This window comes from Reyranella sp., from assembly GCF_050185545.1.
GTDB lineage: Bacteria > Pseudomonadota > Alphaproteobacteria > Reyranellales > Reyranellaceae > Reyranella.
In genome coordinates, this window is record NZ_JBFWZI010000009.1 from 4,626 (window position 1) to 59,255 (window position 54,630).

General features: G+C 67.5%; 55 protein-coding genes and 2 pseudogenes (1 of these 57 cut by a window edge). 28 read left to right on the forward strand and 29 right to left on the reverse strand.

Features of this window, described 5'->3' with window-relative positions; translation table 11 throughout:
- Nucleotides 1-401: cupin domain-containing protein (locus tag AB7O82_RS04020; protein ID WP_428618689.1), on the forward strand; the 401-nt coding region annotated here is incomplete at its 5' end.
- 3 nt (nt 402-404) lie between these two features.
- Here the strand turns inward: AB7O82_RS04020 and AB7O82_RS04025 are convergent.
- Nucleotides 405-1,853, reverse strand: coding sequence for a multicopper oxidase family protein (locus AB7O82_RS04025; RefSeq protein ID WP_428537883.1), 1,449 nt, complete (start codon nt 1,851-1,853; stop codon nt 405-407).
- Nucleotides 1,854-1,897: 44 nt separating this feature from the next.
- Complete coding sequence (locus AB7O82_RS04030; protein ID WP_428537880.1) at nt 1,898-2,839, reverse strand: hypothetical protein; 942 nt, start codon at nt 2,837-2,839, stop codon at nt 1,898-1,900.
- A gap of 175 nt (nt 2,840-3,014) precedes the next feature.
- Here AB7O82_RS04030 and AB7O82_RS04035 point away from each other — a divergent pair, with 175 nt between their 5' ends.
- Together AB7O82_RS04035 and AB7O82_RS04040 are read left to right on the forward strand one after the other, a co-directional pair.
- Nucleotides 3,015-3,764: a class II aldolase/adducin family protein gene (locus AB7O82_RS04035; protein ID WP_428537877.1), complete on the forward strand. Its 750-nt coding sequence runs from the start codon at nt 3,015-3,017 to the stop codon at nt 3,762-3,764.
- A complete protein-coding gene (locus tag AB7O82_RS04040) occupies nt 3,761-4,831 on the forward strand; it encodes a serine hydrolase domain-containing protein (protein ID WP_428537874.1) in 1,071 nt (356 codons plus the stop codon). Before AB7O82_RS04035 ends, AB7O82_RS04040 begins: the two co-directional genes overlap by 4 nt.
- Before the next feature lie 240 nt (nt 4,832-5,071).
- Here the strand turns inward: AB7O82_RS04040 and AB7O82_RS04045 are convergent, their stop codons facing one another.
- From AB7O82_RS04045 to AB7O82_RS04075, 7 genes are all read right to left on the reverse strand, one after another.
- Nucleotides 5,072-6,178 (reverse strand): hypothetical protein, encoded by a 1,107-nt coding sequence (locus AB7O82_RS04045; protein WP_428618691.1) that lies wholly within the window; start codon nt 6,176-6,178, stop codon nt 5,072-5,074.
- 207 nt (nt 6,179-6,385) lie between these two features.
- The gene (locus AB7O82_RS04050; RefSeq protein ID WP_428537868.1) at nt 6,386-8,101 is read right to left on the reverse strand and encodes a gamma-glutamyltransferase family protein; all 1,716 of its coding nucleotides are present in this window, start codon (nt 8,099-8,101) and stop codon (nt 6,386-6,388) included.
- A gap of 43 nt (nt 8,102-8,144) precedes the next feature.
- Nucleotides 8,145-11,075 carry a DUF4114 domain-containing protein gene (locus AB7O82_RS04055; RefSeq protein WP_428537865.1) on the reverse strand — a complete coding sequence of 977 codons (2,931 nt, stop codon included), beginning with the start codon at nt 11,073-11,075 and terminating at the stop codon, nt 8,145-8,147.
- Nucleotides 11,076-11,187: 112 nt separating this feature from the next.
- Entirely contained in the window at nt 11,188-11,784 is a 597-nt protein-coding gene (locus tag AB7O82_RS04060; protein WP_428537862.1) for a hypothetical protein, read from the reverse strand.
- 173 nt (nt 11,785-11,957) lie between these two features.
- Entirely contained in the window at nt 11,958-12,503 is a 546-nt protein-coding gene (locus AB7O82_RS04065; RefSeq protein WP_428537856.1) for an ester cyclase, read from the reverse strand.
- Between the two features lie 316 nt (nt 12,504-12,819).
- Nucleotides 12,820-15,165 (reverse strand): xanthine dehydrogenase family protein molybdopterin-binding subunit, encoded by a 2,346-nt coding sequence (locus AB7O82_RS04070; RefSeq protein WP_428537853.1) that lies wholly within the window; start codon nt 15,163-15,165, stop codon nt 12,820-12,822.
- Between the two features lie 232 nt (nt 15,166-15,397).
- Entirely contained in the window at nt 15,398-15,982 is a 585-nt protein-coding gene (locus AB7O82_RS04075) for a hypothetical protein (RefSeq protein WP_428537850.1), read from the reverse strand.
- 98 nt (nt 15,983-16,080) lie between these two features.
- Here AB7O82_RS04075 and AB7O82_RS04080 point away from each other — a divergent pair, with 98 nt between their 5' ends.
- Nucleotides 16,081-17,022, forward strand: a complete 942-nt coding sequence (locus tag AB7O82_RS04080; RefSeq protein ID WP_428618694.1) for an SAM-dependent methyltransferase — start codon at nt 16,081-16,083, stop codon at nt 17,020-17,022.
- On the opposite strand, the gene AB7O82_RS04085 is transcribed toward AB7O82_RS04080, so the two are convergent.
- On the reverse strand, nt 17,017-17,187 hold the full coding sequence (locus AB7O82_RS04085; protein ID WP_428618696.1) for a hypothetical protein: 171 nt from the start codon (nt 17,185-17,187) through the stop codon (nt 17,017-17,019). The two genes, AB7O82_RS04080 and AB7O82_RS04085, sit on opposite strands and share 6 nt — an antisense overlap.
- A 381-nt stretch (nt 17,188-17,568) precedes the next feature.
- Here AB7O82_RS04085 and AB7O82_RS04090 point away from each other — a divergent pair, with 381 nt between their 5' ends.
- The 3 genes from AB7O82_RS04090 to AB7O82_RS04100 all read left to right on the forward strand — a co-directional run bounded on the left by AB7O82_RS04090 (nt 17,569) and on the right by AB7O82_RS04100 (nt 19,358).
- A complete protein-coding gene (locus AB7O82_RS04090; RefSeq protein ID WP_428537844.1) occupies nt 17,569-18,597 on the forward strand; it encodes an NAD(P)-dependent oxidoreductase in 1,029 nt (342 codons plus the stop codon).
- 78 nt (nt 18,598-18,675) lie between these two features.
- Nucleotides 18,676-18,948 carry a type II toxin-antitoxin system VapB family antitoxin gene (locus tag AB7O82_RS04095; RefSeq protein ID WP_428537841.1) on the forward strand — a complete coding sequence of 91 codons (273 nt, stop codon included), beginning with the start codon at nt 18,676-18,678 and terminating at the stop codon, nt 18,946-18,948.
- Complete coding sequence (locus AB7O82_RS04100; protein WP_428537838.1) at nt 18,945-19,358, forward strand: type II toxin-antitoxin system VapC family toxin; 414 nt, start codon at nt 18,945-18,947, stop codon at nt 19,356-19,358. The genes AB7O82_RS04095 and AB7O82_RS04100 overlap by 4 nt, the downstream gene beginning before the upstream one ends.
- A 20-nt stretch (nt 19,359-19,378) precedes the next feature.
- Here AB7O82_RS04100 and AB7O82_RS04105 read toward each other — a convergent pair.
- A pseudogene (locus AB7O82_RS04105) lies at nt 19,379-19,669 on the reverse strand (cation transporter); the annotation flags it as partial.
- Nucleotides 19,670-19,831: 162 nt separating this feature from the next.
- Between AB7O82_RS04105 and AB7O82_RS04110 the strand changes: the two are divergent.
- A complete protein-coding gene (locus AB7O82_RS04110; RefSeq protein ID WP_428618699.1) occupies nt 19,832-20,371 on the forward strand; it encodes a MerR family DNA-binding protein in 540 nt (179 codons plus the stop codon).
- Here AB7O82_RS04110 and AB7O82_RS04115 read toward each other — a convergent pair.
- The 3 genes from AB7O82_RS04115 to AB7O82_RS04125 are packed head-to-tail and all read right to left on the reverse strand — an operon-like array spanning nt 20,349 to nt 22,046.
- Entirely contained in the window at nt 20,349-21,014 is a 666-nt protein-coding gene (locus AB7O82_RS04115; RefSeq protein WP_428537832.1) for a winged helix-turn-helix transcriptional regulator, read from the reverse strand. The two genes, AB7O82_RS04110 and AB7O82_RS04115, sit on opposite strands and share 23 nt — an antisense overlap.
- Entirely contained in the window at nt 21,011-21,433 is a 423-nt protein-coding gene (locus tag AB7O82_RS04120; RefSeq protein ID WP_428537830.1) for a hypothetical protein, read from the reverse strand. The genes AB7O82_RS04115 and AB7O82_RS04120 overlap by 4 nt, the downstream gene beginning before the upstream one ends.
- Nucleotides 21,420-22,046, reverse strand: a complete 627-nt coding sequence (locus tag AB7O82_RS04125; protein ID WP_428537827.1) for a glutathione S-transferase family protein — start codon at nt 22,044-22,046, stop codon at nt 21,420-21,422. Before AB7O82_RS04125 ends, AB7O82_RS04120 begins: the two co-directional genes overlap by 14 nt.
- A gap of 79 nt (nt 22,047-22,125) precedes the next feature.
- Here AB7O82_RS04125 and AB7O82_RS04130 point away from each other — a divergent pair, with 79 nt between their 5' ends.
- Complete coding sequence (locus tag AB7O82_RS04130; RefSeq protein WP_428537825.1) at nt 22,126-22,452, forward strand: TfoX/Sxy family protein; 327 nt, start codon at nt 22,126-22,128, stop codon at nt 22,450-22,452.
- Between the two features lie 176 nt (nt 22,453-22,628).
- Here the strand turns inward: AB7O82_RS04130 and AB7O82_RS04135 are convergent, their stop codons facing one another.
- The gene (locus tag AB7O82_RS04135; RefSeq protein ID WP_428618701.1) at nt 22,629-23,516 is read right to left on the reverse strand and encodes a LysR family transcriptional regulator; all 888 of its coding nucleotides are present in this window, start codon (nt 23,514-23,516) and stop codon (nt 22,629-22,631) included.
- Nucleotides 23,517-23,621: 105 nt separating this feature from the next.
- Between AB7O82_RS04135 and AB7O82_RS04140 the strand changes: the two genes are divergently transcribed.
- On the forward strand, nt 23,622-24,020 hold the full coding sequence (locus AB7O82_RS04140) for a cupin domain-containing protein (protein WP_428537819.1): 399 nt from the start codon (nt 23,622-23,624) through the stop codon (nt 24,018-24,020).
- Nucleotides 24,021-24,790: 770 nt separating this feature from the next.
- Here AB7O82_RS04140 and AB7O82_RS04145 read toward each other — a convergent pair.
- A complete protein-coding gene (locus AB7O82_RS04145; RefSeq protein WP_428537816.1) occupies nt 24,791-25,771 on the reverse strand; it encodes a LysR substrate-binding domain-containing protein in 981 nt (326 codons plus the stop codon).
- Between the two features lie 135 nt (nt 25,772-25,906).
- Here AB7O82_RS04145 and AB7O82_RS04150 point away from each other — a divergent pair, with 135 nt between their 5' ends.
- From AB7O82_RS04150 to AB7O82_RS04190, 9 genes are all read left to right on the forward strand, one after another.
- Nucleotides 25,907-26,944 (forward strand): ABC transporter substrate-binding protein, encoded by a 1,038-nt coding sequence (locus AB7O82_RS04150; RefSeq protein ID WP_428537813.1) that lies wholly within the window; start codon nt 25,907-25,909, stop codon nt 26,942-26,944.
- Nucleotides 26,945-26,957: 13 nt separating this feature from the next.
- Nucleotides 26,958-27,572 (forward strand): histidine phosphatase family protein, encoded by a 615-nt coding sequence (locus AB7O82_RS04155; RefSeq protein WP_428537810.1) that lies wholly within the window; start codon nt 26,958-26,960, stop codon nt 27,570-27,572.
- Between the two features lie 7 nt (nt 27,573-27,579).
- Nucleotides 27,580-28,506 carry an ABC transporter ATP-binding protein gene (locus AB7O82_RS04160; protein WP_428618703.1) on the forward strand — a complete coding sequence of 309 codons (927 nt, stop codon included), beginning with the start codon at nt 27,580-27,582 and terminating at the stop codon, nt 28,504-28,506.
- Nucleotides 28,503-29,354: an ABC transporter permease gene (locus AB7O82_RS04165; RefSeq protein WP_428537804.1), complete on the forward strand. Its 852-nt coding sequence runs from the start codon at nt 28,503-28,505 to the stop codon at nt 29,352-29,354. The genes AB7O82_RS04160 and AB7O82_RS04165 overlap by 4 nt, the downstream gene beginning before the upstream one ends.
- An 82-nt stretch (nt 29,355-29,436) precedes the next feature.
- The gene (locus AB7O82_RS04170) at nt 29,437-30,243 is read left to right on the forward strand and encodes an ABC transporter permease (protein WP_428537801.1); all 807 of its coding nucleotides are present in this window, start codon (nt 29,437-29,439) and stop codon (nt 30,241-30,243) included.
- Nucleotides 30,233-31,363, forward strand: a complete 1,131-nt coding sequence (locus tag AB7O82_RS04175) for an NAD(P)/FAD-dependent oxidoreductase (RefSeq protein WP_428537798.1) — start codon at nt 30,233-30,235, stop codon at nt 31,361-31,363. The genes AB7O82_RS04170 and AB7O82_RS04175 overlap by 11 nt, the downstream gene beginning before the upstream one ends.
- Nucleotides 31,344-31,637, forward strand: a complete 294-nt coding sequence (locus AB7O82_RS04180; protein ID WP_428537795.1) for a (2Fe-2S)-binding protein — start codon at nt 31,344-31,346, stop codon at nt 31,635-31,637. Before AB7O82_RS04175 ends, AB7O82_RS04180 begins: the two co-directional genes overlap by 20 nt.
- Before the next feature lie 261 nt (nt 31,638-31,898).
- Nucleotides 31,899-33,308 carry an NAD(P)/FAD-dependent oxidoreductase gene (locus AB7O82_RS04185; RefSeq protein ID WP_428537792.1) on the forward strand — a complete coding sequence of 470 codons (1,410 nt, stop codon included), beginning with the start codon at nt 31,899-31,901 and terminating at the stop codon, nt 33,306-33,308.
- A 2-nt stretch (nt 33,309-33,310) separates the two neighbouring features.
- The gene (locus tag AB7O82_RS04190; protein WP_428537789.1) at nt 33,311-34,477 is read left to right on the forward strand and encodes an NAD(P)/FAD-dependent oxidoreductase; all 1,167 of its coding nucleotides are present in this window, start codon (nt 33,311-33,313) and stop codon (nt 34,475-34,477) included.
- Nucleotides 34,478-34,507: 30 nt separating this feature from the next.
- Here the strand turns inward: AB7O82_RS04190 and AB7O82_RS04195 are convergent, their stop codons facing one another.
- Both AB7O82_RS04195 and AB7O82_RS04200 read right to left on the reverse strand, forming a co-directional pair.
- Nucleotides 34,508-35,428: a glutathione S-transferase family protein gene (locus AB7O82_RS04195; RefSeq protein ID WP_428537786.1), complete on the reverse strand. Its 921-nt coding sequence runs from the start codon at nt 35,426-35,428 to the stop codon at nt 34,508-34,510.
- Nucleotides 35,425-35,727 carry a hypothetical protein gene (locus AB7O82_RS04200; protein ID WP_428537783.1) on the reverse strand — a complete coding sequence of 101 codons (303 nt, stop codon included), beginning with the start codon at nt 35,725-35,727 and terminating at the stop codon, nt 35,425-35,427. Before AB7O82_RS04200 ends, AB7O82_RS04195 begins: the two co-directional genes overlap by 4 nt.
- 79 nt (nt 35,728-35,806) lie before the next feature.
- On the opposite strand from AB7O82_RS04200, the gene AB7O82_RS04205 reads away from it, so the two are divergent.
- Nucleotides 35,807-36,982: an alpha-hydroxy acid oxidase gene (locus AB7O82_RS04205; RefSeq protein ID WP_428537780.1), complete on the forward strand. Its 1,176-nt coding sequence runs from the start codon at nt 35,807-35,809 to the stop codon at nt 36,980-36,982.
- 12 nt (nt 36,983-36,994) lie between these two features.
- On the opposite strand, the gene AB7O82_RS04210 is transcribed toward AB7O82_RS04205, so the two are convergent.
- The 3 genes from AB7O82_RS04210 to AB7O82_RS04220 form a co-directional block, all read right to left on the reverse strand.
- On the reverse strand, nt 36,995-37,726 hold the full coding sequence (locus AB7O82_RS04210) for a DUF1428 domain-containing protein (protein ID WP_428537777.1): 732 nt from the start codon (nt 37,724-37,726) through the stop codon (nt 36,995-36,997).
- A gap of 221 nt (nt 37,727-37,947) precedes the next feature.
- A complete protein-coding gene (locus tag AB7O82_RS04215; RefSeq protein WP_428537774.1) occupies nt 37,948-39,138 on the reverse strand; it encodes an acetyl-CoA C-acyltransferase in 1,191 nt (396 codons plus the stop codon).
- Between the two features lie 135 nt (nt 39,139-39,273).
- Entirely contained in the window at nt 39,274-41,367 is a 2,094-nt protein-coding gene (locus tag AB7O82_RS04220; RefSeq protein ID WP_428537771.1) for a 3-hydroxyacyl-CoA dehydrogenase NAD-binding domain-containing protein, read from the reverse strand.
- Between the two features lie 168 nt (nt 41,368-41,535).
- Here AB7O82_RS04220 and AB7O82_RS04225 point away from each other — a divergent pair, with 168 nt between their 5' ends.
- The 4 genes from AB7O82_RS04225 (at nt 41,536) to AB7O82_RS04240 (ending at nt 44,678) form a co-directional block, all read left to right on the forward strand.
- Nucleotides 41,536-42,513, forward strand: a complete 978-nt coding sequence (locus AB7O82_RS04225; protein WP_428537768.1) for a Bug family tripartite tricarboxylate transporter substrate binding protein — start codon at nt 41,536-41,538, stop codon at nt 42,511-42,513.
- Nucleotides 42,514-42,593: 80 nt separating this feature from the next.
- On the forward strand, nt 42,594-43,298 hold the full coding sequence (locus AB7O82_RS04230) for an alpha/beta fold hydrolase (protein WP_428537765.1): 705 nt from the start codon (nt 42,594-42,596) through the stop codon (nt 43,296-43,298).
- Nucleotides 43,299-43,300: 2 nt separating this feature from the next.
- A complete protein-coding gene (locus tag AB7O82_RS04235) occupies nt 43,301-44,149 on the forward strand; it encodes an SDR family NAD(P)-dependent oxidoreductase (RefSeq protein ID WP_428618705.1) in 849 nt (282 codons plus the stop codon).
- Nucleotides 44,150-44,222: 73 nt separating this feature from the next.
- Nucleotides 44,223-44,678 carry a nuclear transport factor 2 family protein gene (locus AB7O82_RS04240; RefSeq protein WP_428537762.1) on the forward strand — a complete coding sequence of 152 codons (456 nt, stop codon included), beginning with the start codon at nt 44,223-44,225 and terminating at the stop codon, nt 44,676-44,678.
- On the opposite strand, the gene AB7O82_RS04245 is transcribed toward AB7O82_RS04240, so the two are convergent.
- The gene (locus tag AB7O82_RS04245; protein ID WP_428537759.1) at nt 44,673-45,020 is read right to left on the reverse strand and encodes a TetR/AcrR family transcriptional regulator C-terminal domain-containing protein; all 348 of its coding nucleotides are present in this window, start codon (nt 45,018-45,020) and stop codon (nt 44,673-44,675) included. The genes AB7O82_RS04240 and AB7O82_RS04245 overlap by 6 nt on opposite strands.
- On the opposite strand from AB7O82_RS04245, the gene AB7O82_RS04250 reads away from it, so the two are divergent.
- Nucleotides 45,019-45,315 carry a hypothetical protein gene (locus AB7O82_RS04250; protein WP_428537756.1) on the forward strand — a complete coding sequence of 99 codons (297 nt, stop codon included), beginning with the start codon at nt 45,019-45,021 and terminating at the stop codon, nt 45,313-45,315. The two genes, AB7O82_RS04245 and AB7O82_RS04250, sit on opposite strands and share 2 nt — an antisense overlap.
- A 9-nt stretch (nt 45,316-45,324) precedes the next feature.
- The gene (locus tag AB7O82_RS04255; RefSeq protein ID WP_428537753.1) at nt 45,325-45,885 is read left to right on the forward strand and encodes a dihydrofolate reductase; all 561 of its coding nucleotides are present in this window, start codon (nt 45,325-45,327) and stop codon (nt 45,883-45,885) included.
- Here AB7O82_RS04255 and AB7O82_RS04260 read toward each other — a convergent pair.
- The 6 genes from AB7O82_RS04260 to AB7O82_RS04285 form a co-directional block, all read right to left on the reverse strand.
- Nucleotides 45,882-46,745 (reverse strand): DUF1932 domain-containing protein, encoded by an 864-nt coding sequence (locus AB7O82_RS04260; protein WP_428537750.1) that lies wholly within the window; start codon nt 46,743-46,745, stop codon nt 45,882-45,884. The genes AB7O82_RS04255 and AB7O82_RS04260 overlap by 4 nt on opposite strands.
- A 68-nt stretch (nt 46,746-46,813) precedes the next feature.
- The gene (locus AB7O82_RS04265; RefSeq protein WP_428537747.1) at nt 46,814-47,704 is read right to left on the reverse strand and encodes a TauD/TfdA dioxygenase family protein; all 891 of its coding nucleotides are present in this window, start codon (nt 47,702-47,704) and stop codon (nt 46,814-46,816) included.
- Between the two features lie 241 nt (nt 47,705-47,945).
- Entirely contained in the window at nt 47,946-49,577 is a 1,632-nt protein-coding gene (locus AB7O82_RS04270; protein WP_428537744.1) for a 3-(methylthio)propionyl-CoA ligase, read from the reverse strand.
- 13 nt (nt 49,578-49,590) lie between these two features.
- A complete protein-coding gene (locus AB7O82_RS04275; RefSeq protein ID WP_428537741.1) occupies nt 49,591-50,739 on the reverse strand; it encodes a mandelate racemase/muconate lactonizing enzyme family protein in 1,149 nt (382 codons plus the stop codon).
- 166 nt (nt 50,740-50,905) lie between these two features.
- Complete coding sequence (locus AB7O82_RS04280) at nt 50,906-51,898, reverse strand: isopenicillin N synthase family dioxygenase (protein ID WP_428537738.1); 993 nt, start codon at nt 51,896-51,898, stop codon at nt 50,906-50,908.
- Nucleotides 51,899-52,087: 189 nt separating this feature from the next.
- Nucleotides 52,088-53,077 carry an isopenicillin N synthase family dioxygenase gene (locus AB7O82_RS04285; RefSeq protein WP_428537735.1) on the reverse strand — a complete coding sequence of 330 codons (990 nt, stop codon included), beginning with the start codon at nt 53,075-53,077 and terminating at the stop codon, nt 52,088-52,090.
- A 426-nt stretch (nt 53,078-53,503) separates the two neighbouring features.
- On the opposite strand from AB7O82_RS04285, the gene AB7O82_RS04290 reads away from it, so the two are divergent.
- The gene (locus tag AB7O82_RS04290; RefSeq protein ID WP_428537904.1) at nt 53,504-53,947 is read left to right on the forward strand and encodes a DUF1772 domain-containing protein; all 444 of its coding nucleotides are present in this window, start codon (nt 53,504-53,506) and stop codon (nt 53,945-53,947) included.
- On the opposite strand, the pseudogene AB7O82_RS04295 reads toward AB7O82_RS04290, so the two are convergent.
- Nucleotides 53,926-54,246: pseudogene (locus AB7O82_RS04295) on the reverse strand (AMP-binding enzyme); the annotation flags it as partial. The gene AB7O82_RS04290 and the pseudogene AB7O82_RS04295 sit on opposite strands and share 22 nt — an antisense overlap.
- A 128-nt stretch (nt 54,247-54,374) precedes the next feature.
- On the opposite strand from AB7O82_RS04295, the gene AB7O82_RS04300 reads away from it, so the two are divergent.
- Nucleotides 54,375-54,630, forward strand: partial view of a mechanosensitive ion channel family protein gene (locus AB7O82_RS04300; RefSeq protein ID WP_428537732.1) — the 5' end (the start) only. 1,763 nt of this gene lie beyond the right edge of the window; the window shows 256 of its 2,019 coding nt (coding positions 1-256); it begins with the start codon at nt 54,375-54,377; the stop codon falls past the right edge of the window.

A 54,630-nucleotide genomic window follows, 5' to 3' on the forward strand; every position in this document is an offset into this window, starting at 1 on the left:
ATCCGGCCGTGCCGTTCGAGCGCGCCTTCGCCCGGAACGGCTGGCCCGACGGCTGGCGCAACGGCATCTATCCCTTCGTGCACTTCCACACCACCGCGCACGAGGTGCTGGGCATCGCGCGCGGCCGCGCCACCGTCCAGTTCGGCGGCGCGCGCGGTCAGGCCGTCACGGTGGAAGCAGGCGACGTCGTCGTGCTGCCGGCCGGCACCGGCCATCAGCGCCTGGAGTCGAGCCCGGATCTCCTGGTTGTCGGCGCCTATCCGAAGAATGCCCGGGTCGACCAGCACCGCCCCGGCGGACTCGATCACGCCACCGCTGTCGCCAACATAGCGAAGGTGCCCGTCCCCGACAGCGACCCGGTGCACGGCGCGGCGGGACCGCTGGTGGAGCTGTGGGCGTAGACGTCAGCTGAACCCGCGATAGACCACCGTCGCGAACATGCCTGCTGCCATGTGATAGAGGTTGTGGCAGTGGTACGCCCACATGCCGGGATTGTCGGCGTCGAAGGCGACCGTGATGGTGGTTCCCGGCGGCACCAGGACGGTATCGCGCACCGCGCCTGCGAGCCGCTGGCCGTCGATCTCCACCACCTGGTAGGAATGCCCGTGCAGATGCATGGGATGCGACATCATCGTGGTGTTGCGCATCACCAGTTCGACCCGCTCGCCCTTCTCGACGGTGACCGGCAGGGCTTCCATGCCGTGCACGCCGATGCCCCAGACATACGCCGCCATGTTGCCGGTGAGCTCGATCGGCACCCTGCGATCGACCGGTCGGCTGGCGAGCGGCTCGCGGGCCCGCAGCGACTTCTCCAGCCCCAGCCCGAGCGCCGGCGCGGCCATCGCGCCGTTGGTCGGGACCTTGGTCACGGCGGCGCCGCCCGGCCGCAGGATCACGCCGGTCTGCAGCATGCGGCCTTCGCCGCGCGCCACGATCGGCACGGCGCGCTTGTCGTTGGGCATGCGCAGCAAGACATCGGCGCGCTGCGCGATGGCGAGCGGCAGGGCGGTGAGCTTGAGCGGCGCCACCGGATTGCCGTCGACGGTCAGCAAGGTGACCTCGATGCCGCCGAACTCGACCATGAAGTTCGATGACGCCGAGCCGTTCAGCAGGCGCAGGCGCACGTTGGCGCCCGGCTCGACATTGAAGATCTCGGGATCGGCGAAGGTGCGGTCGTTGGCCAGATAGGCGTCGTAGGTGACGTCGTTCAGGTCGGGTTTCGCATCGCCGCCCGAGGCCATGCTGGTGCCGCCGCGCGCCATGCTCGTCGTGCCGCCCGTCATCTGCATGTTGCCCATCGCCATGGCCGGCTTCGGCTTGCGCAGGTCGGCGAGGATCGCCTCGGGTTTGCGCCAGGAGAAGTCCTCGAACATGACGACCACTTCCTGGATGCCGCTCTGGATGGCCTCCGCCTCGCGGATGATCAGGGGCGCCGCCGCCAGGTTCTGTTCCTGCAGGCCGAAGTGCGAATGCATCCAGCGCGTGCCGAACGGCCGGGCGGGAAAAGTGTAGTCCGCGAACTTGCCGGGCGCGATCGGCGGCCCCGTGAGATAGGGAACGCCGTCCTGCCGCCATGGCGGATTGAGGCCGTGCCAGTGCAGGCCCGACAGGACGTCGAGGTTGTTCTCCAGCCGGACGTCGAACATGTCGCCCTGCCCGAGCGTGAGTCCCCATTCGCCCGAAGGCTGCGAGACGCGGTAGCGCCTGGCCGGCTTGCCGTCGACCTCGATGGTCCGGTAGTGCAGCCGCAGCACCTTTCGGTCGGCCGCCCGGGCCATGTGCGCGGTCGTGGCGAGCCCCGCCGATCCGACGAGGGCTGCACCGGCGAGAAGGGAACGCCTGGACGGGTTCATCGCATTGAGCCTCCCTGAAACGACGCCGATCGACCGGACGACGGCTATTCGTGGGCGTTGGGCGGATTGCCCTTCAGGCGGTAGACGACCCCGGTCTTGGTGGCGCCAAGCCTGATCCAGTCGCGCGCCTCCTGCTGAAGCGCCAGGAAGAAGGCCTCGCCGCGGGCCAGCGCCTCGTCGGTGATGTCGCTTCGCCGCCGGAACTTGAGCTGGAAGGCGAACTCGCCGATCAGCGGGCTGTGATCGCCGCGGCTGCGCCACAGCGCGACGTTCGAAACGGTGCGGACGTTGTTGCCGAAGTCGAGCTCGCCGACGTCCTGCAGCACCTCCTCGACGATGGTGCCGTTGACCAGGTCGAGCTTGTCGTTGTGACTGCGCTTCAACGTATCCAGGGCGGGCAGCATCTGCACCATGGTGTCGAGCGACAGCCGTTCGCCCGCCGCCATCGCGGGCGTCTGGTTGAACTCGACATTGTGCGAGTACAGCATGCGCAGGCCGCCGAGCCCGTCCTTGAGCGGGAGTGCCTCGGCCTTGAACTTGATGCGGTAGTCGGAGGTGATGTGCGGACGGACGTCCATCTCGGCGGCAGTCTGCAGGTCGGGATGACGGTACTTGAAGACGATCTCGGGCTCGCCGACCGGAAAGCCGTCCTTGTAGGGGATGCGCCGGCGCAGGATGAAGGCGTTGTTGTAGAGGCGATAGTCGTGCGTGTCGACGAACAGCACCTCGCGGATCTGCAGCGGCTCGAGATCGTAGCCCGACGGATCGAAGCGCACGCCGGCCTGCTTGGCCGGCCGGCGCATCACCTTGGCGAAATCGAACAGGCTCTGGCGCGACGTGAAATGGTTCGGCTTGAGGATCAGCTTGCATTCGAGATAGCGAATCTCGTCCAGCGGCATGCCGTCGCTGTACTTGCCGGGCTTGATCTCCGGCAGGTGTCTTGCCCGCAGCGCCGGTTGGGTCTTGGTTTTGGTCTTGTTTGCCATCGAACGAAGCTCCCCCGATTTGGCCCACTATAGTCCACGGCCGGGCCGAGGGGGAACGGCGCGCGGTGACCTGGAACGCCGGCATCTCGATCCGGCTGGTGCCCTGTGACAAGATGCAGCCGGGCGGCGGCGGCATCCACGGCCCGACCGGCCCTCCGGCAAAGGGACCCATCTGATGAGCAATATGCGTAACGTCGATTCGCGTGAATGGGAGCTGCGCTGCGATCTCGCCGCGGCCTATCGCCTGATCGCCCATTTCGGCATGGACGATCTGATCTACACCCATCTTTCGGCGCGCCTGCCCGGTGAGGAGCACCGCTTCCTGCTCAACCCCTACGGCCTGATGTTCGACGAGATCACCGCGTCGAGCCTGGTCGCCGTCGATCCCGAGGGCCACGCGATCGAGAAGGAGGAGGAGTCGAAGATCAACAACGCCGGCTTCACCATCCATTCGGCGGTGCACATGGCGCGCGACGATGCGCAGTGCGTCATGCACACCCATACGACGGCCGGCATGGCTGTGGCGGCGCAGGAGCAGGGGCTGCTGCCGTTGAACCAGATGTCAATGGAGTTCTACGGCCGCACCAGCTACCACGACTACGAGGGCGTCGCCGTCGATCTCGACGAGCGCGACCGGTTGGTGCGCGACCTCGGCGGCAACAGCGCCATGATCCTGCGCAACCACGGGCTGCTGACCACCGGCCGCACCGTCGCCGAGGCATTCCACTACATGTACTACCTGGAGCAGGCCTGCCGCATCCAGGTCGCCGCGACCCAGGGCGGTCAGAAGGTGGCGGTGGTGCCGGACGCGGTTGCCGCGCACACCGCGGCGCAGTTCGCCAGCTGGGCAGACACCAAGGGGCAGCGGCCGTGGGCGGCGTTGCGGCGCCGCCTCGATCGCGAGAGCCCGGACTACAAGACTTGAGCGGCGACTGGCTGCCGATCGCGCCCGAGAAGGCGGGGTTCGCGACGAACCTCGGCGAGCGGCTCGACCAGGCGATCCTCGACAAGCGCCTCTGGAACATCCACGGAGTCGCGGTGATGCGCGGCGACCGCGTCGTGCTGGAACGCTACTTCCGCGGCCAGGATCATGCACGCGGCCGGCCGCTCGGCGAGGTGTCGTTCGGGGCCGACACGCTGCACGACCTGCGCTCGGTGTCGAAGAGCATCGTCGGCCTGCTCTACGGCATCGCCCTGGAGCGCGGCAAGGTGCCGCCGCCGGAGGCGCCGCTCCTGTCGTCGTTCCCGGCGCATGCCGGCCTCGCGGCCGATCCGGGGCGCAAGGGCTGGACGCTGCATCACGCGCTCAGCATGACCATGGGCACCGACTGGGACGAGCTCAGCGTGCCCTACACCGACCCGTCCAACAGCGAGATCGCCATGGACCGGGCGCCCGACCGCTATCGCTACGTGCTGGAGCGGCCGCTGGTGTTCAAGCCCGGGCAGCGCTGGGTCTACAACGGCGGCGCCACGGCGCTGCTCGGCCGCGTGATTGCCGACGCCACGGGAAAGAGCCTGCACGATTTCGCCCGCGAGGCGCTGTTCGACCCGCTGGGCTTCGGCCCGACCGAATGGCTCGCCGACGCCAAGGGCGACGCCTTCGCCGCCTCCGGCCTGCGCCTCTCGCTGCGCGACCTCGCGCGCCTCGGCCGGCTGATGCTGCGCGGCGGCAAGGTTGCCGGCAAAGGCGTGGTTTCCCGCGAATGGCTGGCCCGCTCCACCACGCCCTATGTCGCGGTCGACGAGGTGCGGCGCTACGGCTACCACTGGTATCTCAACCATTTCGCCTTCTCCGTGACCACCGGGCCGCGCTGGAGCCGCAACCGGCTCGAGCATGCGTGGGGCGCCTACGGCAACGGCGGCCAGCGCCTCTGGGTGCTGCCCGGCCTCGACCTCGTGGTCGCCGTCCTCGCCGGCAACTACGACGATCCCGAGCAATGGGTCCCGCCGATGCGTTTCCTGCGCGAGGTCGTGCTGGCGAGCCTGGAGTAGCTTCGCCATTCGCCTCCCCCGTAGTCGGGGGTGATGCCCCGTCTTAGGGGGGGGAGGGTTCATGCCACATGCGGACCGCGGGCGTCTCGCCCGATATTCTCGTTAGCGGGCGAGACGCCCGCGGTCCAGAAGAACATGACCCCTCCGCCTGCCTGCGCGAAGCCGAAGCCGCTTCGCTTCGGCGGAGGCAGGTCGCCGTAAAAGGCGACACCTCCCCAGCGGAGCTGCGGAGGAGGATGATCAGCGCGCGTTGAAGAGGCCCGGGGTGACGCTGCCGTAGCTGCCGCGCAGGCGATTGGTCCAGCCGTAGCCGACGAAGCCGCCCGCGGCGTCGTAGAGATAGTTGAAGCCTTCGAGGAACATGCGGCTGGTGTTCACGAACACGCCGACGTCGTGGACCACCTCGACGCGCTCGGGATGCAGCGGATTGCCGCGCTCGCCGACCGTGAAGGTGTAGAAGGCCGGCTGCGGGTTGCGCCGGTGGGGCAGATAGATCGAGATGGTCGTTCCCGAGGGCACGCGGGCGCCGCGCCGCAGGCGCGTGCCCTCGGGCGGCGACAGGAACATGTAGTTGATCCCGGTATCCATCAGGATCTGGCCGTCACCTTCCACTCCGTCGACCGAGACCGTCATCGGCGCCGGTCGCCAGGTCGGCGCACCCAACTGCGAGAGCGGTCCCGGATTGAGCTTCACGAAGGCGAAATTGCGCGCGAGCTCGGGCGTCATGCCGAGATGGACCGCCGTGCGCGTGATCACGTAGCCCGGCCGGATCGACGCCGCCGGCGCGCCTGACGCCAGCGCCACGATGTTGGTGAACGGGTTCTTCGGCGCACCAGCCTCGGTGCTCTGGGCGGCATTGCGGGCAAAGCCGATGCCCATGAAGGCGACGCCGCGCGGGTTCTGCTCGGGCCGGCAATCGCGGGCGCGCTCGAGGCAGGTGATGCTGGTGACGCGCAGTACCTGGACGCGCGCCGTTGCCACCGGAACCTCGCCGTTGCGCAGGACCTCGACATTCGTGGTGTAGCGCTCGCCGTTCAGGATGCGTCCGCTGCTGGTGTAGACCAGCCGGCCGGGACCGCCCGGAACGTCGCTAGGCGCCGGCGTGTAGTGCTCGGCCGCCACGACGATTCCGGTGGAGCCGGTATCCATGCCGAAGCGGCGGGGCGGCGCGCCGTGCAGCTTCATCCACACATGCGGGACCGCCGCCATGTGGATCGGCCCGTTGGCGAACGGCACCTCGATCGCACTCAGGCCCTGGTACTGCTGCCACGGCGCATCCTGCGCACGCGCCGGCACGACGCCGGCCGCGATGCTCAGACCCCGGCAAAATGACAGGCATCGACGCATGACGGTCCCTGTTTGCGATTATGGCCTCTTCTGGACCGCGGGCGTCCCGCCCGAACATGAATCGTGCGCGGGCGGGACGCCCGCGGTCCAGAAGAAGACCCTTGAAGCCCACAACCCCACCGGAGTCTGGAGTGGAGATGCCGGCAATGCAATGAGCGGGAGGGAACGCATCTTTCACGTTCCTCCCCGTAGTCGGGAGAGGGAATCTCAATTCACGATCGCATACGCCGGTTGCCTGAAGTCCGCGCCGGCGCGCAGGAACCCCGTGCGGCTGTCGAGCAGGATCGCCTCGACCGAGCAGGCGCGGCGCGTGTAGGCGGGCCACATCTCGACGTCGTGGCCGCGCCGGCGCAAATCGTCGAGCGTGGCGGCGGGCAGGCGATCCTCGATGTTCAGGCGGCCCGGCAGGTGCGTGTAAGGCGCGAACGAGTTGGGGAAGCTGAAAGTGGCGAAGCGCGGCTGCTCGATCGCCTCCTGGATGTCCATGCCGAAATGGAAGGTGTTGAGGAACACCTGCAGCATGGCCTGCACCTGCACGTCGCCGCCTGGCGCGCCGAACGGGATCACGCTGCCGTCGTCGCGCACGGCGATGGCCGGGTTGGGTGTCAGCCGCGGCCGCTTGCCCGGCGCCACGCCCGAGGGATGATTGGGATCGGGCCGCGACTGCGTGCCGCGCGCCGACGGCACGATGCCGAGGCCGGGGATCACCGGCGAGCGCCACGAGCCGTCCGACGGCGTGGCCGACATCGCGTTGCCCCAGCGATCGACGGCGCAGCAGTAGGACGTGTCCGGCTCGACGACGGCATCGCTCCTCAGCGACGAGGCGGTTGTCGCCGGCGGCCGGTTGCTGGGATAGGCGCCGAGCGGCGGCGGCATGTCGGGCATGGCGCGCTCGCGATCGATGGCGCTGACCCGCGCCGCCACATGACCATCGGACAGCAGCTGGTCGAGGCCGACATCGACGAACCGCGGATCGCCGTAGCGATGCTCGCGATCCGAGCACGCCGCCTTCATGATCTCCGTGATCAGGTGGATGTAGTCGGCGCTGTTGTGCGCGAGGCCGGCCAGCCCGCCCGCCGCCTCGATCATGCGCAGGGCCTGGGCCAGCATCGGGCCCTGGCACCATGGCCCGCAGGTGTAGACCTCGAAGTCGCGCCAGCGCACGCGCACCGGCGGCTCGTAGCGGCAATGGAAGCTGGCGAGATCGTCGCGCGCGAGATAGCCGCCTTCCTGCTCGTGGTAGCGCACGATCGTGTCGGCGATGTCGCCGCAGTAAAACGCGGCACGGGCAGCCTGCAGGCCGGTGAGCCGGCCACCCTTCGCCGCGGCGCGCTCCTGGTCGACCATGTACTGCAGGGTGCTGGCGAGGTCGGTCTGCAGGAAGCGGTCGCCGACATCGGGCGGCTTGCCGCCGGGCAGGAAGATCGCGGCGTTGGAGGGCCACGAACGGTAGCCGTCCTCGTACTGGCGGATCATGGTCGCCATGTACTCGAACACGGCGAAGCCTTCGCGGGCGTAGCGGATCGCCGCACCGGCGACGTCGCCGAACGACATCGTGCCGTAGTCGGAGAGTGCGGTGATCCAGGCGTCGGGCGCCGCCGGCACGACGGTGCGCAGCAGGCCCAATGGCATCTTGCCGCCATGCTCGCGCATGAACAGGTCGGCCGGGAAGCGCGACGGCCAGTGCCCGAGGCCGGCGATCGTGACGACCTTGCCCTGGCCCGTGCGGATCATGATCGGCGCCACGCCCGCCACGTTCACCTCGTCGGGATGCAGGACGGCGAGCGCGATGCCCGCGGCGCATCCGGCATCGATCGCATTGCCGCCCGCCTCCAGGATGGAGAATCCCGCCGCTGCGGCCAGGTGATGGCCGGCCGAGATGGCATGGCGGCTTCCGTAGAGAGTCGGGCGCATGGATTTCATGGAAAGGGTCATCCTGTGATGGAGCAGGGCATCATCGCCTCCACTACGCCAGCCAGTTGTTGGTTCCAGTCAGGCTCGTGAAGTCGATGCCGACGACGAGATCGTTGAAGTCGCCGTCGCCGCCGCCCGCAGTGTCTTCCCATCCCCAGGTGTTCAGGCCATAGCTGTAGATGTGCGTGATGTCGTCCTGGTTGGCCTGCGAGAAGGCCCAGTAGACGCTGTTCGTTGTGAGGTCGGTCAGCTTCATTGCCAGGATGTCGCCCTGCTTCACGCCCTGGATCGTCACGTCGGTCCACTGGCCGTACCCTGGTCCCTGGATCAGGGTCGTGCCGGACGTCGTCTGGTAGTCGCGTCCGGCGGCGAGCGTGGCATAGTTCCCCTGTCCGGGCGCCACGCCCGCCACGGTTCCGTTGAGATCGTCGACACGGTAGATCTCGAGCTGCAGCGAGTCCGTTCCGTTCTGCCGCAGGCGGACGACGGCGTCCCAGCCGACGTCCTGGCCGTCGACGATGTTGGTCGCGGTCTGGGCGATCGCGACCGGCCGCGCAAGCACGATGCTGCCGGTGCTGTCGCCATATTGCACGAAGCCGTAGTCGGCGGTGAGCTGCGCCTGGTAGAGCGGGAGCGTGGCGCCGCCCGCCTCGACGGAGAGCGAAGCGCCTTGAGCGACGGTGATCTGGAACGGAACGGCCGAAGCCTCCTGATCGAAGAGCATCACGAGGTCTGGATCGAAATCTTCGTGATGCACGGCCTGCTCGGCGAGCCTGCTGGTCCAGGCGAGGGTCTCGTTGGCGAGCATCGTTTGAGTCGTGCCGGCGACCGTCACGCTGAGCGGCCCCGACGTCGCGAAGTTGTTCTGGACGAGGAGAGTCTGGCTGGCGCCGCTCGTGCCGCTGTACGGCCCCGGGTTGTCGATTACCGGCGTTCCCTCGTAGTAAGTCTGCGCCTGTGCAATCGCCGTCAGGGTCCGCGCCAGGACCATCCCGTTCGGGGTGCCGAGGCCGCTCGCGAGATCGTACCCGGGCGCGGCCTCGTAACCGAGGCCGGTCGGTACCATCGGCGTGTAGATGGCTTGGCCTTGAGAGTCCTGCGAGATCTGGAAATAGCCGGTGTCGTCCGTCGTCAGGTAGAAGCTGTTGATGTTGTTGCCGAGCGTGATGTCGTTGAACGAAGCCGGGGCGATTGCCGCGGCCATGTAGAGCAGGTCGTTGTAGTAGCCCAGCGGCCCGAGAGTCTGGTCGGCGAACACGGCATCGAGCTGGGCGGTGAGGCTCGCCCACAGGGGCGACGCTGCGCTCGTGCCGCCATTGCCGTGAATCAGGTTCGTTGCCTGGCCGCTGATGTAGTTCTGGTTGAGGACGCCATAGGCCGTGTTGCCGAAGGCCAGGAGCGCGACATCGGGCGCGCCGCGCCCTGTGCCGCTGGTGCTGGTCGGCAAGAGGCCGAAAGCACTTTGGTAGTCGGGCACGGGCAAGGCGGTATTGACGCCGCCGACACCCGTCGTGTTCTCGCCGAACTTCGCGGCCACGCCACTGTCGTAGCCTTCCAGGTCGAGGGTTTGCCAGATGCTCTCGAACAGGGAAACCAGGGTCGGCGACGGATCGGAAGGCACGGTGTCGACCAGATTGGTGGGCAGCGTCTGCAGACCCGCCGCCACGAGGTCGAACACTGTGGCCGGATCGTTCTGCTGCGCCCGCGCCAGCAGGGAGCTCAGCGTCGGATCGGTCTCGGCGCTGTACAGCGACGACAGCGAGGTGCCGCCAACCGCCAGGGCATAGGTCGGCGACTGGCTGGCGCGGTAGTTGGCGAGGCCGTTGGCCAGGTCGGCGCTGGAACCCTGGTCGCCGGCGGAAAGATGGACCGAGACGTTGCTCAGCACGCCGTCGACGAAGAGCTGCTCGTAGGCCTGCTGGAACGGGGAGCTGGCGCTCGGCTGGATGAAGAACGCATAGGACGAGCTCAACACGTCGGCCCTGTTCGTCGTCGCGAAGAAAGCCTGCTGGAACGCAGTGAAAGGCGTTCCTCTCATGTAGGAATACAGATACTGCGTGCTGTTGGGCGCCGCGTCGGCGATCACCGAAATGTCGAGCGTCAGCTCGCCCGGGCTGCCTGCCGAGCCGTCCTGCGAGATGACCTGGAACTCGGATGCGGTATAGGGCTGCAGGCCGAGCTGTGTGCGATACTGATTGATGTATCCGAACAGCGCTGCCTGGGTATAGGGGACATTGTCCTCGATCAGGGCAATGGCCGGTGTAGCGGCGGCCTGCCCCGCCGTCGATGACAGCGGAAAGTCGTAGTTGGCCGCGATTGCGGCCGGCGTGGCGATCACCTGGGTGGAGGTGCCCGCGGCGTTGCCTATCCCCAGCGGGCCGGGCGGCAGGGCGGCGCCCTGCGAGGCGAGCACGGCCGGGCTGGGCACGTAGACCGCCTGCTCGAACCACACGCCGTCGATGTTCGGTATGGTATCGTCCAGCGTCAGGTTGCCTGCCCACGCGAGGATGTCGGCAGTGCCGGTCGATATCGTCAGCAGGTCGGTGCCGAACAGCTGCTCGAACTCGGCCGCATCGAGCGACAGCCAGATCGTGCGATTTTCGGGTGAGGACAGATAACCGTCGAGCGTGGGAAGGCTCGACAGGCCGAGCAGAGATTCCAGCGCCTGCTGGGTCGCCGCGAACGACGCGGACGAGGCGCCGTATTGCGCCCACACGGCCGCCGGATCGGCAAGGGCGGCTTGCCGGGTCGCCCAATCGCTGGCGAGAAGCGGTGTCGGGTCCTGCATGCGCTCGAGGGTCAATCCGACGACGAGCGTCGCATCGGTGGCTGCCGGGGCGATCGTCGCACCTGCAAAGAGCGGGGCCAGGACCTGCTGGGCGACGGAGAGGCTCGTCGATGAGGCGAGCGTGGCGAAATCCTGCGCTGTCGCGAGCTGGTTGCCGTAAGCGTCGAGAAACGTCGAATTGAGCAGTGTACTCATGCCTTCCCCAGTACCCCTGGGGCGGCATCCTAAGGTGTCGACCCTGTGTCAGGAAGCGTCATCGGCGTGCACGCGAAATGATTGAGCGACGTTCTGAGGAACGATGTGCTCGTCAGCGCCGGACGAACGGACCGAACAGGTGGCGTCGCCAGACCTGGTCGTTGAACACCACCAGGAAGAGCTGGGCGATCAGGGGGCCGAGGCGCGGATCGTCGGGGCCGGTGGCGTCGCTCCACGCCGTGGTCTGCGACAGCGCGAGATCGTTGCGGCAGTAGACGGCGAAGACGTTGAACGGCCGGCTGGGGATCGGCGGCTTGTGCCAGTACTGGCCGCTGCACACGCGGGCAGCCGTCAGATCGTTGGCGGCGTCGAACACCAGGACGAGCCGGTAGTACGGCCGCGGCATCTCGACCGGGGCCTGATAGGTGAAGGTGAGGTTGGGCCTGGGCTTGTTCGCCTGCATGACCGGCAACAGGTGGCGGTTGACCTCGGCAGCCGGCAGGGCGGGGAAGGGGCTGCCGGCCATGACCACCTGGAAGGTTCTGCCGTCGGTCACGGCGAAGAATTCGCTGTAGTCGTATTGCGGTGCGTAGTAGGCGCCGCCGATCCCGCTCGCCGTGAAGTCGCAGGCCGCCAGCACCGCGGCGGCGAGCAGGCTGAGCGGCGCTTTCGAGGATCGACGGCGGGAATTTCCGGGCGATTGTTTCATCGTGCCGCTGCCGTGGTCTATTCAGGGAACGATCTTGGCCAGCCAGGAGCGCGTTCCCCTCCCCTCCATATTCTGCAGCGTGATCGGCCCCACGGCGACGTGTACACGAACTTGGCGGCATGATCGATTTCCCAGCGCATTGGCATCGACGACTCCTTTGGCGACGCGCCGGCTCAGATCGGCTTGCCGGCGCTCTCCGGCCAGCGCCGCATCAGGGTGTTGGACGGCAGGCTGTTGTCGACGACCTTGCGCGCCGTCTCGACGCCGGCGACCGGCAGGCCTTCCGGGTCGAGCAGGCCGACCTGGACCAGCACCGAGGCCTGGTCCCAGTAGATGTGCTCGTGCGCGACCTTGTCGCCCTCGAAGCGCACGATGGCGACCAGCGGGATCTCGACCCGCTTGCCGGTCGGCGCGATTCCCGGCAACAGCCAATCGATCTCGCTCGTATGGGTGAAGCAGAACACCAGCTCGTCGACGATCTGGTCGGTCCCGATGGTGCGGCTGACTGCCCGCAGCTCGGTGTCCGGCGGATTGCCGCCGATGAAGTGATACTTGTAGAACCGCTTCAGCTGGTCATGACCGACGCCGCCGGTCATGGTCGGGATGTGGTTGACGTAGGGCCTCGCCACCATGGTTGCCATCGTGGCGTCGGCATCGCGGGTCTCGAACTCGTACCGGCAATGGGCTTCCCAGAGTGCGGCGAGATCGGGTGCGGGCATGGTTGTTCCTCCTAATTCTACTCCTCCTATGAAAAACGGGGCGGGTACCGCCCGATTTTCCCACCATCGCGGTGCGCGCCGGGCGTGCTGGGTGTCTCCCTCGATTACGCATGGCATTCGCAAGTGGCAAAAGAATCCGTCATCCTGAGCGAAGCAGCCTGAAGGGCGGCGCAGTCGAGGGACCTATCTTGCTGGTGCTGCAACATGAAAGGTCCCTCCACTACGCCTCGCTGCGCTCGACTCCGATCGGGATGACGGACTTTCCTCGCCATATGCGAGTGCCCTGCCCGATTACGGGGGAGGCGAACGCTGAATGCTACGCCGCCTTCTTCGCCCGGTTCGCCGCGATCACCGCCCACAGGCTCGCCGCGGTCACCGGCATGTCGACGTGCTTCACCCCGGTATGCGGATGGATCGCGCTCACGATGGCGTTGATCACCGCCGGTGGCGCGCCGATGGCGCCCGCTTCGCCGGCGCCCTTGACGCCGAGCGGGTTGGTCGTGCACGGGCTGTTGTGCATGTCGAAGGCCACCGCCGGCACGATGTCGGCGCGCGGCAGGGCGTAGTCCATGAAGCTGCCGCTCAAGAGCTGGCCGGACTCCTCGTCGTAGATCGTCTTCTCGGTCAGCGCCTGGCCGACGCCCTGGCCGACCCCGCCATGGACCTGGCCCTGCAGGAGCAGCGGATTGAGCGCCATTCCGAAATCGTCCATCACGCTGTAGTTCAGGATCTCGAGCGTGCCGGTGTCGGGATCGACCTCGAGCTCGCAGATGTGGCAGCCGTTAGGGAAGGTGTCGGCGTCGGGCATGCGCGTGAAATCGTCATCGAGACCGGGCTTCTCGCCCGCCGGGACGTGCTTGGAGTTCCTGGCCGCCGCGGCGACGTCGAACAGGCTCATCGAGCGGTCGGTGCCGACGATCTTGAAGCTGCCATCGGTGAAATCGATGTCGGCCGCGCTCGCCTCCAGGACGCTCGCCGCCACCAGCTTGCCCTTGGCGATGATCTTGTCGGCGACGCCCAGCGTCGCGACACCGGCCACCGAGACCATGCGGCTGCCGCCGGTCATGCCCTCGGGCGTGACATCCGAATCGCCCTGCACGATGGTGATGCGCTCGGCATCGATGCCCAGCCGCGCGGAGGCGATCTGCCGGATCGCCGTCTCATGGCCCTGGCCGTTGGTCTGGTTGCCGAGATAGAGCGTGAGCGAGGCATCGTCGTTGAACTTCGCGACTGCCGTCTCGGGCATGCCGCCGCCACCGCATTTCTCGACATAGGTCGCCATTCCGATGCCGCGCCATTTGCCCCTGGCTTCGGAGGCGGCGCGGCGCGACGGGAATCCCTTCCAGTCGGCCTTGTCCATGCCCTTGCGCATGACGGTCTCGAAATCGCCCGAGTCGTAGGTGTCGCCCAGCGCCGTCTTCCAGGGAATCTGGCTGGGCTTGACGAAGTTGCGGGCGCGGATCTCGTCGGGCGCGAGGCCGGTCTCGCGGGCGATATGGTCGACGAAGCGCTCGAGCAGATAGGCCGCCTCGGGCCGCCCGGCGCCACGATAGGCGTCAGTGGGCACGGTGTTGGTCAGCACGCCCTTGACGTTCACATAGGTGGTCGGTGTCTGGTAGAGGCCGACCAGCATCGAGCTGCCGGCGAGGGTGGGGATGAACGGCGCGAAGTGATTCAGGTAGGCGCCCAGGGCGGCATAAGTCGTGATGCGGCAGCCGATGAACTTCGTATCCTTGTCGAGCGCCATCTCGGCGATCGAGACGTGGTCGCGGCCCTGGATGTCGGACTGGAAGGCCTCCTGGCGATCGGGGATCCACTTTACCGTGCGCTTCAGCGCCCGCGATGCCCACACCACCATCGGGTATTCGGGATGAACGAAGATCTTCATTCCGAAGCCGCCGCCGACATCACCGGTGCGCACCCGCAGCTTGGGTGAGCCGATCTTGAGAATGAGGTCGGCGACCACGGGGCGGATCATGCTGACGCCCTGGCAGGAGAGCCACAGGGTCGAGCGGTCGTCCCTGGCATCGTAGGTGCAGATGGCGCCGCGCGGCTCCATCGAGTTCACGACCAGCCGGTTGTTGACCAGCTGCAGCTTGACCACGCGATCGGCCTTGGCGAAGGCCGCCTCGGTCGCGGCGCGATCGCCCATCTCCCAGTCGAACACGATGTTGTTCTTGATGTGGTCGTGGACCAGTGGCGCGCCGGGCTGCGCGGCCTCGAAGGTGCCGACGACATGCGGGCGCGCCTCGTAGTCGACCTCGATCAGCTCGGCGGCGTCCTTGGCCTGCTCGAGCGTCTCGGCAACGACCAGGGCGACCGGATCGCCGACATGCCGCACTCGGCCCTGTGCCAGCATCGGCCGGGGCGTGTCGGCGCGTTGCGTGCCGTCGCGGTTGTCGAGTGGCACCAGGCAGGGTACGTCGCCGAAGCCCGCCTTCTTCACGTCGTCGCCGGTGAAGACCGCCAGCACGCCCGGCGCCTTGGCGGCGGCCGAAGTGTCGATCCTCTTGATGTCGGCGTGAGCGTGCGGCGAGCGCAGCACGTAGGCGCGCGCCGCCGCAGCGTCGAGTCTGGTGTCGTCGGTGTAGCGCCCGCCGCCGGTGAGCAGGCGGGGATCCTCGACCCTGCGGATCGACTGGCCGATGCCGAACTTTGCCATGAATGCCTCCGTGTTGGCCGGAGGTTAGCAAGCCGCGATGAAAGAAGTCACCCGGCTCATATCCGGACCGCGAGCATCTTCGTGCGGACCGCGGGCGTCCCGCCCGCTCATGCTCATGCCGGACCGCGGGCGTCCCGCCCGCTCATCAGCATCATGAGCGAGCGGGACGCCCGCGGTCCGGAAGAACATGAGCGCTACGGACATTGGCGCGCTCACAGCCATGAATCCGGCCTCAGGATCTCGGCGTGATCGACACGACGAGCACCTGACTGTCGATCGCCGTCAGGTAGTCGCCGGTCTTGACGCGCGGCAGCTGATCGCGTCCGGCCTGGGTGGTGACGCTGTAGGTGCGCACCTCGCCGCCGGCCGGATTGATCACCGAGATCGTGCCGGCGGCCACATTGACGCCGGTGACCCACCAGTTCACGACCAGCTGGTCGGCTGACACGCTGGCGCCGCTCTTGCCCATCGACGCGGTGGCGCTGACGCTGAGGTCGCGATCGCGCGGCGTCCTGGCGTTGGGACCGGACAGGACGAAGGTCAGCTTGTCCTCGAAACCGACCGAAACGTTTTGCCCGATCCGGGCTGCGTTGAAGTTGGTGAGCGTCGGACTCACCTTGCGCGTGGACGTGGCGCCGTTGGCGAAGGTGAAGGTGACGGTGCGTGCGTTGCTGTCGACGGCGGTGATGCGCGCATCGGCGGAGTAGGTCGTCACAGTCGAGATGCCGACGATCGGCTGGCTCTGGGCCAGGGCGCCGCTCGCGCCCGGGAGCGCGCCGGCCGCGATCGTCGTCATCATCTGCCTTCTGCTGATCACGATGTCCCCCTTCTGTGATTCGATCCTCCGACCGGCTACTAGCATGCGGTCGGGCCGGCGGGCTATGCCCTGACTGTTACAGGGGAACGGACGGCGACATGATAACGGCCTACCTTGCGGCCGACGGATTCACCGAGCAGCTGGCCGAGGAGCTGGGGCACGGCGGCGCGGCGGAGACGCTGCGCCATGGCCGGCTGATCCTGTGCGAAGGTCCGCCGGTCGCGGCAGCCTGGGCGGCCAACACCTGGCTCGACTGCGTCGAGCTGCCGGTGCCCTCGATCGGCAGTGCGGCGCAGGCGCTGCGCGCCATCCAGCGCAACTGGGAGATGTACGCGCCCGTGCACCATCGGCGCGCGGCGCTGATCCAGGAGCGCCTGCCGCATGTCTCGGCCAAGCCCATCGTCTTTCCGACCGCTGCTCCCGCCGCGCCGCTCGGCTCGTGGACGCTGCTGGCGCCCGACCGGATGCTGGCGGCGGCGCGCTGCACCTCGCCCTTCGCCAACGGCGAGGTCGCCTTCGTCGAGGACCGGACCGGGCCGCCCAACCGCGCCTACCTGAAGCTGTGGGAAGCCCTCGTGCGGCTGGGTCGCTGGCCCCGGCCGGGCGAGCGCTGTCTCGATCTCGGCGCCTCGCCCGGCGGCTGGACGTGGGTGCTGGCCCGGCTCGGCGCCGAGGTGCTGGCGGTCGACAAGGCGCCGCTCGCGCCAGGCGTCGCCGCGATGCCGGGCGTGACATGGCGAGGCGAGAGCGCCTTTGCGCTTGCACCCGAGAGCGTCGGTCCGATCGACTGGCTGTTCTCCGACATCGTCTGCTATCCGGCCCGCCTGCTGCGGCTGGTCGAGCGCTGGCGTGCGTCGGGCCTGGTGCGGACCTTCGTCTGCACCATCAAGTTCCAGGGCGCGACGGATCACGAGACCGCAGCCGCCTTCGCCGCCATTCCGGGCGCTCGGGTGCTGCACCTGCACCACAACAAGCACGAGCTCACGTTCATTCTCGAACGCCCCTTTCATGCGGACCGCGGGCGTCTCGCCCGCTCATGATTTCTGAGCGGGCGAGACGCCCGCGGTCCGGAAGAGCATGAGCGCCACGGGAGTGGCGCGCTCATGGGCGCTAACCTGACTTTGCCCATCGACGTCGTCTCTTTGCTGGAAGCGCACCACTCCGATGGCGCTCATGGGATGTCCAATCACCAGGAAGAGCGCCATCGGAGTGGCGCGCTCCCAGCCCATGATCGGCAAGGTTGGCGCCTGTCAGCGCGACGCCCGCCCGTCTCTATAGCGCAATGCGTCGACCAGGAGCGTCAAGGCTGCGCCACGATGTCGGTCAGGCCGTAGTCGACGACAAGCTCGACCTTGATGTCCGGATATTTCGGCAGGAACCGGGCGAGCCTGGTCACAGGATCGAGTTGATCGCTTGATCGCCGGCGGTGATGCGGATGGTGCCGGCAGGCTTCTCGCGAAATTCGGCGAGCGCGTCGAGTTCGGCGTCGATCTCCTCCAGGCGTGGACCGAGGCCAACGATCTGTTCCTTCTGTGCTTCCGATGGGAAGATGGCCCGCGGTGTTCAGCAAACCGTCGGAGAATGCAATGATTGCCAACGAACAGCCCGCGCTCGTCGTCACATGCAAGCTGAGCCCCTTGTACAGGCGGACACTCGCCGAGACGGTCTCCGACCGGGCCCGGATCATCTTTCTCGACGAGCTGGAGCAGCCGGAGGCGCGGCGTGCGGCCTTGTCGTCGGCTACGGTGCTGCTGGCCCATAACCCCGTGAAGGAACTCTCCGCCGACGAGATCGGCCTGATCGGAGAGGTGCGTCTTGTTCAGTTCCTTGCAGCTGGCGTCGACTTCATTCCGCTCGATCGGCTGCCGCTGCAGGTGCCGCTGGCAAGCAATGCGGGTGCGCAGGCGGAATCGATGGCTGAGCACGGCTTGGCCATGGCACTGGCGGCCGCCAAGCATCTTCCAATGGAACAGGCCAGGATGGCGCGCGGCGAGTTCAATCAGGCAGGTTCGACGCGCATGATGGCCGAGAGCACGTGCGGCGTCCTTGGACTGGGCGGAACCGGTCTTGCGCTTGCCCGACTTCTGAAAGGCATGGGGGCGCGCGTCCACGGGATCAACCGGCGAGGGGAGTCGTCGGTTCCGATCGACTGGGTCGGCAAGCCGGACGCCCTGGAGACGATGCTGGCCGTTTCCGACATTCTGTTCGTGACGCTGCCCCTTACTCGCGAAACGGTCGGCTTGATCGGGGCGCGGGAACTCGGGCTCATGAGGGAGGACGCCATTCTCGTCAACCTGGCACGCGGCGAACTGCTCGACGAAGAGGCGTTGTACCGTCATCTGCGCGACCATGCGGGGTTCGTTGCGTGCATCGACGCGTGGTGGATCGAGCCGGTGCGCCACGGACGGTTCGAAATGAAGTTCCCCTTCCTCGATCTTCCGAACGTCATTGCGTCGCCCCACAATTCCGCTGCGGGCGGCACCGGGCGTGTGACCGGCGTCAGGCGGGCAGCGCTCAATTGCGTGCGTGCCCTGGCGGGGGAAACACCAATGCATTTGATCTCGCCGGACGAGCGAGCGTGGCACATTGGCAAGCTCGCACCGCTGACGACCTGAGCTTCACTTGCGCTCTTGTGCTTGAGAAAGGGACTGCCCATATGTTATCTAGATGACTGATCTAGAAATGGAATCCTCATGGCGTTGAGCATCAAGACCGAGGAAGCCGACAGACTGGCGCGGGAGTTGTCCCGGCTCACCGGCGAGACCATGACCGACGCTATCACCAAGGCCATGCGCGAGCGGTTGGAGCGGGTGCGCGCCGAGCGCGCGGCCCAGGGCGACTATTTCGCTCGCGTTCAGGATTTCGTGCGCAGGCAGGCGCCTCTGTTCGACCGCCGCCCGGTCACCAAGGAGGAATGGGACGAAGCCTCCGGCGACACGCCCGAACAGCGGGGCTTGCCGAAATGATGGTGGTCGACAGTTCTGCCATCATCGCCATTCTCTTCGAGGAGCCGGAAGGGCCGGACTGCACCAGAGCACTGGAGGGAGCTTCATCCCGATTGATTTCCGCGGTCAACTACGTCGAAACGGGAACGGTTCTTGCCGGCCGTCTCAATGATCATCGACGGGCGAAGGCCATCGGCGTTCTCGACGACTTTCTTGCTACGCTCGGCATCGACATTGCGCCGCTTGACGCGATGGTCGCCCGCAATGCGTTGAAGGCGCGAGTGGATTACGGCAAGGGTTTTGGTGTGCGCGGTGGGCTCAACTTTGGCGATTGCTTCGCCTACGCCCTTGCCAAGCAGCATTCCGTCCCATTGCTCTATGTCGGCAACGACTTCGCACTGACCGACGTTCAACCGGCCCTGGCGAAATGATCCGGCCGATGGAAATCGTCCTACGGCACTGCTCGGTGCTCTTGCCGGGCCGCCGACCATACTTCACGGGCGGCATCGGCGTTCATTGCCGCGATGCCGACGCCGACGACGAGGTCTGGCCATGCCGCTTTCCAGAGCGAGGTCGTCACCACGCCGGCGGCAATGATCGCCACGTTGGCGATCGCATCGTTGTGCGCGGAAAGGAAAGCTGCCTTTGTCAGGCTGCCCGCATGGTGGCGATAGCGCGCGAGCGCGAAGGCACACGATAGGTTGACTGCGAGGGCGCCAAGTCCCGTGAGGGACAGGGGCAGGCCTCTTCCTCGACCGTGACCTCGAGGGTCTCGCAGCCTGAGCGCTCCTTGTCCACGAGCGCGTCGAGCGCGGCACCCAAACCGTCTCCCATGTTGAAGCGCGATTAGACGCCGCCCGGTATGCGCTCCACGACACCACTGAAGGCCTGCACGAGCGCGCTCATGGAACGCGGCCGGTCGCAGCGAGCAGGCCTCCGGCACCACGCCTGTCGGTCCAGCGTCACGACAACCGTTGCCGTCGCCCATCTGGATCAGCGGGCAGGGAACCGATCCATAGGAACAAAAGACGCACCACGAGACGGAAGGGCTCCTGCGAAAGCCGGATCGCTCCACGGGCGGCTATCGGCTGTACGACCTTCCGACGTCGAGCGGCTGTCGTTCATCCGCCAGGCGCGGGACCTCGGCTTCAGGCTCGATGCCGTGCGACGCCTTCTCGGTCCCGCCGATCGCAAGGTGAATACCTGCGGCGCGGTTCGAGAGGTCGAAGTCGCGCATCTGGCGGAGGTGCGCGCAAAGATCGCCGTTCTGAGTCGGATGGAACGGGTCTTGTCGGACCTCGTCCGTTCCTGCAGGGGCAGCACGGTGCCCCAATGCCTGTTGCTGGAAGCCCTGGCGGTACCAAAGTGGCCACAGACTGACGGCGCGGCCGTCAGTCTGTCATTGGGCGGTGACGGCCACGTCATGCTCGACGGCGATCGCTGAGGTCGAACATCCGCGGAAGGCTGCGCGCGGCCACGGCCGATCCCTCGACATTCACCAGCTTTTCCGACACCGCCTGATCGAGCGGCAGCTGGGTCGAGAGAATGCGCAACAGCGTGTCGAAGCGGGTCTCGATCGTCGCGCTGGCCGGGCCATCGCCGCGGCTGAGGGTCGTACCCTGCGGGCCACCTTGCACGAGGAAGCTGGCGGACTTGCCGCCCTGCGTCACGCGCAGCGCGATCGTGCGCGCCGGCGTCGGCGTCTGGCGGCTGATCGCGTCGAGCCCGAGCAGCACCCAGTCGGGCTCGAAGGTGTCGTCGGGGCGCGGCGGGAAGAGGAAGTGACCGCCCCAGCGGATCAGCTCGCGGATCGCAGGCTTCAGCGCCAGCCCGACCGGGGTCAGCTCGTAGGTCTGGGCGTTGAAGGGTGGGGGCAGGATCGCACGCCGCACGACGCCGCTCTCGATCAGGGCATTGAGGCGACCGGTCAGCACCGTCGGGCTGACGCCGCTCAGCCGCCCGACCAGGTCGCCGAAACGCTTGGGTCCGAGCAGCAGCTCGCGCACGATGAGCAGTGTCCAGCGCTCGCCGACAATCTCGGCGGCGCGGGCGAGGGCACAGAACTGCGGATAGTGGGTTTGCGTCACCTGCGGTGGGCCAGGGCGATCAACGGCCCGACGACGGCGAACTGGAGGAGCGTGAAGCCGGTCTCCAGCGCGAGGTAGGCCGGCACCGATGTCATCACGTTCTTGGCCGCGACTGCAAGCGTCGTGAACGACCATGAAAGCAGGCCGATCATGAGACCATAGGCGAGGCCGTGCCGCAGGACCGACCGACGCTCGGGGAAAAGGCGAGGATAGGCCCAGGAGAATGCTGCGCCCTGGATCAGCATCGAGAGCAGGCCGAAGGGCACGATGACGTCGTCGCGATACATCGCGAGCTCGCGGTAAGCCGGCGCAAAGACCGTCAGGTGCCAGGGATAGGCGATGACGAAGCTCGGCACGACATAGGCGACGATGCCAAGCCAGAAGGCGCGCGACAGGGCGGACTTCTCAGAGCGCAACATTGCGCTTGCCGTAGTAGGCCCTAATGGCGGGATGTTCCTTCACGCGCTCATGGTGCTCCACGAGTCGCGGGGCGATGCGGTCGGGCAGGTCGACCGGGATGTGATCGAGCTGCCCGGATCGGAGATGCCGGGTCCAGACGAAAACCTTGAGGTCCGCGACGGTGAGCCGGCCGTCCGCGAAGTAGTGGCCGCCATGCGCGACGAGGCGGCGCTGCAGACGGTCGAGGGAGTCGGAAAGCGGTCCTGCGGCCAGGCCCTCCCGCTGCGCCTTCTTTTCCGCCGCCGGCAGGAACATGGTGCTCCACACCGTGGTGGCGATCTCCTCGATGGCGTCCATTGCCTCGTCGCAGAGCGCGGCCTGCCAGGCATCGTCCGGATAGAGACCGGAGAGCTTGCCGACGTAGCGGTTGATGCCATTGGATTGCGCCACCGTTTGCCCATCCACCTCGAGCACCGGCAGGGCGCCGAAGGGCGTCCCGGGCTTGCGGGCCTCCCAGTCGGCGAACTTCACCCGGTCGTCCTCGAACGGCACCCCGCCGATGACCATGGCCAGGCGCGCCGCCTCGCCGCGTGCGCCGTCGATGTCGAAATAGACGAGCCTCAGCTTGCTCATGTGGCCGACCTCCGGAAAAAGGATTATATACTCCGGAAAACGTAGTCAAGCGACCCAACCGATCCATGGGACCCCATCCATGCCGTACGATCCGCACCTCGCCGACCGCATGCGCGCTGCTCTCGCGCGCCGGCAGGGCATCAGCGAGCGGGCGATGTTCGGCGGCTTCTGCTGGATGCTGAACGGCAACATGCTGTGTGGCGTCGAGGTCGGCCGCTTCATGTTCCGGATCGGCAAGGAGCTGGAGGCTGAGGCGCTGGCAAGGCCCGGCGCCGAGCCCATTGTCTTCAGCGGGCGGCGGATGGGCGGTCTGATCTGGGTCGCCGAGGAGGCCTGCCGAGGCCGCGCTCTCGCGAGCTGGATCGGGCTCGCCTCGCGTTTCGTCGGCACGCTGCCGCCGAAGTAGCGGCTGCTTCCGACGAAACCAGTCTTGGGAGAATCGATTTGGCCGTGTGCCTCAATGGTCTGCGTTCTCGAGGACGAATGCGACCAACGCCTGGCACGCGGCTAGAGCATGGTCGAATTCGATCCGTTCGTCGGATCGTTGCTGCAACGGTTCGGGACCTCTTCTTACGACTATCCTCAGCGGGGCAGTCCGCGGGCGCGCAGGTCGCGGGCGATGTGGTCGACGAAGACGCGAACGCGCGGCGCCAACAGGCGGTTGGTCGGATAGACGGCATAGATGCCGCCCGACGGCGGCTCGTAGTCGACCAGTACTCGAGTCAGCAGGCCGGCGACCAGGGCATCGGCGACGAGCCACTCCGGTACTGGCGCGAGGCCGAGTCCGGCCAGCGCGGCGGCGCGCAGGGATTCGCCGCTGCTGGTGAGCAGCCGCGGCTGCACGGCAATCGTTTCCGATCCCAGGCGCCAGGTGTCACGCCAGGCGAGCGGCGCAAAGGCGAGCAGGCGATGGGCCAGGATGTCGCGAGGCTCCCGGGGCATGCCGGCGCTGGCGAGATAGCTCGGCGCAGCGACGATGACGATTCGCGAGGTGGCGATGCGGCGCACCACCAGGCGCGGCTCGGGCTTCTCGACGATGCGGATGGCGAGGTCGAGCTGCTGGTCGACCAGGTCGGCGGCGCCGGCGGCCTCGACCAACTCGATCGAGATCGTCGGCCAGGCGGCCAGGAACGCCCCCAGGCCCGGCACGATGTAGCGCTCGGCAAAGGCGTCGGGCGCGCCGACGCGCAGCTTGCCCACCGGGTGCCTGTGCGCCGCCTGGGCCTCGCTGCGCGCCGCCGCCGCGGCGTCCAGCAGACGGCGGCACTGCGCATAGTAGGCGGCGCCGGCCTCGGTCGGCCGCACGCGGCGCGTCGTGCGTTCGAGCAGACGCACGCCGAGCCGCTCCTCGAGCGCGCGCACCGTCTCGCTGACCGATGACTTCGCCGTCTGCAGCTTTTCGGCCGCGGCGGTGAAGCTGCCGCGCTCGACGACGGCGGCGAAGGCTTCGATGCCGGCAAACGCGTCCATGAGTAATTGTTCGCCGGGGCGAACGATCTGTCCAGAACCACGGCCTGCCCGCGAGCCGGGGAGCGGCGTACCTGTCGACCCGTCACAAGATGGAGGACAGACACCATGACCGAGACTTTGGACGTGATGGGTGCCGAGATGATCGTGCGACGCGACGATGGGATGTTCATTGCCAAGAACCCCATCCCGCCGGGCTACTTCGTGCCGCCGCACCGGCACGAGCACGACGAGGAGACCTTCCTGGTCATGGAGGGCGAGCTCACGCTGATCAGCGAAGCCGGCGAGACGAAGGTCGGGCCGGGAACCTGCCGCGCCTTCAAGCCCGGCGAGCTGCACGGTCTTCGCAACGACACCGACGGCCCGGTTAGGATGCTGGTGATCGCCAGCCCTGGCGTGCAGCTCGCCGAGATGTTCCGCCACTTCGACCGGGCCGCCAGGAAGGCACCCCTGACGCCGCCCGACATCATGGCGATTGCCGCCGAGTACGGCGTGCATTTCGGCTAGCGCCTCATGGCCCGTACGACCGCGTCACGAGCTTGTGCAATCAATTGCACAGGCTCGTGGCTGCAGACTGCAGCCAGTCCCGCCCGCGCCAGGCGACTTCCAGCAAGATCACGCTAACGTGCAATCCATGAGTGTCAACCCGTCTCAGCTGCCCTCATCGCGTGTTCCGCGAACGCAAAACGCGAGGCGCGAACGCAAGCCGACCGCAAAGAGCGATTCCACCAACCCATTGTTTTCAAACAGTTTCGAACGCACCGAACGCACCGAACGCAAGATTTCACCCCCGTTCCATTTTCGACCGCTCAGCCGATGCGTCCGCAGCACGACCATGCCCAATGAAAGATGTGCCGGGAGCGCGCCACCCTGTGGCGCTCACGCGGACCGCGGGCGTCCCGCCCGCATCATGTCTCATGAGCGGGCGAGACGCCCGCGGTCCAGAAGAGGATGAGCGCCACGGATCTGCCTGCGCGAAGCCGAAGCGGCTTCGCTTCGGCAAAAGCAGGATGGCGTGCTCCTGGCCATGAGCTTCCTCCGCGCACTTCCGCCATCCTCGGTATCGTGGTGCGTGCCGGGTGTCGCTACTCGCGCGCGGCGTTGCGGAACGAACCGGTGACGCAAAAGCGTCAGCGTCCGCTGTTTGCGTCACGCGCAAGTCGTTGGCATCGCTCGCAAATGACACTGTGACGCAAATGACGCAAAATTTCGTCGCGATTATCTCGAACGAAGCTCTCTCTTCCCTTCGTTCTTTCTCAGCCTTGCAGTCGATCACTTCATGCTGCGCTGCCCGCCGCTCTCCCGGATCTCGAGCCTGCCCGACCTGCGCGATCCGCCGGAGCCCGTTTCCAGCCTTCGCGGCGCACGAACTCGGCGACGTGTTGCCTGAAGGCGTCGATGAAGTCGCGCGCCACCGGCGGCATGCTGCGTTGCGTGACGGTGAGGGCGGCGAACTCGAAGTCGATGCGCGGCTCGAAAGGGCGAGCCACGATGCCGCGCGTGGCGTACTCTGTGGCCGTGAAGGGCTCGCAGAGAGAGACCCCGGCGCCGGCACCGGCGAGCGAGCAGGCGATCTCCGACAGCGGCGTCTCGATGCGCATGATGCGGGTCACGCCGTGCTCGGCGAACACGCGGTCAATGCGGAAGCGCGAGAGCGTCGAATGGCCGAGCGAGATGAAGCTCTCGCCCTCGAAGTCGGCAGGGCGGAGCGTGGCCTTGCGCGCCAGGCGATGCCCCTGCGGCAGGACGGCGACCATCGGCGCCACCGGCATGTCCTCCTTCTGGACGGCGGCGTGCTCGAGCGAGGCCTCGGCAAATCCCAGGTCGCACTGGCCGTGCGCGACGGCGGTGACGACGGCGTGCGACACCAGGCCCGACAGCACGATGTCGAGCTTGGGGCGGTCGGCGAGGAAGCGGCCGACGAAGCGCGGCAGGAAGCCGTTGGCCAGGGCAGGCAGGGCGGCAATGCGCAGGAACCCGGCGCGGCGCGTGCGCAGCTCGGTCGCCATCTCGGCGATGCGGTCGAGCCCGACGAAGGCGCGCTCGACCTCGCCATAAAGCGACAGCGCCTCGCTGGTCGGCACGAGGCCGGTGCCGCGGCGCTCGAACAGGACCAGCCCGAGATGCTGCTGCAGGTCGCGGATCAGCCGGCTGACCGCGGGCTGTGTGACGCTGATCAGGGAGGCCGCCGCGCCGACGCTGCCGGTCAGCACGACCGCGCGGAACGCCTCGATCTGGCGGGGATTCAGCCGGCGCATGGGCTTCATAATATCTTGTTATGAAGATGGCGGCGAAATCGAATTTGACGTCACCGTGGCTGATCGAAAACATGGGAGCTTGCGGCGACGGGGAGCCGCTAATTGCGGCGATGGGGCGCCGCGGAAGGAGGGGCAATGAGGCGTTCGGGCTATCTGACGGCGGTGGCGGGTCTGGCCGCGCTGCTTGGCGCGGCATCGGCATCCGCGCAGACCAAGTCGCTGGTCGTGGCGGGCTACGGCGGCTCGTGGGAGCAGCAGTTGCGCAAGTCGGTGTTCCCGGCCTTCGAGGCCAAGCACGGCGTCAAGATCGAGTATGTCGCCGGCAACTCGACCGACACACTGGCCAAGCTGCAGGCCCAGAAGGGCAACCAGGTGATCGACGTCGCGATCGTCGATGACGGGCCGATGTACCAGGCGATCCAGCTCGGCTTCTGCGGCAAGCTCGACGGGCTCGACAAGAGCGAGCTCTACCCGGCAGCTCTCTTCAAGGACGACAACGCGGTCGCCGTCGGCCAGACCGGCACCGGCTTCATGATCAACACCAAGACCTTCAAGGACAAGGGCTGGGCGACGCCGACCTCGTGGAACGACCTCAAAGACGCCAGGTTCAAGAAGCTGCTGGTGATCCCGCCGATCAACAACACCTACGGGCTCTACACGCTGATGATGTTCGCGCGCCTGAACGGCGGCGGCGAGAAAAACATCGAGCCCGGCTTCAAGGTGATGAAGGCCGACGTGAATCCCAACGTGCTGGTCTACGAGCCGTCGCCCGGCAAGATGACCGAGCTGTTCCAGTCCAACCAGGGCCAGATCGCGGTGTGGGGCACCGGCCGCGTCCAGGCATTTGCCAACACGGGGTTCCCCGTCGACTTCATCTATCCCAAGGAGGGCGCGCCGATCCTGCTCGCCTCGGCCTGCCCGGTCGCCAAGGCCAACGCCAGTCCGCTGGCCCAGGAGTTCATCAAGACGCTGATCTCGGCGCCGGTGCAGACCGTGCTGGCCAAGGAGATGGGCAACGGCCCGGTCAACACCAAGGTCGACGTCAACATGCGCGAGCTGCGCATGGCCCCGGTCGGCGAGCGCGCCAAGCTGGTGATCCAGCCCGACTGGAACGCCATCAACGCCCAGCGCGAGGAGTGGACCAAGCGCTGGAATCGCGAGGTCGAGCGCTAGGCTCGCCGGCAGCGTGCGCCATCCCATCTTTCTCTTCCGCCACGGCGAGACCGTGTGGAACGCCGAGAAGCGCGCCCAGGGCTACCTCGACTCGCCGCTGACTGCGACGGGCCGCGCGCAGGCCCGGGCCATGGGCGAGGCCCTGGCGCGGGAACTGCGGCTCGGCGGCTATCAGCCGTCGAGCGTCATCGTGCGGGCAAGCCCGCTCGGCCGCGTGCGCGAGACCCTGGCCATCGCGGCGACAGCGGCCGGCCTGGCGCACGACGAGCAGGCCTTCGACCACCGGCTGCGCGAGATGAGCTGGGGTGATTGGGACGGCTTGATCCTGCCCGAGATCGAGGCACGCTGGCCGGGCGCCATGGCGGCGCGCCGGCAGGATCACTGGAGCTACCAGCCGCCCGGCGGCGAGAGCTATGCCATGGTGGCCGAGCGCGCCCGGCTGCCGCTCGACGAGATCGTGGCGCTGGCGCACGAGCAGCCGGTCGCGGTGTTCGCCCACGGCGGCATCGGCCGCGTGCTGCGTGGTATGTTCCTCGGCGCACCCCAGGCCGAGATCCTGAAGATGGACCAGCCGCAGAACGCCTTTTACTGCCTGCATCGCGGCGCCGCGGCGCGCGTCGACACCTGACGGCGCGATGGCCTTCCTCATTCTCGATCACCTGACCAAGCGCTTCGGCACGCACGCCGCCGTCGACGGCCTGTCGCTCAGCGTCGAGAAGGGCGAGTTCGTCTCGCTGCTCGGGCCGTCGGGCTGCGGCAAGACGACGACGCTGCAGCTGATCGCCGGGTTCGTGGAGCCGACGTCGGGGGCGATCCACCTCGAAGGTCGCGATCTCCTGGCGGTGAAGCCGGCGCGGCGCGGTCTCGGCATCGTGTTCCAGAGCTACGCCCTGTTCCCGCACATGACCGTCGCCGAGAACGTTGCGTTCGGGCTCGAGATGCAGGGCGTGGCGGCGGCAGAGCGGGTGAGGCGGGTCGGCGAGACGCTGGAGCTGGTCGGGCTCGCCGCCTTCACCGGTCGCTTCCCGCGCCAGATGTCGGGCGGCCAGCAGCAGCGCGTGGCGCTCGCCCGCGCGCTGGTCATCCGGCCGCAGATCCTGCTGCTCGACGAGCCACTCAGCAATCTCGACGCCAAGCTGCGCGAGGAGATGCAGATCGAGCTGCGCCAGATCCAGCGCAGTCTCGGCACCACGACCATCCTGGTGACCCACGACCAGGCCGAGGCGATGGCACTGTCGGACCGGCTGGTGGTGATGAATCACGGCCGTGCCGAGCAGATCGGCGCGCCGCACGAGGCCTACGAGCAGCCCGCGACGCCGTTCGTCGCGAGCTTTCTCGGCAAGACCAACCAGGTGAACGGTGCGACGGTGCGGCCGGAGAAGATCGCCTTCGCCGCCGAAGGCCTCGCCGGTACGGTGCGCACCCGCATCTTCCAGGGCAGCCACTGGCTCTACCAGGTCGACACGGCCGGCGGCCTGGTGACGGTGATCCGCCAGAACACCGGCGAGCCGATGCCGGCCGAGGGCGACGCCGTGCATCTCGCGTGGGCTGCGGCGGCATGAGGGCCGCGCCCTACCTGCTCAGCCTGCCGGCGCTGCTGCTGTTCGGCGCCATCGTGATCGTGCCGCTGGTCATGACGGTGCTGCTGTCGTTCCACGACTGGGGCCAGTACAAGGGCATCGAGCCGGTGTACGTGCTGAAGAACTGGCACGAGGTGCTGACCGATTCGTACTTCCTCGAGATGTTCGGGCGGACCTTCCGGATCGCCTTCCTGGTCACCCTGCTGACGGCGCTGTTCGGCGCCCCCGAAGCCTACATCCTCAATCGCATGAAGCGGCCGTGGCGCGGCCTGTTCCTGCTGGTGATCCTGGGACCGCTCCTGATCTCGGTGGTGGCGCGCACGCTCGGCTGGGCGCTGCTGTTCGGCGGCAGCTCGGGCGTGATCAACAAGGCGCTGATCTCGTTGGGCCTGATCTCGTCGCCGCTGCCCTTCATGTTCACCGAGACCGGAGTCGTGGTGGCACTCGCCCACGTGCTGATGCCCTACATGGTGCTGGCGGTGTGGGCGGCGCTGCAGCGCCTCGATCCCCAGGTCGAGAATGCCGCGGTGGCGCTGGGAGCGGGGCCGTTCACCGTGCTGCGCCGCATCGTGCTGCCGCAGATCATGCCCGGCATCCTGTCGGGCGCCGTCATCGTCTTCGCCCTGGCGGCGAGCGCTTTCGCGACGCCGGCGATCATCGGCGGCCGGCGGCTCAAGGTGGCATCGACCCTGGCCTATGACGAATTCCTGAACACGCTGAACTGGCCGCTCGGCGCGGCGGTTGCGGTGCTGCTACTGGTCGCCCTGGTCGCGATCGTCATCGGCGCCAGCCGCTTGGTCGAGCGCCGTTATGCGCAGGTGTTCTCGTGAATAGTGTTCATGCGGACCGCGGGTGTCTCGCCCGCTCATATGAATCCATGAGCGGGCGAGACGCCCGCGGTCCGAAAGAAACATGAGCCGCAACGGTCCCCTGGCGCTCGCCTTCCATGCGCTGTTCGTCGGCTTCATGCTGGCGCCGATCCTGGTCGTCTGCATCGTTGCCTTCACGCCGGAAGGATACCTGTCCTTTCCGACCGACCGCTGGTCGCTGCGCTGGTTCTACGCCATCGGCCGCTATCCCGAGTTCATCTCGGCGTTCTGGCGCAGCCTGTGGCTCGGGGCGCTGTCGTCAGCGGTGGCCGTCGCGATCTCGGTGCCGGCGGCGCTCGCCATCGCGCGCTATCGTTTCCGCGGGCGCGAGGCGATGACGGCGCTGTTCATGTCGCCGCTGATGATCCCGCACCTCGTGCTGGGTATCGCCTTCCTGCGCTTCTTCACCCAGATCGGGCTGGGCGGCACGTTCGCCGGGCTGGTGCTGGCGCATATCGTGATCGTGCTGCCCTTCGCGCTGCGCCTGACGCTCGCCTCCGCGGTCGGAATGGATCGATCGATCGAGCACGCCGCGGTGTCGCTCGGCGCCTCCGACTGGATCGTGCTGAAGCGCGTGACCTTGCCGCTGGTGCTGCCTGGCCTGGTCAGCGGCTGGGCGCTCGCCTTCATCAACTCGTTCGACGAGGTGACCATGACGGTTTTCATCGCCGCCCCGTCGACCGTGACCCTGCCGGTGCGCATGTTCCTCTACATCCAGGACAACATCGATCCGCTGGTGACCTCGGTGTCGGCCTGCGTCATCGCCATCACCGTGCTGGCCCTGGTGGTGCTCGATCGGGCCTTCGGCCTCGAGCGCCTCCTGGTCGGAAGGAGCGGCGATGGCCGATAGCGGCAGCGGCTACGACGTCGCCGTGGTGGGCGGCGGGCTGGTCGGCGTGGCGACCGCCTGGGGCCTCGCACGCGAGGGCTGCCGCGTGGTCGTGCTCGACGAGGGCGATCGCGCGGTTCGCGCGAGCCGCGGCAACTTCGCCCTGGTGTGGGTTCAGAGCAAAGGCCTCGGCCTCGCGCCCTACGCCGGCTGGACGATCCGCTCGTCCAATGCCTGGGCAGGCTTTGCGGCGACGCTCAAGGAGGAGACCGGCCTCGATGTCTGCTTCCAGCGGCCGGGCGGTTTCCATCTCGCGCTGTCGGAGCGCGAGCTCGAGGCGCGCGCCCTGGTGCTGAAGCGCCTGCACAACCAGCCGGGCATCGTCGACTACAAGACCGAGATCCTGGACCACGCCGCGGTGGCGAAGATGCTGCCCGACATCGGGCCGGAGGTGGTCGGGGGCAGCTACTGCCCGCTCGACGGCCACGTCAATTCGCTGCGCCTGTTCCGTACCCTGCACACCGCCATGCAGGCGCGCGGCGTCACCTACCTGCCGAGCCATCGCGTCGAGACGATCGACAAGACGGGTGGCGAGTTCCGGCTGGTGACGGAAAAGGGCGAGGTGCGCGCCAATCGCGTCGCGCTTGCCGCCGGCAACGCCAACATGCGGCTGGCGCCGATGGTCGGGCTCGAGGCACCGATGAAGCCGGAGCGCGGTCAGATCGTGGTGACGGAGCGCCTGCGGCCGTTCCTGAATCACCCCGTGGTCACCCTGCGCCAGACGGACGAGGGCACGGTGATGATCGGCGATTCCAAGGAAGAAAGCACCGATCCGGCCGGCCTGACGCTCGGCGTCAGCGCCACCGAGGCCGAGCGCGCGGTGCGCCAGTTCCCGCTGCTCGCCCGCGCGAACGTCGTGCGGACGTGGAGCGCGATCCGTGTCATGACCCAAGATGGCTTCCCGATCTACGATGAGTCGGAAACGCATCCCGGCGCGTTCACGGTGTGCTGTCATTCCGGCGTGACGCTGGCGGCCAATCACGCTCTCACCATCGCGCCGATGATCGCACGCGGCGCGTTCGACAAATCGCTGGTCGCCCCTTTCAGCGCGCGGAGGTTCCATGTTCAAGAGGCTGGCTGAGGCGGGAGCGGCGGTGGCAATCACCGTCGACGACAAGCCGGTGACCGCGCGCGACGGCGACACGGTGGCGGCGGCCCTGCTGGCCGCCGGCGTCTCGCCGTGCCGCACCACCCCGGTGACCGGCGCGCCGCGCGCGCCCTACTGCATGATGGGCGTGTGCTTCGAGTGCCTGGTGACCATCGACGGGATTGGCAGCCGCCAGGCCTGCCTGGTCCCGGTGCACGCCGGCATGACGGTCGAGACCCAACTCGGCAAGCGCGAGGCGGGGCGATGAGGGCGTCGTCAAACTCCTCCCCAGCCTTGCTGGGGAGGTGTCGCCGTCTTACGGCGACCCGCCTTCGCCGAAGCGAAGCCGCTTCGGCTTCGCGCAGGCAGGCAGTGGGGTCATGTTCTTCTGGACCGCGGGCGTCTCGCCGCTCATGAGAAGAGCGGGCGAGACGCCCGCGGTCCGCATGATTCGTGACCCCTCCGTCCGCGATTACGCGGACACCTCCCCAGCGAAGCTGGGGAGGAGAGCAAAGAGGAGCCTCTCTCAATGAACGCCGCCGACCTCGCGGAAGTCTACGATCTCATCGTCATCGGCGGCGGGCCGGCAGGGCTTGCCGCGGCGTCGGTCGCGGCGCGCGCCGGGCTCTCGACCGTGCTGTTCGACGAGAATCCAGGAATTGGCGGCCAGATCTATCGCGCCATCACCGCGAGCCCGGTCGCCGACCGGTCGATCCTGGGCGACGACTACTGGGTCGGCGAGGCCCTCGCTGCCGAGGCCAGGGCCAGCGCCGCCGCGATCGTCACCGGCGCCACGGTGTGGAGCCTCGACCCGCATCGCATCGTCGGCGTCTCGATCGCCGGCCAGACCCGGCTGATCGAAGGGCGGCGGATCATCGTCGCCACCGGCGCGCTCGAGCGGCCGTTCGCCATACCGGGCTGGACGCTGCCCGGCGTGATGACGGCGGGCGGTGCCCAGACCGCACTGAAGGCGCAAGGCCTGGTTCCGTCGGGCCGCACCGTGCTGGCCGGAACGGGACCCTTGCTGTGGCTGCTCGCCGCGCAGATCCTGCGCGCCGGCGGCCAACTCTCGGCGCTGCTCGACACCACGCCCTCGCGCAACTGGCTGCTTGCCCTGCCGCACCTGCCGGAGTTCGCGCTGTCGCCGTATTTCGCCAAGGGCCTCAAGCTCCTGCGCGAGGTGAAGGCGCGCGTGCCGGTGCACAAGGTCGATCGCGTCGCGGCGGTGGGCGAGGGCAAGCTGGCCGAGGTCGTGTTCGGCCTGGGCGGGGGAGGGGAGCGCCGCCTGCCGGCGGACCTCCTGCTGCTTCACCAGGGCGTCGTGCCCAACGTCAATCTCGCCATGGCGGCCGGCCTCGAGCATCGCTGGAACGAGCGCCAGCTCTGCTTCGAGCCGGTGCTCGATGCTGACTTCGGCGGATCGGTCGCCGGCATCGCCGTCGCCGGCGACGGGGCAGGAATCGCCGGCGGTACCGCGGCAGCCCAGCGCGGTCGAATAGCGGCGATGGAGGCGGTGCGCGCGCTGCGGCCCGATGCGGCGATGCCGGACGCGCAGGCGGCGCGGCAGCGCCTGCAGCGCGAGGAGATGGGCCGCGCCTTCCTCGACTGGCTGAACCGCCCGGCCGATGCCTTCCGGCGGCCCGATGGCGATACGCTGGTCTGCCGCTGCGAGGAGGTCACGGCGCGGCAGGTGCGCGACACGGCGCGGCTGGGTTGCGAGGGGCCGAACCAGATGAAGGCTTTCCTGCGCTGCGGCATGGGGCCGTGCCAGGGCAGGCTGTGCGGCCTCACCGTCACCGAGCTGATCGCCGAGACCCGCGAGTCGACGCCAGCGGAGGTTGGCTACTACCGCCTGCGTCCGCCGGTGAAGCCGATCACGCTGGCCGAGCTCGCCTCGCTGCCGATCAGCGCCGCCGAGCGCAAGGCCGTGGAGCGCTGACGATGGCGCGCGCCCAGGGCACCAGGACCGGCGACGTCGTGGTGATCGGTGGCGGCATCCATGGCTGCTCGACAGCGCTGCACCTGGCGCTGCGTGGGCTGAAGCCGATCCTGGTCGAGAAGGACTACGCCGGCCGCCACGCCTCGGGCGTCAATGCCGGCGGCGTGCGCCAGCTCGCGCGCCATATCGCCGAGATCCCGTTGTCGATCTCGTCGATGGAATTGTGGGAGCGCATCGAGGACGTCGTCGGCGACGATTGCGGCTTCTCGAGCCACGGCACGGTGCTGGTAGCGGAAAGCGAGGAGGAGCTCGCGGGCTTTCGCGCCCGCGTCGACGATCTGCGCCTCAAGGGTTTTACTCACGAGGAGCTGATCGGGCGCGACGAGCTGAAGCGGCTCGTGCCGGCGGTGTCGGACCATTGTCCGGGCGGCGTGGTGTCGCGCCGCGACGGCGCCGCCGATCCGTTCCGCACCACCCAGGCGTTCCGTCGTCGCGCCGTCGAGCGCGGCGTCGAGGTGATGGAGGGCGTCACCGTGACCGGCCTCGCGCGCACCGGCTCGGTGTGGCGGGTCGAGACCAGCGCCGGTCCGCTCGAGGCGCCCAAGGTGGTGAACGCTGCCGGCGCCTGGGCCGACCGCATCGCCGCCCGGCTCGGCGAGCCGGTGCCGCTGGAGGTCATCGCACCCATGCTGATGGTGACCAGCCGGCTGCCCGCCTTCATCCAGCCGGTGGTGATCCTGCGCGGCCGCAAGCTGTCCTTCAAGCAGCTGGAGAACGGCACCGTCGTGATCGGCGGCGGCCATCTCGCCGAGCCCTATCGCGACGAGAATCGCAGCGTGCTCGACTGGTCGAAGCTGGCGATCAGCGCGCGCACGGTGTGGGAGCTGTTCCCGGTGATGCGCGCGGCGACCATCGTGCGCGCCTGGGCCGGCATCGAGGCGCGCATGCCCGACGACATTCCCGTGATCGGCCCGAGCTCGACCAGCGAGGGCGTCTATCACCAGTTCGGCTTCTCGGCGCACGGCTTCCAGCTCGGGCCGGGCACCGGCGCGATGATGGCCGAACTGGTCGCCACCGGCCGGACCAACGTGCCGATCGACGGCCTCGGCATCGCGCGCTTCAAGGACCGAGCCGATGCGTTGCAGGTGAGCTCCGCCCCGGACGAATAGGGATGAACAATGAACGGGCTGGGCTTCGCCTCAGGCACGGCGCCAATCGTAGCCGAGGCGCGGGAAATGCACGACGACCTCGCCGACCAGCGGGTCGTGGCGCGCCAGGGCGATTTCGGTGGTGTCGATGAACCGCACCTCGCCCTCGACCCAGTCTTTGGCGTTGTCGCCAGGCCGCACGCGGGCACGTTCGCCGGGGCGCGGATCGCCGTCCTGCGGATCGGAGGGAGGCGGCGCGGCCGGGGTCGAGTCGCGGGCGATGGCGAGCGCCTGGTCGGCATCGATGTCGGTGCGCGTGCCGTGGCCGATTGCGGCCATGCGGTCGCGCCAGGCGAGCAGGCGGGGATACGGCTCGAGCTCGCCGCGGCAATCGATGTGGCGGCCGCGCAGGAACCACACCACGTGGTAGGCCGCGAAGTCGGCGATGCAGGGTTCGGCGCCCAGCAGGTAGCGCCGCCCGTCCCGCAGCATGTCGGCGAGCCACCGGATCTGCGGGCGCACGAGATTGCGGTTGCGGATCGCCGCCTTGCGCACCGCCTCGATCGACGGCTCGGGCAGGCCGTGCAGGCGGGCGCGATCGGCGTGCAGGCCGGCGGGCATGTGGTCGGCGTTGATGCCCGACACGAACAGCGCCATTGGCCGCATGAACTGCTGCTCGGCCCACCAGGCGATGGCGTTGGCGCCGCCGGCGGTCGCGGCCGGAAACAGCGTCGGCTCGGGCACGCGACGCTCGAGCTCGCGGGCGATCAGGTTGGTGTCGCACCAGATGTCGGCACCGTCCTGCAGCACCGGCGTGCGGCGATAGCCTCCGGTCAGGGGCACGAGCTTGGGCTTGGGCAGGATCGGCGGGATCTCGACGCCGCGCCAGGCCAGGCCCTTGAAGCCCAGCATCAGGCGCGCCTTCTCGGCGAAATTCGAGAAGTCGTAGTGGTGCAGGATCAGGGTGTTCACGCGCCGGCAAACCTGCCAAGGACCTCGCCATTCAGGCGATAGAAGCACTTTTTCTGGCGCGGCACGTCCAGCCGGTCGTAGAGCCGCTGGGCGCCGGTGTTCGTTGCGTCGGCCGAGCCGCGGGCCTCGGCGAGCAGGGCGAAGGGCGGGCGCTCGCCCGGTCGGGTCAAGAGGCGCGCCATCTCGGCCGCGCCTCCGGACGGTTCGGCCGAGCCGTAGTGCGCTTGCATGTCGGACAGCAGCGCCGCCAGCGCCGCCTGATCGGCAGGAACAGCACGGCGAACGTGAGCGGTTTGCATGGCGGCCGGTCTAACACCGCTGGCGAGCGGCGGCAAAGGCGGCCAGAATTGCCCGCAATCGACTGGAGGAAACGAGCGAATGGCAATGGACGGCGTGGTCAACATCGACGATCTGCGCAAGCTCGCGAAGAAGCGGTTGCCCAAGATCGCCTATGACTTCATCGAGGGCGGCACCGACGACGAGGTCGGTCTGGTCACCAACGAGCAGGCGTTCCGCAAGGCCCGCATCGTGCCGCGCTATCTCGTCGACGTCAGTGTACGCGACCAGTCGACGACGCTGTTCGGGCGCACCTATTCGAGCCCGATCGGCATCGCGCCGACCGGCATCGCCGGCCTGTTCCGCCGCGGCGCCGACCTGATGCTGGCCGAGGCAGCGCGCGACGCCAATGTGCCCTTCATCATGTCGGGTTCCAGCACCGGCTCGATCGAGGATCTCGGCAAGCTCGCGCCCGACCATGGCTGGTACCAACTCTACTCCGCCAAGGACCAGTCGGTGTCGGAGGACATGATCAAGCGGGCCGGCGACGCCGGCCTGCGCACCCTGGTCTTCACGGTCGACGTGCCGGAGGGCTCGAACCGCGAGCGCAACACGCGCAACGGCTGGGGCCGGCCGCTCAAGCTCACCTGGAAGACCAAGTTCGAAGCCCTGCGGCATCCTGGCTGGATGATGGAGTGGATGAAGCACGGCACGCCGTACTTCGACAACTGGGCGAAGTACGCCGGCCCCAATGCCACCGCTGACCAGGTTGCCGATCTGGTCGCCTATCAGAATCGCGCGCCGATGACCTGGAAGCACGTCGAGCGGTTCCGCGAGCTGTGGAAGGGCAATTTCGTGCTGAAGGGCATCATGCATCCCGACGACGCGATCCGCGCCCATTCGCTCGGCGTCGACGGTCTCATGGTGTCCAACCACGGCGCACGCCAGCTCGACATCGCACCTTCGCCACTCGAGGTGCTGCCGTCTATCCGCGACGCGGTCGGCGACAAGATGACCCTGATGCTCGACGGCGGCGTGCGGCGCGGCATGGATGCCATCGTCGCGCTATGCAGCGGCGCCAAGTTCGTGTTCGTCGGCCGGCCGACGCTCTACGGCGTGGCGGCCGGCGGCATCCCCGGCGCCGCCAAGGCTCTCGGCATCTTCCGGCGCGAGATCGACATCACCATGGCCCAGATCGGCGCCGCCAAGATCGCCGATCTCGGCCCGCAATTCCTGATGTGGAAGGACGAGGAGGACCTGCGCCGCAACCGGCGGTGAGCGACGCGTGGCCTACTGATCGACGATCGGCGCGAAGCCGCCGTAGATCATGCGCTTGCCGTCGAACAGGACCTGGTCCTTGTCGGGGTGCATGCGCGGATCGGCCATGAGCTTCTCCCAACTCTTGTCGCGCACGTCCTTGGAGGGCCATTCGATCCAGCAATAGGCGATCTTTTCGTCGCCGGTCGCCTGCACGGCGCCCTTGAAGTCGGTGACCTTGCCGTCGGGCACGTCGTCGCCCCAGGTATCGACGACACGCACTGCGCCATGCTCCTTGAGGGCGGTGGCTGCCCTGGCCGCCCAGGTGCGGAACGCGTCCCTGTTGCCGGCGGGGACGGGCATCAGGGTGCCGTCGACGTAGCCCGGCTTGCCGCCGGCGCCGCCGCTGCCGCTCTCCTCGACGAGCACGGAAAAGCCGCCATACACCATGCGCTGGCCGTCGAACGGCATCGATGCCGCCATCGCGTTGGCGTCGGGGTCGGCCCGCATCTTCTCGTTGGCAGCGTCACGGACCTGCTTGCTGGGGTACTCGACCCAGGAGAAGAGGACGACCTCGTCGGGTTTGGCCTTCACCGCGCGCTTGAAGTCGGTGAGCTTGCCGTCGGGGACGTCGTCGCCCCAGCACTCGACGAGGCGCGTCGCGCCGTGGCCCTTGAAGTACGATACGGCGTCGACGGCGTGCTTGCGATAGGCTTCCTTGTTCGCGGCCGGAACCGCCAGGATAAATCCTTCAACATAAACCATGGGACCTCCTTCCTCTCCCGCACTTGCAGGGCCGATCGACTGCCTGCAAGCCGGAAATGGGTCCCAACGTCACGCGATGCGAGGGCGTTCCGTCCGCCGCGTCGGGTTTTCACGTCGTCGGCCTGGTGCGTGACCTCGAACAGGCGCCGTGGCGGGCGTCTCGCCCGGCCTCTCCTCCGTGTGGAGGAGAGGCAGATGAAACAGAAAGGCGACCGCGCGGTCTAGTGCACGACCTCGAACAGGCCGGCCGCGCCCATGCCGCCGCCGATGCACATCGTGACGACGACGTTCTTGGCCTTGCGGCGGCGGCCCTCGATCAGGGCGTGGCCGGTGCAGCGCGCGCCGGTCATGCCGAACGGATGGCCGATCGAGATCGAGCCGCCGTTGACGTTCAGCTTCTCGTTGGGAATGCCGAGCTTGTCGCGGCAGTACAGCACCTGCACCGCGAAGGCCTCGTTCAGCTCCCACAGGTCGATGTCGTCCATCTTCAGCCCGAAGCGCGTCAGCAGTTTGGGAATGGCATAGACCGGGCCGATGCCCATCTCGTCGGGCTCGCAGCCGGCGACGACCAGGCCCTTGTAGATGCCGAGCGGCTTGAGGCCACGCTTGGCGGCTTCGGCGTCGCTCATGACCACCGCGGCCGAGGCGCCGTCGGAAAGCTGGCTGGCATTGCCGGCCGTGATCCACTTGTCGGGACCCATCACCGGCTGCAGCTTGGCGAGGCCTTCGATCGTCGTGTCGGGACGGTTGCCTTCATCCCTGGTGAGCTTGACCGTCTTCTTCGAGGTCTCCTGGGTGTTCTTGTCGGTGACCAGCATCGTGGTTTCCATCGGCACGATCTCGTCATCGAACTTGCCGGCCTGCTGGGCCGCCGCGGTGCGCAGCTGGCTCTGCAGGGAATACTCGTCCTGGTATTCGCGGCTGATCTTGTAGCGCGCCGCCACCGTGTCGGCGGTGGTGATCATGGCGTGGTAGATGCCGGGCACGTGCTCCTGGACCCAGGGATTGACCAGGCGGTTCTTGTTGCCGCCCGGCGGGCCCTGGACCAGCGACACCGATTCGAGCCCGCCCGCGATCATCACCGGCACCTTGTCGACCAGCACGCGCTGCGCCGCCATCGAGATGGTCTGCAGGCCCGACGAGCAGAAACGGTTGACGGTGACGCCCGAGACGCTGACCGGCGCGCCGGCCCGGATCGCCGAGACGCGCGCCACGTTCGAGCCGGTCGTGCCCTCGGGCGCGGCGCAACCCAGGATCACGTCCTCGACCTCGTCCAGCTCGAGCTTGGCGCGCTCGGCGGCGTGCTTGATCACGTGGGCGCCCATGTCGGCGCCGTGCGTGTCGTTGAAGACGCCTCGGAACGCCTTGCCGATCGGCGTGCGGGCGGTTGAGACGATGACGGCGTCGGCCATGGTTTTTCTCCTCGTAAAGCCAAACGTGACGTCATCCCGACTGCAACCTCTTCCGGAGGGCGTCTCGCCCGCTCTTCTCATGAGCGGGCGACACGCCCGCGGTCCGAAGAAGCCTCGCTCGGGATGACAGAGTGATCAGACCGTAGAGAACTTCCTGCCTTCCTGCACCAGCTTCTTGAGCAGCGGCGCCGGCTCCCAGAACGGGTCGCCGGAGGCGTCGCGATACTTCAGCAAGGCGTCATGGATGGTCTTCAGCCCGACCACGTTGTCGGCCCACCACATCGGGCCGCCGCGATAGACTGGCCACCCGTAGCCATTGACCCAGATCACGTCGATGTCGAGGGCGCGCTGGGCCATGCCTTCCTCGAGGATCTTGGCGCCCTCGTTGACCATCGGATAGAGGCAACGCTCCTGGATCTCCTGGTCGGAAATGGCGCGACGCGTGATGCCGAGCTTCCTGGAATTCTCCTCGATGATTTTCTCGACCTCGGGGTCGGGGATCGGCGTGCGGTCGGGCAGGTTGTACTTGTAGTAGCCGGCGCCGGTCTTCTGACCGAAGCGGCCGAGTTCGCAGATCGCGTCGGCGACGTAGCCGGTGTAGCGGACGTTGCGCTTTTCCTTCTCGTTCTTGCCCTGGCGGATGCGCCAGCCGACGTCGTTGCCGGCGAGGTCGCTCATGGCGAACGGGCCCATCGGGAAGCCGAAATCGTAGATCACCTTGTCGACCTGGTGGGGCAGCGCGCCTTCCTCGAGCATGTAGGCCGACTGCACGCCGCGCTGGCGCAGCATGCGATTGCCGACGAAGCCTTCGCAGACGCCGACCAGCACCGGGATCTTGCCGATCTTCTTGCTGAGCGACATCACCGTGGCGATGACGTCCTTGGAGGTCGCCTTGCCGCGCACGTTCTCCAGGAGCTTCATCACGTTGGCCGGCGAGAAGAAATGCATGCCGATGACGTCGCCGGGGCGGTTCGTGTAGCTGGCGATCTGGTTGACGTCGAGGCCCGAGGTGTTGGTCGCCAGCACCGCGCCGGGCTTGGCGATCTCGTCGAGCTTCTTGAAGACCCCTTCCTTCACCTCCATGGTCTCGAACACCGCCTCGATGATGACGTCGGCGTCCTTGAGGTCGTCGTATGAGAGCGTCGGCTTGATCAGCGCCATGCGCTTGTCGACGTCCTCCATCTTCATGCCGCCGCGCCTGGCGGTGTTCTCGTAGTTGGTGCGGATGGTCTTCAGCCCGCGATCCAGAGCTTCCTGTTTCACCTCGAGAAGCGTCACCGGGATGCCGGCATTGGCGAAGTTCATGGCGATGCCGCCGCCCATCGTGCCGGCGCCGACGATGCCGCCGCTCTTGATTTCGCGCTGCGGCGTGTCGGCCGGCACGTCGAGCACCTTGGCCGCCTCGCGCTCGGCGAAGAAGTAGTAGCGCTGGGCCGCCGACTCCGACGAGGTGAGCAGCTCGACGAACAGCTCGCGCTCGCGCTTCATGCCCTCATCGAACGGCAGCTCGACGGCGGCCTGCACGCACTTGATGATGTTCCACGGCGCCTTGAAGCCACGCGCGCGACGGGCGATCGCCTTCTCGGTCTCGGCGAACAGGTCGGGGGATTCCAGGGTCGCCGAGAGGTCGCGCACGCGCCGGCGCGGCGCGTTCTGGGCGACCAGCATCTGGGCATGCGCCACCGCGCCGGCCAGCAGGTCGCCCTCGACGATGGCATCGATGATGCCTTTGCTCTTGGCCTCGGGCGCGGGGATGTGGCGGCCCGAGATGATGGCGTCGAGCGCGTACTTGGCGCCCGCCAGGCGGGGCAGCCGCTGGGTGCCGCCGGCGCCCGGCAGCAGGCCGAGATGGACCTCGGGCAGGCCGACGCGCGTCGACGCGAGCGACACGCGATAGTGCGCGCCCAGCGCCGTCTCCAGCCCGCCGCCCAGCGGCGTGCCGTGCAGCGCCGCCACGATGATCTTCGGGCAGTTCTCCATGGTGGCGATGACGTCGTTCAGGTTGGCGCCCGCAGGCGGCTTGCCGAACTCGCGGATGTCGGCGCCGGCGATGAAGGTGCGGCCGCCGCCGATCAGCACGATGGCGTCGATGTTGGGATCGGCGGCGAAGGCGTCGACGCCCTCCTTGATGCCGTCGCGCACCGCCGCGGCCAGCGCGTTCACCGGCGGATTGTTGACGGTGAGGATGCCGATGCGCCCCTGGGTGGAGCGAAGCACTGCGTCGGACATGGACGTTCTTCCCCTGAAATCTGCCGTTGGCGATGGCGTGTCTTAGCAATCCCGGGGCGCGCCGCCCAGCGGCCTCGGGTTCCGCGGTGCGATGATCTCGTCTGGCATCGCGGGCGCACAGTCGTTATGCATCGTCGGCAAAGAAAAGCTAATGGGGGCATGCGGGAAATGACGACGAGACGCACTCTTCTGCGGGCCGCCGGCGGCTTCGTGCTGGCTTCCCCGGCGATCGTTCGCGCCCAGCCGGCGTGGCCGGCCCGACCAATCACCATCGTCGTGAACTTCCCGCCGGGCGGGCTCACCGACGGCATCGCCCGCGCCTTCGGCCAGCATGTCCAGCAGGCGACCGGCCAGCAGGTCATCATCGACAACAAGCCGGGCGCCAGCGGCAATATCGGCGCCGCCCTGGTCGCCCGGGCTCCGGCCGACGGTTACACCTTCCTGCATTCGGTCTCGGGCACGCTGGTGCAGAACCGCGTGCTGTTCAAATCGCCAGGCTTCGATCCGGACAAGGACTTCACCATCGTGTCGGGGACGCCCTCGGGCGTCATACCGGTGGTCGTGCACAAATCCGTTCCGGCGACCAATCTCAAGGAGTTCGTCGACTACGCCCGCAAGAACAAGGTGAACTTCGGCTCCTGGGCGATCGGCTCGGCCGCCCACATCTTCGCGCAAGGCCTGAACGAGAAGTTCGGCCTCAAGATCGAGGTGGTGAACTACAAGGGCGAGGCCCCGATGTGGCAGGATATGGGCGCGGGCTCGCTGCAGGCCGCGATGGGCAGCCCGCAGGCCATGAACGCCCTCCTGGTGAAGGGCGAGATCAGGCCCATCGCCGCGCCCGCCAGCGCGCGCGATGCGAAGTTTCCCAATCTTCCGACGTCCGTCGAGCAAGGTTTTACCGACGACGCCTTCGTGCTGCGCGGCTGGCTGGCGCTGTCGGCACCGGCGGCGACGCCCAAGCCCATCGTGCAGAAGATGTCCGATCTCTGGGTCGGCGCCGCCAATTCGGAGCCGGGCCGCAAGATGATGGAAAGCTTCGGTCTCACCGAGAAGCCGCTCAACCACGCGGAGGTCACGGCCGACTATCAGCGCCTCAAGGCCAGCGTGATCCCCCTTATCCTGAAGCTCGGCATTACGCCCGAGTAGACCGAGGCAGGCTGGGCATACCCCGCAGCCTTGTGCCCGAACTCGTCGCGCATCATTTCATGGCGACGACGGTGGACTGAATGACGACATTCCTGCTCGTGCCGGGTGCCTGGCTCGGCGGCTGGTGGTGGCGTGATGTCACGCCTCATCTGCGCGCCAGTGGACACCGGGTGGTCGCTGCGACGCTGACCGGCCTCGGCGAGCGCGCGCACCTGCTGCGATCCGACATCGGGCTCGCCACGCATGTCGCCGACGTTGTCGGTCTGCTGCACCATCGGGATTTGAGCGATGTCACGCTGGTGGGCCATAGCTATGGCGGAACGGTCATAACGGCTGTCGCCGAACAGGCACCCGAGCGCCTCAGGCGTCTGGTCTACCTCGACGCGGCCGTGCCGCGCGACGGCGAGTCCAACGACGACGTCGTCGGATCGGGACTTGCCGGCGAGTTGCGGTCCGCCGCGGCCGCCGAGGGAAAGGGCTGGCGTGTGCCGCCGGATGCATCGCTCGCCGATGAGTTGGTCGAGCCGATTCGCTCCTGGGCCGTAGCGCGCCTGACACCGCATCCCCTGCAATCGTTCGCAGAGCCGGTGCGGCTCGGCTCGCGCGCCGCTGCCGAGCTGCCGCGGGCCTTTCTGCGTTCGTCCCCGCGATCGGCGCTCTACACCAGTCTCCTGCAGCGGGCACGCGCGGACGGCTGGGTGTGCCGTGAGCTCGAGGGTGGACACTATCCCATGTTCACCGAGCCGCGGTTGGTTGCGGCGGCGTTGGCCGGACTGGACGCATAGCAGTGGGCGAGATTCGCTTCGACGGACAAGTCGTCGTCGTCACGGGGGCGGGACGTGGGTTGGGCGCGACCTACGCGCGGCTCATAGCGACGCTGGGCGGCTCGGTCGTCGTGCACGATGCCGGCGTGGCACCAGACGGCAGTGGCTTCGACCCGGCAGTCGCAGACGGCGTCGTCGCGGAGATTGCGGCAGGTGGTGGCACCGCGGCTGCCTGTCACGAGAACCTGGAGGATGCCGCAGCCTGCCGGCGTGTCGTCGAGTTCGCCCTTGCGCAGTTCGGACGGGTGGACGGCCTGATCCACAATGCCGGGCTCGTCGTCTTCGCGAGCCTGGAGGAAACAGCGCCTGAGGTCTGGACCCGCATGATCCGCATAGGCGTCGACGCCGCGTTTCACCTGACCCGCGCCGCGGTGCCGCACATGCGCCGTCAGGGCTATGGCCGCATCGTGCTGACGACGTCGGGCCGGGCCATGCGGGTCGAGGATTGCGTGCCCGGCCTGGTGGCCTATGCGACGGCGAAGATGGCGCAGGTCGGGCTCATGGTCGGGCTGGCGGCGGAACTCCGCGACGCCGGAGTCCTGGTCAACGCCATATCGCCCGTGGCGGCGACCCGCGTTCTCCGCCGCTCGGCCCCCGAGCTGCTGCCCGATTACGTCGCACCGGGCGTGGCGTTCCTGGCGTCGTCGGCCTGCAATACCTCCGGCGCGGTGCTGAACGCGGCCGGCGGACGCTTCTCGACCAGCTGGTGGGACCATGGCGAGGCGGTCGACCTCGGCCCGACGCTCGCATCGGTGGACGAGGTCGCGTCGCGCTGGCGTCAGATCGTGGCGCGCGGCGCGCCGACGGAGTAGCTTTCGAACGGCCGGACGTCCGATCTCCGGCCGCCATGCCTGCAAGCACAATCGAACGAGGGAGTGAGCCAAGATGCGTATCTCTCGACGTCACGTCGCGGCCGCTGGCGCGCTGGCACTCGCCACGGCTTCGCTGCCATCCGCCTCCCGCGCGGAGTCCGCCGACGAAGCGGCAGTCACGAAGGCCATCGACGATCTCGGCAAGGCGATGATCGCCGCCGACAAGACCAAGCTCGATGCGCTGGTCTCCGATCAGCTGAGCTACGGCCATTCCAGCGGACGCATCGAGACCAAGGCGATGTTCATCGACGTCTTCGTCAGCAAGAAGTCCGTCTACAAGTCGATCGTCCTCACCGAGCCCAAGGTCGCCGTGGTCGGTAACAATGCGATCGCCCGCCACGTCTTCGCCGTCGATTACGAGTCCGACGGCAAACCCGGCTCGGCCAAGGTCGGCGTGATGCAGGTATGGGTGAAGGAAGGCGGAGCGTGGAAGCTGCTGGCGCGCCAGGCGTTCCGGCTCGCGTCATGAGGCGGTAAGCCCGGACATCACGATCTCGAGGCCGGTGCGAAACTCGCGATCCGGCCCGAGCCGGCTCGCCTCTTTCGCAATCTCGATCAGCCGCGGGTAACGATCCGGCGGCAGCGCCTGTGCGCGTGCGATGTCGGGATGGCCGTGGCCGCCCATCACCGGCTGGGCGAGCTGTGCCTGCACGAAGCCCATGACGAACCCGGTGACGGTCCGGAACGCCACCAGCAGGTCGGTGCCCGAACGACCGCTGCGCGACAACGCCTCGAGCAGGTTCTCTGCCCAGTCGAGCGTCGTGTCGTGCAGGGTGCGGCGCGTCAGCACCAGGGGGATCGAGCAGGTCATGAGCCATCGAGAGAACGTTCAGGACCGAGGCCATGCCGGCAGTTTTAATACCCAGTATCGTCCAGCCTTGATCTGCATCAGGATGACGACGGCAGGTTGGTCTCTGCCGCAGCAAGAGGGGGTCCATGGCATTCACCGGCACGAACTATCTGGCCATCCTGATCGCGACGGCGGCCGGCTTGGCCTTCCGCGTGGTCCATCATGCGAGCTTGTCGAAGCATGGATCGTCAACGGCATCCACCGCTTCGGCGTTCTTGTCGTTCGGGACGACGTCATCGGGATCATGGGCGAGTGAGGCGACAGCATGACGAACAGGCGCCCGCGCATCGAAGGCTACGCCATCGTCTCTCATGAGGGCATGATTGCCCTGTCCGACGGTTCCTTTCCCAAGGAGCTGGAGATCCCGGCCGATCAGGAATTCTATCGGCAATCGATTGCGCGCGCGTCGGCGATCGCCAACGGACGTCACTCCGCCGAGGGCGGGCCGGGACAGAAGGAACGCAAGCGCATTCTGCTGACGCGTCGCGTCCAGCGTGTCGTCTTCGATGCCGAGAATCCCAATGTGGTCCTGTGGAATCCGGCGACTGCGTCGTTCGACGAAGCGTGGCAGCGGCTGGGCGTCGACGACGGCATGCTGGCGGTGATTGGTGGCACCGACGTGTTCGCCCTGTTCCTGACCCTGGGCTACGACACCTTCTTCCTCACGCGCGCGGCGGCGAGCGTGCCGCGCGGCCGACCGGTTTTTCCCGGGGTGGGCAATGGAGTGACGCCCGAGGATGTGTTCGGGCGATACGGCATGGTCCTGCACAATACCCGGCTCCTGGACCCGTTGACCCCTGTCCAGGAATGGGGTCCCAAAACCTAGCGACCCGATTTGCCCGCGAGCAAGCGCTCGGCGGCCTCGACGAACGCCATAAGGCTCTGTGCGCTCACCTCATCGGTGGCGATCGTGCGGTAGAGCCGCGCCATGCCGTCGTAGATGTCGCCGCCGACCGCGGGCTCGCCGATGAACGCGGCGATCTCCGACATCTCGCCGTCGAACCGGTAGGCCTTGGGCAGCATGGCCGGTACCGAACGCGTCAACCAGGCGAGCAGTTGCGGCTGGCTGGTGCGCAACTCCGCCGCCAGGTCGGCGGCGGCGCCGGCGCGCGTGGCGGCCAGCATCATGGTGGCGCCAAGTGCCGTCAGGCCCTTGGTGATGCCGGCATAGGACATCTTCAACGCCGACGCCGCCCCGATCGGACCGTCGACGACGCGAACGTCGAGGCCGTGTTTGCCAAGCACAGACAGGGCTTCGGCGTCGGGGCCCGAGGTGTAGATGATGGTACGCGTACCATCTTTCGGCGGGCCGCCGATGATGCCGGCATCGACGACGCGATCGCGGGTTCCGGTGAACAGCCGTGCGACGTCCTGCATGGTCTGCGGGCTGACGGCATTGCAATCGGCATAGAGGCGCCCGGGCTTGCTCGCGGCGATGTCGGCCACCGCGGCGGCGACGGCGGGCGCCTCCGATGGCGGGACGATCGACAGGATGATGTCGGCGTTCTCGAGATCGGACCATGTCCCGGCGCGCACGCCGACGGCCTCGGCGCGCTTGCGGCTTGCCGCGCTGCGCCCCTCGAGGACCGACATGACGTCGATGCCGGACGCGACCATGCGGCCGGCAACGGCGCTGCCCATTGCGCCCTGGCCGAGGACGGCGACAACTCCCACGCTTTCGACCATAGGCTTCTCCGCGGCGATTGAAGGCGATCCGGTGGAGCAAGTGCCCCTCGAGAGCCGGCCGGCCCGGGCTACGGTGCCTGCTGCAGGCTCGAAACTTCGTTGGTGAGGGTGGTGCGTCGCATGTCGCGCACTTCGGCGTAATCGTAGCGGCGGGCGCGATGCATGGTGACGCGATTGTCCCACATCACCAGGTCGTGCGGCTGCCACACATGGGCGTATACGAACTGGCGCTGGGTGGCGTGCTCGGTCAGGTCGCGCAGGAAAGCGCGCGCCTCCGGCACCGGCCATCCCTCGATGCCGCCGGCATGGCTCGCGAGATAGAGCGACAGACGGCCGGTCGCCGGATGCTTGCGCACCAGCCGTTGGCGCACCGGCGCCCATTTTTCTCGCTCGGCATCGGTGAAGTCCGTGAAGCCGAGAATGCCGCGCGAGAAGATCTGGCTGTGCAGGCAGATCAAATCATGGACCTCGCGCTTGGTCGCTTCGTCGAGCGTATCGTAGGCGGCACGCATGTCGGCGAACTCGGTGTTGCCGCCGGTCGGCGGAATGTGACGCGCCGACAGCAGCGAGTACTTGGCCGGGATCTCCTTGAACGAGCTGTCGGAGTGCCACAGCTGGTTGCCGAGGCCGAACAGGCGGCGGCGATCGTCGCGCGCCAGGACCCGGTTGTTCTTGTCGAGGTTCGAGATGTCGTTCAGATCCATGCTGACCCGGCGTTCCTCGGGCGCGGCGATGTCGCCGGTGGCCTGCTCCAGGGGGCCCAGGCTGCGGCTGAAGACCAGCTGCTGCTCGTCGTTGATCTTCTGGTCGTGGAAGACCAGTACGCCGAACTCGTCCATGCCGGCATGGACGGCGGCGACCTGCTCGGGCGAGAGTGGCTGCGTGAGATCGAGACCCGAGACCACGCCCGCGAAGAAGGCGCGATTCACCGGGTCGATGGGTTGGATGTCGATGGTCATGGCGGCAAGTCTACTGCGAACGGGCGCAGGCGGCGATATCTTCTCCTCCCCGGCATCGCCGGGGAGGTGTCGCCGTCTTCGGCGACGGAGGGGTCATGATTCATGCGGACCGCGGGCGTCCCGCCCGCGCATCGCAACATCAAGAGCGCCCGGGACGCCCGCGGTCCAAAGATCATGACCCGACCCCACCCTCGCCCAAGACGGCGACACCACCCCAGCGAAGCCGGGGAGGAGGACAGCACTACGCCGTCGGAAGTTTGTAGTCCTCGAAGTGCTTGCGCAGCGCGGTCTTGAGGATCTTGCCGGTGGCGCCGTGGGGGATGGCGTCGATGAACTGGACGTCGTCTGGCATCCACCACTTGGCGATCTTGCCCTCGAGGAACTTCAGCAGATCGGCCTTGGTGACGTCGGCGTCGGGCCGGCGAACCACGATCAGCAGCGGCCGCTCGTCCCACTTGGGATGATGGACGCCGATCACCGCCGCCTCGGCGACGCCGGGGCAGCTCATCGCCGCATTCTCGAGGTCGATCGAGCTGATCCATTCGCCGCCCGACTTGATGACGTCCTTGGAGCGGTCGGTGATGACGACGGAGCCGTCCGATTCGATCTTGCAGACGTCGCCGGTCATGAACCAGTCGTCCTCGAGGAACTGGCTCTTGCCGTCGCCCTTCATGTAACCGTTCACGATCCATGGGCCGCGCACCACGAGATTGCCCGAGACGCTGCCGTCATGCGGCAGGTCGTTGCCAGCATCGTCGATGATCTTCATCTCGCAACCGAACACCGGCCGACCGGCCTTGGCTGTGATGGCAAAGCGTTCGGCGTCGGGCAGGCTGCGCTCGCCCCTGTTGAAGCGGGTCACCGTGCCGAGCGGGCTCATCTCGGTCATGCCCCAGCCTTGCACGACCTCGACGCGGTGCTCCTTCCAGAAGCGCTCGATCATCGCGAGCGGCACGGCCGAGCCGCCGATCAGAGTGCGCTTGACCGATGACATCTTGAGCTTGTTCTGAGCGCAGTAGTCGAGCAGGGCGAGCCACACCGTCGGCACGCCGGCGCTGAGCGTGACCTGCTCCTTGTCCAGAAGCTCGTAGACGCTGGCGCCGTCGAGCTTGGGCCCGGGGAACACCAGCTTTGCGCCGCACATCGGCGCGGCGTAGACCAGGCCCCAGGCATTGGCATGGAACATCGGCACTACCGGCAGCAAGGTGGTGTCTGGATTGATCGGGATCACCGCGCCGTTCGACGCCATGATCGAATGGATCATCGTCGATCGGTGCGAGTACAGCACGCCCTTGGGATTGCCCGTCGTCCCCGAGGTGTAGCAGAGCGAGGACGCAGTCTTCTCGTCGAAGCTGGGCCATTTCAAGGTGCCCGGCTTGCCCGCGACCAGCTCCTCGTAGCACAGCAGGTTGGGAATCTTGGACGAGGCCGGCATGTGCGCTCGGTCGGTCATGACCACGACGTGCTTCACCGTCTCGAGCTTGCCCCACACGCCCTCGACGATCGGCAGCAGGTTGAGGTCGACGAAGATGACCTTGTCCTCGGCGTGATTGGCAATGTAGGCCACGTGCTCGGGCGCCAGCCGCGGGTTGATGGTGTGCAGGACCGCGCCGATGCCGGAGATGCCGAAATAGAGCTCGAAATGGCGGTAGGTGTTCCAGGCGATGGTGCCGACCCGGTCACCCAGCTGGATGCCCAGCCCCTGCAGCGCCTCGGCGACCTGCCTGGCCCGCTTGGCCGCGTCGCGGTAGCCGTAGCGATGGATAGGGCCTTCGACCGTGCGCGTGACGATCTCGACGTCGGGATAGTAGGCGGCGGCGAAGTCGATGATCTGCGATATCAGCAGCGGACGGTCTTGCATCAGGCCGAGCATGGCGTTTCCCTTGTTAGCCGTGCCGCTCGATATGCAGGCTTCGGAGGTTGGCGAGCGGCTTCAGGTCAGGTTCTAGACCGAGTCCTTGGCCGCCGGGAAGCGATACGAAGCCATCGCGAATGGTCAAAAGGTCGCCCAGGAGCCCCTCGCGCAGCGGATTGGCATTGGCGTCGACCTCGAGCATCCCTGGCCCACGGACCGCCGCCAGCAGGTGCAGGGAATGCAATAATCCGATGGCTCCGCCGAGATAGTGCGGGCACCAGGTGCGGCCTGCCGCCAGAGCAGCCCGCGCCACCGGCAGGCAGCCGGATTGGCCGCCCCACTTTGCGACGTCGGGCTGGACGATGCCGAACAGGCCCGACTCAATTGCCGTCTGGAATTGACCGGCGCCGCGCAGATTCTCGCCTACGGCCAGCGGCGCAGGCGCCACGGCGGCAACCTGGGTCCATTCGGCCGTCGGCCGATCAGCCGTCAGGGGTTCTTCGATCCAGCCCAGATTGAACTCGGCGAGCCTGGGTAACATCCGGCACGCAGTGGCGAAATCCCAAGCCTGGTTGGCGTCGACCATGAGCCGCTCGCCGTCGCCCAGGCTGGCGGCGACCGGCCGCAGTGAGCCGAGGTCGGTTTCCTCGCCGAAGCCGATCTTGAGCTTGAAGGCGCGGTAGCCGGCGGCCCGCGTACGCGTGACGGTGTCGGCGGCGGCCGGCCCGGGATTGATGCCGGAGGCATATACCGGCACCGGGCCATCGTCGCGGCCGCCCAGAGCGCGCCATAAGGGAAGTCCGCGCTTGCGCGCCCGCAGGTCATGGATGGCGAGATCGAGGCTGGCGGCGGCAGCCGAGAAGCCACCGGCATCGCCGCTCTGGATGCGCAGCACGTGCAGGGCACGGTCGATCTCCGCCCACAGAGCCACCGGATCGTCGAGCGGCTTGCCCAGTGCCAGCGGCGCCACGATATCGGCGAGCAACCGGGCGCGGTATTCGGCGCCGGCATTGGGAAAGTTGCACCACACCTCGCCCCAGCCGCGCGCGCCGTCGCTGTCCTCGGCACGCACGAAGACGGCGGCCCGTTCCGTCATGGTGCCGAAGGAGGTCCGCACCGGCTCCTTGATGGGCGTGCGAAAGACATGCGCCTCGACGCGGGCGAGGATTGGTGGGGTCATCTTCCCGTCCTCCCCAGCGAAGCTGGGGAGGTGTCGCCGTCATACGGCGACGGAGGGGTCATGAGCCATCGGCTCCGCTCTCTCCCGTGACTCATGACCCCTCCGTCCGCGATGACGCGGACACCCCAACTTCGTTGGGGAGGAGAAGATGAGAAGAGCTTCGGTTTCACTCGGCGGCGTCGCGGTTGGCGTCGGCCAGCAGGTCGTAGGTCCGCTTCTGATACTGGACCATGTAGTCGGTGTACGACGTGGTCGGGTATTTGGGCGGCTTGTCAGGACCGACGGTGGTCGGCACGGCGGCAACCGGCCAATCGATGTTGCTGTCGCAGAAGAACGCCAAGGCATAGCGCTCGCCGCCGCTGCGGTTGATGGCGCGATGCGGCGTCGCCAGGAAGACGTCGTTGGTCCAGCGCTGCAGGAACTGCCCGCCGTTGACGACGTAGGCGCCGGGCAGGGCAGGGGCGTCGATCCACTTGCCGCTCTGCGTGCGGATGGAGAGGCCGGGCACCTCGTTGGGCGCCAGCAATGTGAGGAAGCTCGTGTCGGTATGCGGGGCGATGCCGAACTCGTCGTCGACCATCACATCCTGGTGCGGATAGTGGGTCATCCGGAGCTTGTACTGGCAGTCGCGAAATGGCCCGTCGAACCAGGTGGCCGGCAGGCCAAGGGCACGGGCATAGAGCGGCACCAGCTTGAGCACCAGCCGCTCCATGGTGTCGCAGTAGCCGGCAACGCTCTCGCGGAAGCCCGGCAGGTTGGCCGGCCACTGGTTGACGCTGCGGAAGCGCCGGTCGACCCGCGCGTCGGGATGATCGGGCGGCAGGTCGCGGGCGATGAACAGCGCCTCGTTGAAGTTCGCCCGCGTCACCTTCTGCACCGTCGAGGTGCGCAGCGTGTCACCGCGCAGCGGCAGGTAACCGACATTGTGCCGGTCGATGCGGATCTCCATCTTCCGCTCGATCGGTTGGGCATGGAAACGCGCCGCCTGCCGGAAGACGTCACGGACCTGCTCCGGCGGCACGCCGTGATTGACGATGAAGTAGAAGCCGATCTCGGTCAGCGCGAAGCGCAGCTCGGCAGCTGCGGCCTCCATAGCTCCCGGCTGGCCTGCCAGGTACGGCCCGAGGTCGATGACGGGGATGGTCTCGGTCGTGCTCACCTGAGGGGCCTCCCTCACCTTAGGGTCCGTGACGAAGTCATCGCCGCAGCAATTCTGTCATCCCGAGCAAGGCGCTTGCTTCGCAGGCGCCACAGCGAGGGACCTTCGAGGCCGCGACACAGGGTCGTTGCTCCGCTCCACATGACAGTGTTGCCGTCACAACCGGACCACCCAGCACGGCACATGCTCTCACTCGGCGGCTTGCAGGTCGGGTGCGTTCAGCACGTCGTAGTTTCGCTTCTGATACCAGGCCATGTAGTCGCTGTAGTAGGTGGTCGGGTACTTCGGTGGCCTGTCCGGGCCGACGGTGGTCGGCACGGCCGCGACCGGCCAGTCGATGTTGCTGTCGCAGAAGAATGGGATGGCGTAGCGCTCGCCGCCGCTGCGGTTGATGGCGCGATGCGGCGTCGCCAGGAAAAAGTCGTTGGTCCAGCGTTGCAGGAACTGCCCGCCATTGACGACGTAGGCGTCGGGGATCGCCGGTGCGTCGATCCAGGTGCCGCCCTGCGTGCGGATCGAGAGGCCGGGCACGTCGTTGGGTGCCAGCAGGGTGAGGAAGCTCGTGTCGGTGTGCGGCGCCAGACCGAACTCGTCCTCGACCGGGCTGTCCTGGTGCGGGTAGTGGGTCATGCGCAGCGAGAACTGGCAATCCTCGAACGGGCCGTCGAAATAGGCAGCCGGCAGCTCGAGGGCGCGGGCGTAGACGCGCACCAGCTTCTTCACCAGCGCTTCCATGGTGTCGCAATAGTCGACGATGACCTCGCGGAAGCCCGGCAGTTCGCTCGGCCAGCGATTGGCACCGCGATAGCGCCGGTCGGCCAGCACGTCGGGATGATCGGCCGGCATCTCGCGCTTGACGAAGAACGCCTCGTTCAGGTTGGGCTTGGTGCCGGCCTGCACCGTCGAGGTGCGCAACGTGTTCCCGCGCATCGGCATATAGCCGGTGCCGTGAGGGTTCAGCTTGTAGGCGAGCTTGCGTTCCACCGGCAGCTCGTGAAAGCGCTTCACCTGGTCGAACACACCGCGGATCTTGTCGCGCGGCACACCATGATTGACGATGAAATAGAAGCCGATCTCGGTCAGTGCGAACCGCAGCTCCCTGGCCGTCCGATCCAGCGCGCCCGCCTCGCCGGCAAGATACGGGCCGAGGTCGATGACGGGAATGGTCTCGGTGGCCATGGCGCCCTCGAATTTGTTACAATACCTAACGATACCGCCGTGCGCCGGCAGGGGTCCAGCCACGTGCCGATACCAGATGCGATGACAGCTCACGTCATCTTGCATGCCGTGCCCCCGGGCGGGGCCGCAGAGCATGCACATATGGCACCCCCCCGTCATCCCGACCGGAGCGGAACGTGGCGCCTGCCCTGAGCGCGGTCGAAGGGAAGCTAAGTGGAGGGACCTTTCCTCTTCACAGATCAGTAAGAAACGTCCCTCGACTGCGCCGCCCTTCGGGCGGCTTACGGGGCTTGCTTCGCAAGCGCCTTTCTCTGGATGACGGCATTCTTTGTAAACGCGAATACCCTGGGTCCGGCCGGCCGGCCCAGTCAGTCTCGTCGAGAACGAGGCAGCGGCGCCCAGTGACGGCGAAGGGAGCTTGGCATGATCTTCGGCATTCTGGCGCTCGGCGTGGCGGCGGCCTTCACCGGGGCTGCCTTCTACATAACCTTCGCCGAGCAGCCGACGCGGCTGATGCTCGATGACCGCGCGATGCTGGTGCAATGGAAGCCCGCTTACGCGCGCGGCTATGCCATGCAGGCGAGCCTCGCGGTGGCGGGCTTCGTGTTCGGCGTCCTCGCATGGTGGACGACCGACGATCCCATGTGGCTCGCTGGTGCCGTCGTGCTGGTCGCCAACTGGCCCTACACGCTGCTCATCATCCTGCCGGTCAACAACCGGCTCAACGCCATCGAGCCCGACCGGGCCGGCCCCGAAAGCCGAGCCCTGATCGAGCGCTGGGGCCGGCTGCATGCCCGGCGGACGATGTTGGGCATGGTGGCCAGCGTCCTGTTCACCTTGGCCGCCTATCAGCCCGCCGGCAGCTTGTAGTCTTTGAAATCCTCGCGCAGCCTGGTCTTCAGGATCTTGCCCGTCGCGGTGGGCGAATTGGCATCGACGAACTGCACGTCGTCGGACAACCACCATTTTCCGACCTTGCCGGCGAGGAACTCGAGCAGCTCCTTCTTGTCGACCGTGGCGTCGGCCTTGCGGTGCACGATCAGCAGTGGCCGCTCGTCCCATTTCGGATGGGCGACGCCGATCACCGCCGCCTCGGCGACGGCCGGATGGGCCATCGCGGCGTTCTCGAGGTCGATCGAGCTGATCCATCCGCCACCCGAATTGATGACGAGGCAGAGTATCGAGGCATCTCTCCGGTCGTCGTGTCGTGGGGCCTGTTGTGGCGGGATGGGGCCGTTTGGCCTAGGGTGAACGGGCATCCTTTGGGGGTAAACCGATGATGCGGTCAAGATACGGGATGGCCCTGTCGGCGGGCGCACTGGCAGTCGCCTGGATATCGGCGGCTGTGGCGGGCACGGCCTACAACACCGAAAGCGGCGCGACGCACTCCTTTCTGAAGCTGCTGACCGAGCGCCTGGAATTCACCCTGGAGCGGATTCCAGCGCTGGGAAGCCACCTGATCGGGCTGCCGGACCAGATCGGTGGCCGCACCGCCCTGCTCCTCGTCGGTATCGTCGTTGCGGGTCTGCTGGCCGAGAATCTCGTTCGCCTGC

Excerpts from the sequence above, each read along its gene's own strand:
- AB7O82_RS04025 (WP_428537883.1), bottom strand. The coding sequence starts at position 1,853 with ATGAACCCGTCCAGGCGTTCCCTTCTCGCCGGTGCAGCCCTCGTCGGA.
- AB7O82_RS04030 (WP_428537880.1), bottom strand. The coding sequence starts at position 2,839 with ATGGCAAACAAGACCAAAACCAAGACCCAACCGGCGCTGCGGGCAAGA.
- AB7O82_RS04035 (WP_428537877.1), top strand. The coding sequence starts at position 3,015 with ATGAGCAATATGCGTAACGTCGATTCGCGTGAATGGGAGCTGCGCTGC.
- AB7O82_RS04045 (WP_428618691.1), bottom strand. The coding sequence starts at position 6,178 with ATGCGTCGATGCCTGTCATTTTGCCGGGGTCTGAGCATCGCGGCCGGC.
- AB7O82_RS04050 (WP_428537868.1), bottom strand. The coding sequence starts at position 8,101 with ATGAAATCCATGCGCCCGACTCTCTACGGAAGCCGCCATGCCATCTCG.
- AB7O82_RS04055 (WP_428537865.1), bottom strand. The coding sequence starts at position 11,075 with ATGAGTACACTGCTCAATTCGACGTTTCTCGACGCTTACGGCAACCAG.
- AB7O82_RS04060 (WP_428537862.1), bottom strand. The coding sequence starts at position 11,784 with ATGAAACAATCGCCCGGAAATTCCCGCCGTCGATCCTCGAAAGCGCCG.
- AB7O82_RS04065 (WP_428537856.1), bottom strand. The coding sequence starts at position 12,503 with ATGCCCGCACCCGATCTCGCCGCACTCTGGGAAGCCCATTGCCGGTAC.
- AB7O82_RS04070 (WP_428537853.1), bottom strand. The coding sequence starts at position 15,165 with ATGGCAAAGTTCGGCATCGGCCAGTCGATCCGCAGGGTCGAGGATCCC.
- AB7O82_RS04080 (WP_428618694.1), top strand. The coding sequence starts at position 16,081 with ATGATAACGGCCTACCTTGCGGCCGACGGATTCACCGAGCAGCTGGCC.
- AB7O82_RS04085 (WP_428618696.1), bottom strand. The coding sequence starts at position 17,187 with ATGGCGCTCTTCCTGGTGATTGGACATCCCATGAGCGCCATCGGAGTG.
- AB7O82_RS04090 (WP_428537844.1), top strand. The coding sequence starts at position 17,569 with ATGATTGCCAACGAACAGCCCGCGCTCGTCGTCACATGCAAGCTGAGC.
- AB7O82_RS04095 (WP_428537841.1), top strand. The coding sequence starts at position 18,676 with ATGGCGTTGAGCATCAAGACCGAGGAAGCCGACAGACTGGCGCGGGAG.
- AB7O82_RS04100 (WP_428537838.1), top strand. The coding sequence starts at position 18,945 with ATGATGGTGGTCGACAGTTCTGCCATCATCGCCATTCTCTTCGAGGAG.
- AB7O82_RS04110 (WP_428618699.1), top strand. The coding sequence starts at position 19,832 with ATGGAACGCGGCCGGTCGCAGCGAGCAGGCCTCCGGCACCACGCCTGT.
- AB7O82_RS04120 (WP_428537830.1), bottom strand. The coding sequence starts at position 21,433 with ATGTTGCGCTCTGAGAAGTCCGCCCTGTCGCGCGCCTTCTGGCTTGGC.
- AB7O82_RS04125 (WP_428537827.1), bottom strand. The coding sequence starts at position 22,046 with ATGAGCAAGCTGAGGCTCGTCTATTTCGACATCGACGGCGCACGCGGC.
- AB7O82_RS04130 (WP_428537825.1), top strand. The coding sequence starts at position 22,126 with ATGCCGTACGATCCGCACCTCGCCGACCGCATGCGCGCTGCTCTCGCG.
- AB7O82_RS04135 (WP_428618701.1), bottom strand. The coding sequence starts at position 23,516 with ATGGACGCGTTTGCCGGCATCGAAGCCTTCGCCGCCGTCGTCGAGCGC.
- AB7O82_RS04140 (WP_428537819.1), top strand. The coding sequence starts at position 23,622 with ATGACCGAGACTTTGGACGTGATGGGTGCCGAGATGATCGTGCGACGC.
- AB7O82_RS04145 (WP_428537816.1), bottom strand. The coding sequence starts at position 25,771 with ATGCGCCGGCTGAATCCCCGCCAGATCGAGGCGTTCCGCGCGGTCGTG.
- AB7O82_RS04150 (WP_428537813.1), top strand. The coding sequence starts at position 25,907 with ATGAGGCGTTCGGGCTATCTGACGGCGGTGGCGGGTCTGGCCGCGCTG.
- AB7O82_RS04160 (WP_428618703.1), top strand. The coding sequence starts at position 27,580 with ATGGCCTTCCTCATTCTCGATCACCTGACCAAGCGCTTCGGCACGCAC.
- AB7O82_RS04165 (WP_428537804.1), top strand. The coding sequence starts at position 28,503 with ATGAGGGCCGCGCCCTACCTGCTCAGCCTGCCGGCGCTGCTGCTGTTC.
- AB7O82_RS04170 (WP_428537801.1), top strand. The coding sequence starts at position 29,437 with ATGAGCCGCAACGGTCCCCTGGCGCTCGCCTTCCATGCGCTGTTCGTC.
- AB7O82_RS04175 (WP_428537798.1), top strand. The coding sequence starts at position 30,233 with ATGGCCGATAGCGGCAGCGGCTACGACGTCGCCGTGGTGGGCGGCGGG.
- AB7O82_RS04180 (WP_428537795.1), top strand. The coding sequence starts at position 31,344 with ATGTTCAAGAGGCTGGCTGAGGCGGGAGCGGCGGTGGCAATCACCGTC.
- AB7O82_RS04185 (WP_428537792.1), top strand. The coding sequence starts at position 31,899 with ATGAACGCCGCCGACCTCGCGGAAGTCTACGATCTCATCGTCATCGGC.
- AB7O82_RS04190 (WP_428537789.1), top strand. The coding sequence starts at position 33,311 with ATGGCGCGCGCCCAGGGCACCAGGACCGGCGACGTCGTGGTGATCGGT.
- AB7O82_RS04200 (WP_428537783.1), bottom strand. The coding sequence starts at position 35,727 with ATGCAAACCGCTCACGTTCGCCGTGCTGTTCCTGCCGATCAGGCGGCG.
- AB7O82_RS04205 (WP_428537780.1), top strand. The coding sequence starts at position 35,807 with ATGGCAATGGACGGCGTGGTCAACATCGACGATCTGCGCAAGCTCGCG.
- AB7O82_RS04210 (WP_428537777.1), bottom strand. The coding sequence starts at position 37,726 with ATGGTTTATGTTGAAGGATTTATCCTGGCGGTTCCGGCCGCGAACAAG.
- AB7O82_RS04215 (WP_428537774.1), bottom strand. The coding sequence starts at position 39,138 with ATGGCCGACGCCGTCATCGTCTCAACCGCCCGCACGCCGATCGGCAAG.
- AB7O82_RS04220 (WP_428537771.1), bottom strand. The coding sequence starts at position 41,367 with ATGTCCGACGCAGTGCTTCGCTCCACCCAGGGGCGCATCGGCATCCTC.
- AB7O82_RS04225 (WP_428537768.1), top strand. The coding sequence starts at position 41,536 with ATGACGACGAGACGCACTCTTCTGCGGGCCGCCGGCGGCTTCGTGCTG.
- AB7O82_RS04230 (WP_428537765.1), top strand. The coding sequence starts at position 42,594 with ATGACGACATTCCTGCTCGTGCCGGGTGCCTGGCTCGGCGGCTGGTGG.
- AB7O82_RS04240 (WP_428537762.1), top strand. The coding sequence starts at position 44,223 with ATGCGTATCTCTCGACGTCACGTCGCGGCCGCTGGCGCGCTGGCACTC.
- AB7O82_RS04250 (WP_428537756.1), top strand. The coding sequence starts at position 45,019 with ATGAGCCATCGAGAGAACGTTCAGGACCGAGGCCATGCCGGCAGTTTT.
- AB7O82_RS04245 (WP_428537759.1), bottom strand. The coding sequence starts at position 45,020 with ATGACCTGCTCGATCCCCCTGGTGCTGACGCGCCGCACCCTGCACGAC.
- AB7O82_RS04255 (WP_428537753.1), top strand. The coding sequence starts at position 45,325 with ATGACGAACAGGCGCCCGCGCATCGAAGGCTACGCCATCGTCTCTCAT.
- AB7O82_RS04260 (WP_428537750.1), bottom strand. The coding sequence starts at position 46,745 with ATGGTCGAAAGCGTGGGAGTTGTCGCCGTCCTCGGCCAGGGCGCAATG.
- AB7O82_RS04265 (WP_428537747.1), bottom strand. The coding sequence starts at position 47,704 with ATGACCATCGACATCCAACCCATCGACCCGGTGAATCGCGCCTTCTTC.
- AB7O82_RS04270 (WP_428537744.1), bottom strand. The coding sequence starts at position 49,577 with ATGCTCGGCCTGATGCAAGACCGTCCGCTGCTGATATCGCAGATCATC.
- AB7O82_RS04275 (WP_428537741.1), bottom strand. The coding sequence starts at position 50,739 with ATGACCCCACCAATCCTCGCCCGCGTCGAGGCGCATGTCTTTCGCACG.
- AB7O82_RS04285 (WP_428537735.1), bottom strand. The coding sequence starts at position 53,077 with ATGGCCACCGAGACCATTCCCGTCATCGACCTCGGCCCGTATCTTGCC.